A 56,731-nucleotide genomic window follows, 5' to 3' on the forward strand; every position below is an offset into this window, starting at 1 on the left:
CCCGGCTGGCCGGGACAGCCGGTCCTCTCGGTCTCAGAGGGGCTGCCGGATGCCGAGCGCGTCGCAAACCAGCTGCGGGCAGTGTGGCCCAATCCTCGGGCATGATCGGCGGCACGCAACTGCATCTTCAGCCCTGCCGCCTGGCAGCAATAATGCTGCGGACCAGATCAAGGTCGGCCTGCGAGTCGACGTCGATGGCGGCTTCGGCAAAGGGCATGACGACAACGCCAGCGCGCGCCCCAAGCCGCGCAGAAATCAGCTCGAAAGCCCGGTGAACAGCGGGCCTGCCGATCAGCAGCCGAAGCGCCGTCACCGGACCAAAGCGCCAGGCGATCTTCAAGGGTTTCTTCCGGTCCTGCTCGGCCTGCTGCCAGAACCGGATGATCTTGAGCGCGTCCGGTGAATTGATGAAAAACAGGTTGCAACCCGACATCGGAGCCCCCCCGAAGGGGATATAGGTGCGCCGGGTTTCCGGATAGCTTGCCTGGATGGTGTCTTTCGCCGCCAGGCCCACAGTTAAATCCGCGCCGCTGCGAATGGCTTCCTTAACGAAGTAGTCCACCATCTCTGCTGTCAACAGGGCATGATCGCAGGTTGTCACAAGGAGGGGCAGTTGAATCCCGCCATCAATCGCGCCCAGCAGGCTGGATGCGGGGCCGCCTGATACCGATAGAGCTTCGTTCACCGCGATTCCCGCGCGGGTTTTTTCGAGCACATCTGGGGCGAGACCGGACACATAAGGTGCCGCGCGCAGACGGCCACTTTGCGTCAGGGCACGGAGCACTCTTGAGAGCATGGGCGCTCCGCCAATATCGATCAGCGCTTTGCTTTCCACGCCATGGGCCGTGGCAAGCGCATCCCCGCTCGCCCGCGCGCCGGCCAGAACAAGCGCATACGCCGTGTCACGCGCGGTTGGGTCGCTCAAAGGGGTTTTCCGTAGATTCGATAAGTCTTGTATCGGGGCGTGTCGAACAGCGAGATGATGTTGATCAGATTGGTGTTTGTTTCCAAAATCCACGAGGCTTCAATATTGCGCACGCCTCGGGCGTGCTGCGCGGCCAGCGTCATGCTGCAGGTTGCCGCCATGGTCTGCACCCCGCGGCGCGTCTTGTGGAATTTCCGGCGCATTCCAGCGAGCGGTATCCGCGCTGTTTTCGTTCCCGCAATCTTCAGCCGGTGCAGGAACTGAACCCAGCCGAATGGCAGCAGCCGCCCATTGAGCCCCTCCGCAGCTTCGAAAATATCGGGCAATACGAGTGCAAAGCAGGCTGGCTCCTCATCAATCAGCCCGATCCATAGGTTATCGGGGCTGATGAGGGGTTTCAGCTCTTTGGCCATATGTGTGATTTCGGCCTTACCAAAGGGCACAAAGCCCCAATTATCCGACCACGCATCATCGAAGATGTCGAGGATCTGATTGATTTCATTCTCATAGTTGCGGCTGTCCAGGCTGCGGATTCTCAGTCTCGGATCCCGCTCAAACCCTTCAATCAGCCTGCTCGCAATCGGTGGTGGTTCAAATGTCTCATCCATGCGGATCATGTAGGCGAACATGTCCATCGCCTTTGAATAGCCAGCCTGCTCCAGAGCCGGGGCATAGTCCGGCCGGCCATGCAGCATCATCATCACGGGTGGGGTATCAAAACCATCGACCAGAAGGCCGCATTCTTCGTTCACGGAGAAATTGAACGGACCTGCAATCCGCAGCATGCCCCTCTGGCGCAACCATGCTTCTGCAGCCTTCATCAGCGCAGCGATGGTTTCCCCGTCTTCCTGCAGGGTATCGAGAAATCCGAAATGACCGGTCTGATCATTGTGCCGCGCCAGATGGGCGGGATTGATGAACACGGCAATCCGGCCAACCGCCTGCGCGCCGCGCCAGGCAAGCAGTAACTCATGCGGCATCTGTGCGAGCGCCGGGTTGCGTCGGGGATCGATCTGCGCAGCGCGCTCAAATCTCAGTGGGGCACGCCAGGCTGGCAGGTGGCCATATGCGCGGAAGGGGAGATCCAGAAACGCACGCCGGTCCGCTGCGCTTTCCACCCGCCGCACCGTGACAGGTTCATTGCCAACATGGATATTCTGAATTGGCGCATGGATGTTCATTTGCGCAGCTCAAGCCGGACCGTCGTCATCTCTTCCCCGGCCTTGAAAGCGGCTTCGTCGAACGTGGGCATACGCAGTTTAAGTTTCTGGTTGTTGGAAAGCGCAAAGGGTTCGGCAGGAAGCTTGTTCCAGTGCCGGGCGAGTTCCCGGTCACCATTCACGTCATGATAGGCTGCGACCGCATACGTCCCCGAGGAGGCCAGATCGAAGCAGACCCGCTGAGACCCGTTCTCGGCAGGTACCCGCACCCGCTTCAGGCGAGAAGCCTTTTTCAGGAAGTCGCGGTCGCTCGGCTTGTACAGCTCGACGGTCAATATCCCCTCGGCGTAAACACCGGTTACGACAACTTCAATCTGCGGGCCCCCGTTTCCACAGACTGCGCCGGCCTCATCGGCCCGAATATTCAAGACATTTAGGGTTTGCGCCGCAGCTGTCTGGCAAAAGATCGCCAGCATCAGCATCAGAACCTTGCCAAGCTGCATTAACACAGTCCTATTGTGACACATATGCTTCAGTTTGTTAGTAGCGCTAAGCCGGTGCAGGGATCAATGGACTGTCACATGCGATGCTATAACAAAGTCAGCCGAGTGCGATTGGCCGGGGGAACAGCTAATGATTGCCAGGCTTGATCGCTACCTGATCCGTAGCTTTCTTGGCATGTTTGCTGGTCTTACCGTACTGGCCATGGCCCTCTTGCTGCTGGAGCGGCTTATCCGGATCACCGAACTGGTATCAGGCTCGGGCAACGCCCTCCTGTCGGGCTCTTTGCTGATCGCCAATCTGATTCCGCATTACCTGAATCTGGCATTGCCGGGCGCGTTCCTGATCTCGATGATCCTGACCATCGACCGGCTCAGCCGCTCAGGCGAAATCGTGGCCCTGATGGCGGCCGGGGTTTCGCTTTACCGGATTGTCCGGCCTTTCATGGGCGTTTCCCTCGTTCTGGCGGCTGCGTCCCTCCTCATCTCAGGCTTCCTTCAGCCCCTGTCGCGCTACTCCTATCGCGAGATTGTCTATAATCTTCAGCACCAGTCGGTGCTGTCGGTGTTTCAGGAACAGAAGTTCGTTCAGTATAACGACCGGATCATCTGGACAGACAGTGTCCAGCCATCCAGCCGGCGGCTGGGACAAACCTTCATTCTCGAGACTGAACCTGACGGAACACGCACCGTGCTGACCGGCCGCACCGGCCTTTTGCAGGAGCCTCGCTCGGGAGAATGGGAAATCATTCTCCAGGAAGGTGCGGGCGCGACATATCGCGAAAGCGATGCGCCGGATGCGTATGACAGGATCGAATTCGGAGAGCTTATCTGGCCGGTGATCCCGGATGCCGGGCAATACCGCGAACGCGGCAATGACGAGCGCGAGCTGTTCCTTTCCGAACTGCTCAGCCCATCGTTAACTGCCAAGGGAGAAGGCATCGCGCCCGCCGTTGCCGCCTCAGCATTTCATGACCGCACCAGCCGCGCAGCCCTTCTGCTCGTCATGCCCCTCATCGCCATCCTTCTCGGTCTCAATCTCGGCCGGATCGCCCGCTCCAGCGGCGTGATTCTCGGTATCCTCATCCTGCTGAGTGTCCAGAAGGTTCTGGAGTTCACTTTGGTTCAGACAAGCGAGGGCGTCATCCCTCCCTGGGTGGGCTTCTGGCCTGTCGTCGTGCTTGTCGGGCTCGTCGCGCTTGTCCTGTTCCAGCGCCTTTCCGAGGGCCGCGTGCTAGCTGGCGCCCGCAGGATCGTTGCCCGCCAGGGAACCGACTATGCTAGCGCCCTCGCCAGGAAGCAGGCCCCATGACCAACCGCCTTACCCGGTATCTGTCCCTGCTTTTCCTGCAGCGATTGCTCGTCGTCACGCTGGCGCTGGTTGCGCTGCTGGGCGTCCTGGACGCGCTCAGCAACGCCGACAAGCTGCCGGCAGGCGCCGGGTTTGAAGGCCAGATGCGATACATGTGGCTGCGCCTGCCGGCCCTGTTCGACCGGATCGTGGTGTTCGCCTTTCTGCTGGCTGCGCTTCTCACCTACGCCTCGCTCTTCCGGCGCAATGAACTCGTGTCGATCTCTGCTTCCGGTATTTCCGTATTCGGACAGATGAGGACACTGGCGCCCGTCGTCTTCATGGCGGGTGTCGTCTCTGCTTTCGTTATTGACACCGCAGGCCCGCCTGCCAGCCGGGCTTTGCAGGGCTGGCTCGGCGCCGATGCGCTACAGGAAGATACCCAGGCTCCTGAAAAGCTCTGGCTTTCCGATGGCCGGCTGCTGATCGAATTAAGCAGCATGCAGAATGATGAGCTAAGCGGCATCACGATTTTCGAACGCAATGCCGAAGGGGCCGTCGTTTCCGTCACCGTGGCCGAAACAGCTCGCCCCGCAGAGGGGGGCTGGCAGCTTTCCGAAACCAGCCAGCGGCGCTTCGATGGCAATGCGCCCCGCGAGATGCCCTTCTGGCCAAGCCAGCAAACGCCGGAAAGCCTCCAGCTTCTGCTTGCGCCGCCGCGAGATCTTGCCGTCGCAAATCTTCTTGCACTCAGTGAAATGCGCGGATCGGGAAGCCGCCCCTCCGGCGCTTATCTTCTCTGGGCGCTGAACCGTATACTGCTGCCTGTCACCGCAATTGGCTTTCTGTTCCTGGCGGTGCCGATCATGCAGGTCTATGGCCGGCGCTCCAATGCCGATCTCGCCGTCGCAGGCGGCGTGGCCGCTGGCTTTATTTACATGGTGGTGGACGGCATCCTGAAAACCCTGGCAGAAAACGGCAGCCTCAGTCCCATATTGGCCGTCGCGCTTCCAATCATCTTCCTCTTCTGCGCCAGCTTGTGGTTGGCATTGGACCGCGAGGTCAGAAAATGAGCCGCCGGATCGGCTTCATCGTCAATCCGCTCAGCCATACAGTCCAGCGCAAGGGCTCAACGCTCGAGCGGGTCGCTGCGCGCGTGGAAGATGCTGTCCTGATCCGGATCAATGACTTTGCACGCCTGCCTGAGCAATTGCGCGAACTTGCGGGAGAAAAGGTCTCAGCCGTCTTCATTGAAGGCGGGGACGGTACCCTTCAGGCCGTATTGTCTGGCTGGCCGGGCCTCGCACAAGGAGGCGGACAATTACCGGACCTGGCGATACTGCCCGGAGGCAGCACCAATCTCGCTTTCAAGGTGGCGGGCCTGCGCCGCAGCGCGGCTGATGATATTGCCGCGTTTATAAGATCCTATCGCGCGGATGGCCTCACCACGCGAACAAGCCTCCCAGCGCTCCGGATCGAAAGTCCCAGCCTGCCGGCGCCGTTGGTCGGTATGCTGCTCTCCACCGGATCACTGGCCCGCGCGATGATCTATACCCAGAAACAGATCCACGGGGATGGTCATCGCGGATCGCTCGCCGTTGCCGAAGCAGCCACGCGTTTCGTTCTGTCGCCAGAGGCTTATCTGGATACGGATGGGGAACCGCTGCTTCGCGCCGGTGATTTCAAGGCAGACAGCGCAGCATTCCGCCTGCAGGGGGCACATGCGCTCAGCCTCATGACGACCCTTCCGTATCTCAGCCTCGGTCTCAAGCCATTCTGGGGAGAGGCAAGCGGGCCCATTGCCGTCACCTATGCCCAGTGGCCCATCTCTGGCTTCCGGGCCGCCTTCCTGAAGATTCTGACGAATACCACTGGCCCGGAAATGACCCGTCATGGCCTCACCAGCTACCGGACAGACAGTCTCAATCTCTGCTGTTCCGGGCCGATTGTGTTGGACGGAGAGCTGTTGCAAATCCTGGATGATGCCCCCATCAGGGTCTCCTCCACCCGCCCCATCCGGTTCTTGCGATGATAACGCCTGACGCCCGTTTGCCAGCCCTGCGTGCCCTGATCCTTGAGGACCAGATTGATCTGGGTGAAGGTGCGCGCGAAGTCGCGCAAGCCATCTGTGAACGTCATAAAGGCGCGGTGCGCGGACTGGTTTTCTACGGGTCCGCCATGCGTCAGGGCGAAGTGGCAGACAAGATGTATGATTTCTATGTCATCGTTGATCAGTACAAATCTGTCTACGGATCTGGTTTGAAGCGTTTCGGATCGTGGTTGCTGCCGCCGGGCGTGCACTACATGCAGATCACCGGTGCTAACGGCAAACGCCTTCGGAGCAAGTATTCCATCGTTTCGGAGAAAGCGTTTCAACGGCGCGCGCGGGGCGGTGCGTTCGAGAGCATGCTCTGGGCACGTTTCGCTCAGCCTTCCGCCGTGCTGTCAGACAATCCTGAAGTGCGCGCACAGCTTCTGGATACGCTGGCCCTCGCCTGCGCGCATTTCGCTAACGAAATCCGCCCTTTGCTGTCAGGTCCAGTTGCGCCCCTCATGCCTTGGATCAGAGGTCTTAGCGAGAGCTACAAAACGGAACTAAGGCCGGAGCGACCGGACGCACGCGCCAGCGAGATCGTGGCCCGGTTTGAGGGCCGGTATCGAAAGCTGTCGGAAATTCTGTTCGCGTCAGAGCTGGAAATACCACCAAAACCCGGCCGCGCCCGCGCGTTTCTCTGCCAGGGGAAATGGATACTGCGCCGGATCATTGGCAAGCCCGTGGGCGCGCTGCGCGTCTTGAAGGCGGCTGCGACATTCGATGCCGGCCTCGACTATATTCTTGAAAAGGTCGAAAGCCATTCCGGCGTTCGCATTTCGGTGACGGAGGCAGAGCGCCGCCGTCCCTTGATCCATGCGCCATCCCTGGCCTGGCGGCTCTACCGTGCTGGCGCCTTCCGCTGACGGCGCCAGCGTGGGGGCGTTCTAAGTCAGATCACGGAATGCCGAGACAATCGCATCGATCTCTTGTGCAGAATGAGCCGCCGACACGCTGAGCCGGAGCAGGGATTTCGCATGCGGGGTTGCAGGCGGGACGGCGAGGTTCACATAGATGCCAGCCGCCAGAAGCTGGTTCCATTCCCGCACAGCCGTCAACTCGTCCGGGCGCGGCAGGGCGATGATCGGCCCCGGCGGAGATGCCGGCGCGAAACCCGCTTCCGCCAATCCGGCATGAAGCTGGTGCGCCCGTGCCATCAGTTCACGGCTGAGATCGGGCCCATTCATCATCTCGCCCATTGCCGCGCGGGCGGCGGCGACGTTTGAAGGGGATCCCGACGCCGTGAAAAGGTAAGGCCGGCTCACCAGCCGCATCAGATCAAGGCCGGAATGGCGCGATACGCAGAAGCCGCCAATCGAGGCAAAGCTCTTCGAGAAGGTGCCGGAGAGAAAGTCGATCTTGTCGAGCACGCCAAGCGCGTCGGCAAGTCCGCGCCCACGTTCGCCATAGCAGCCAACCGAGTGGGCTTCATCCACATAGAGATAGGCGCCATGCTCATGGGCCACCGCAACAAATTCATCCAGCGGCGCCACATCGCCGAGCATGGAATAAAGCCCTTCCACCACAACAAGGCGCGCGCCTTCGTCAGGCAGGCGTGCCAACCGCTTGGCAAGGTCTTCGGGGCTATTGTGCCGGAAGCGGATGGTTTCAGCGTCGCTCAGACGGCACCCGTCATAAATGCAGGCATGGCTGTCGGCATCGATCAGCAGATGGTCGCCGCGTCCTGCCAGCGTACTGATCGCGGCGAGGTTTGCCTGGTATCCGGTGGTGAAGACGACCGCAGACTTTGCGCCGAAGAAGGTCTTCAGGTCTTCTTCAAGATCGATATGCTCGCGGAAAGTTCCGTTCGCCAGCCGGCTGCCGGTCGTCGCCGTTCCCTGGCGGGCAATGGCGTCGATGGCGGCAGATTTAACGGCCTCGGAGAATGTCAGCCCCAGATAATTGTTCGTGCCGGCGAGGATGATTTCCCGCCCGTTCACAAGCGCGCGGGTGGGTGACAGGATCTCGTCAAAAGTCATGCCGAACGGCAGCTTGCCAAGCGACAACACTGCTTCGGCGCGTTGCCCGATCTTCTCGAACTTCTCGAAAATGTCGGACTTTTTGGCGTCACTATCGAACATTTGCGAGCTGTCCTATCTTTGCAACGAGGTCTTGAACGGTGTCGATATCGGAAGCCGCCTCGACGGGCAGGGAGATATTATAAAGATCCTCAAGTTCCATCACGATGTCGAATATCTCGACAGAATCGATCTCCAGATCGGCCCCTATACGCGTATCCGGACGGATGGCGGCCTGAGTGTGGCTGCGTGCCGAGAGCACTCTGGCAACGTCTTCAAAGATCGTTTTCTGATCTGTTCCTGAGTGCATCTTTACGCTCGTTTCTTTCCAAACTTGTACATTTCCCTAGCAGACCGCCGAAAGGGGGCAATACATCGCTCCAGCGTTACGTCCAGCGGGGTGGGATCCGGAATCTGGGTGTCCGCGAGCCAGTCGCCAGAGAGCAGTTCCTTCACCTTGCCGCTGGAAAACACCTGCGGCTCTCCGTTCAGCTTCACAGCAAGGTCTGCCGCCTGACCAGCCACTTTCATCAGTAGGGGAGGCATCACAATGCGGCGCACTCGGCGGAGCAGCACGCGCTGCGCGCTCTCGGCGATATCATCCCAGCTGAGGTTTAGGTGGCCGGCGGGAGCCATGGTTCGAATGCCGCTCGCAGTCTTGTGGGCACAGGCGGCAAGGCATCGCGAAGCATCGGCTACATCAATCACGGAAAAACGGAACTTCGCCGCCGCCCCGCTGGGGCTGGGCAGAAAACCTTTGGCCAGAGCCGAAAACAGCGCCTGTGTCGCCTCGTCATCCGGGCCAAGAACGGCGGGGGCGCGGAAAATGGTAAGCGCCATGCCTCCTGCATTTTCGATGGCCAGTATCTCACTGTCAGCCTTGGAGCGCGCATAGTCCGAAGCATCAGGCCGCTGTGCGGTAAGGGAGGAAACGTGGATGAAGTGCTTCACCCCCGCTGCCCGTGCGCGCCGCACAAGTTCACCTGTGCGAACGGCATTCACCTCATGAAATGTCGCGGTATTCCTGGCCTTGGTTGCGCCGGCCAGATGGATGACAATGTCTGTGTTCTGCACAAGTGAGGAAAGCGCTTCCCCGGAAGAGAGATCGCCCGTGATCCATTCCACGCCTGCATGTGCGGGCAGGGCTCTCCCCGGTATTGCGCGGGCCAATGCGCGCACGGGCTGGCCGCTCTGTAGGAGGTCCGTCAGCAATACCTTGCCGACAAATCCCGTGGCGCCGGTCAGTGCGATGAGCGGCCGATCCTTCATGGCGTTGACAGCGCGCTATCAGGGTAAGGCGGCGGCCCGGCTAGAGGCCTCCGCCTTATCCTGGTTGATCAGCCCCGACAGATACGCATTGCGCGATGCCGCCCGGCTGAGCTTGCCGGAGCTGGTCAAGGGAAGCGTCTTTATACTGACGAGTTCAACGCTCACCGGCGCGCCTGCAACTGAGCGCGCAGCCGCCGCGATGTCGCCCGCGAGCGTCTCGCGAGTATCTGTCTCCTGCGACCGGCACTCGACAAGCAGAATAATCCTCGATGCGTCGGCCGTCTCCCGGATCTCGAACGCCGCCGATCGCGCCACGAGCCGTCCGCCGACTTTCTGGGCGACCCACTCGATATCTTGCGGCCAGATATTGCGGCCATTGGAGAGGATCATGTCCTTTGAGCGGCCGGTGACAACGATTTCATCGTCCAGCCAATAACCAAGATCACCCGTGTCCAGCCAGCCAGACTCGTCCGTGAGCGGTTGAAGATCGCGGTCTGCCCGGAAGTATCCCGCCGCCAGAGACGCGCTCCGGATCAGGATCCTGCCGACCTGTCTGAAGCCAAGATCAGCTCCGTCTTCGTCAACGATCTTGAGTTCCGTGGAGGGCAGGGGGCGCCCGCAGCTGACGAATGACCGGTCGGCCCCGTCCCGCGTCAGGTCTGATGCCGGCACGGCACGTCCCGAAGCCTGCATCCGCGTAACATCAACCCGGTCGCTATTCAGCCCGGTATCCAACGGCGCAAAGCTCACCGCCAGTGTGGACTCGGCGAGACCATAGCTGGCGACAAAGGACGTGCGGCGAAAACCACAGCCCGCAAAGGTTTCGCTGAACTGGTCGAGCGCATCTGCCCGCACCATATCGCCGCCGATGCCCGCAGCCCGCCAGCTGGAGAGGTCCAGTGCTTCGCCGCGATGCCGCCGCACGCAGAGTTCGTAACCAAAGCTCGGGCTGTAAGAGAGCGTGCCCTTGTTGGCGCTGATCAGCTTCAGCCAGGTGCCAGGCCGGCGGGCAAAATCTGTCGGCGAGAGAAAGTCGATCGAGAGCTGTGAGTAGAGCGGGGCAATGAAGAACCCGACGAGGCCCATGTCATGATAAAGCGGTAGCCAGGAGACGGCCCGGTCGCCTGCGCGCACCTGCAGGCCTTCCTGGATGATCGCCCGGCAGTTTGCCGAGAGGCTCGCCTGCGTGGCGACGATGCCCTTCGGCTCGCTGGTGCTGCCGGACGAGAACTGTATATAAGACAATTCATCCGGACCGTGAGGAATTGGTCGTGCCGTTTCCAGGGGCAGGTTGTCACCGCTGAGGTCGAACAGGTCAATGTCCTGATTGGCGGTGGCCGACCGCAAGATCTCGTGCAGGGCAGGGGGCGCAAACACTGCCGAGAGGCCTGCACTGCGGACCATATTGCTGACCTGCCACTCATAAGTCTGGCGCCCGCCAAAGGCTGCCGGCAGACTGAGGGGCGCAGGCACCATGCCCGCATACTGGCACGCCATGAAAGCGGTGACGAAATCGGGAGAGGTCTCGGCCAGCACGCCAATCCGCGCGCCTCGCTGAAATCGCGCGGCCATACGGCCAGCGATGTCCAGAGCCCTCTCGCGCAGCTCGCGATAGGAGAGGCTTCGGGTCAGCAAGCCCTCTGAGTTGTAGAAGTTGACACCGCTCTGGCCGGTCGCTGCGTAATCTAATGCGTCGCAAGTCGACTGAAAGGTGCCGAGACGCGCGGGTATCCCCGCCTCTGTCGCAGTTGGTTCCAAGTTGAAAGACCCCTGAACGTCTACTCTGCAGACCGCTGTTCCCGGAAATGGTCACAGGCCGCTCGTATGAATTCACGTGTCCGACATTTATCGTCAAGATGAATAGAGTTCTTTTGTTGGAAACTTGCTGCTTCTTTTGACAAACCTTACGATAGTCTGACGAAGACTTGTAGTTACGCTCCGAAAACACGTAACTTTGCTCCGGAAAGCGGAATCATCCGGCTGCGGAGAGACCCCAGCTTCCGGTCACTCAGGAGCTTTTCAGCGATCGCTCTGCTTCCGGAAAGCGGCGTAGAGCAGAATGAGCATGAGCAGGGATGCCCCCGCCGTTGCCACCGCGGCGCCAAGGCTTCCATAGACCAGCACGGCGCCAGCCAACACGGCGGCATAAACAATCGACACCATGCCCCGCACCCAAAGCACGGTGCCTGGCCGCCCCAGCGCCACCAGTGCCGGCTCGATCGCCACGCCGCTCAGATCAAACACGGCCGCCACCGAAAGGATCAGCAGAACCGGGAAAACGAACAGGTAATCCTCTCCGCCCACCAGCCGCAGAACGCTTTGCCCGGCAACCAGCACCGCCACCAGCGCAATTGCCCCCGCCAGCGCGCCGATCAGGCAGGCCCGCAGCACCGTCCTGTTGATGGCGGCTCTGTCGGCAATCGCCAGCTTTGCAAATTCCGGATAGATCGCCCGTGCCAGCGCAATTGTCGGCTTGTTCAGCGCCCCGACCAGCTGCGTGGCAATCCGGAAACCGCCAGCTGCCACCGCGTCCACAGCCCAGCCTACAGCCAGCACCGGGAATTGTTTCCAGATCAGGTTAAGCGATGTGTTGAGATTGGTTGTCCAGGCAAACACCCAGAGGCCCTCATTCTCTGCCACCACACCGCTGACGCGCGGTCCTGCTACTGGCTCCCGGAACCGCTTGCGTATCTCCCGCACGCTCGCCCACCACATCGCTGCGGTCGTCACAAGTTCCGCCACCGCCCAGGCTGCGAGGTATCCCGCAATCGACGCGCCACTCGCCCAGGCTATCAAGGCGCCAGCCATCCGGGTGGCGGGCAGCACGGTTTCGGCATAAGCGGCGACATCAAACCGGTCGAACAGACGCAGCACGCCGGTCGGCGCCCCCCGCACGCCGAACAGCAGCGACAGGCAGAACAGCGCCGCCAGATCCTGTTCGGGCCGCGACCAGCCAAATTGCCCGCCAATCAGATATACCCCGGCCACAGAGAGAAGCGTGCCGGCCAGCGCTGCGCCAAGGTCCAGCAGGGTGGCAAAGACAATGATGCGCCGCAGCTTGTCAGGCGCCGCTTCTGCCTCATGCTGTGCGCCATAGCGCACCACTGTCTGCCAGGATTGGAACTGCGCCAGATTGGTCACTGCCTGGCCGTATGAGAGGATCAGCGCGAAGATCCCGAACTGTTCGGCGCCCAGGCTCCGGGCGGTCAGTGCGAGATAGAACAGGCTGAAAAAGCCTCCGGCGCCCTTGCCCGCCAGCAGCCAGCCCGCATTCCGGATCGCCCGCCTGATCGGCCCTTCAGACTTGGTTCCTGTCGTGGCCACCCGAAAACCTTCTTTGTCAGACCGAACATGGTTTTATGCCTCAGAACGGATTCCGATAGTCATCCGAAGAAAAATCACGCCTCTGTGGAAGTCAGTGGCATCTAACCCTGTGAATCGATGGATTTGGCGGTTGACGAGACCGTATCCCATGGATAAATCCCCGCCTCTCTACCCCGTGCCCAGATGGCGGAATTGGTAGACGCACTGCTTTCAGGTAGCAGCGCTGCAAGGCGTGGAGGTTCGAGTCCTCTTCTGGGCACCAAACTGCTCTTCGGGGCAGCTCATTGCGTCCGAAGACAGGACCAGAAATCAGCAAAATCAATAACTTGTGCTTTTCCGATGCTTGAGGCTCTTGGCTGGCGTCTGCCTGCAGTCAGCTGATTTTCTGGTATCGTTTCTGGCATTCAGGGGATCCGTATGTCGGGGTGCCACCAGAGATGCTGCTGACCCACCCGAAAGTTCGATCGCCCCTGGAAGCTTGAGCGCACTTGATTGAACACCCGACTGGACGAGAGAAGCCAGGGAGCCCTTGCTGTAATCTCCGGTCTTCGATACCGCCGAGACTATCATAGCTTTTTCCTCTCAATCTGCCCGCATAAAGTGATTGGAGGCTCAGCTGGCAGCAGCGCTAGAGGCTTGCGCCGGGATCATTCTCGGGAGCCAATCACTTGGACATAGCCCTCGCAACGCTTTTGTCGCCGATCGTTCTCTTCTTCCTTTTGGGGCTCGGCGCCGCGTTGCTGCGTTCCCAGATGACGATACCGGAGGCCTTTGCCAAAGGCCTGGCCATCTATCTGATGATGTCGATAGGCCTGAAAGGCGGCGTTGAAATCTCCAAGGGCCAACTCGGTTGGGATGCCGGGCTGGTGATGATGTCAGCCGTCGGATTGTCCTTTCTCCTGCCCGTGATTGCTTTCGCGTTGCTGCGGCTGACTACACGGCTCGACCGGATCGATGCGGCTGCCGCCGCCGCGCATTACGGGTCAATTTCGATTGTCACCTTTGTGGCTGCGGGACAGGCCATCGCGGCCGCAGGGCTCGAAGCGGCAGGTTATCTGGTGGCCGTGGCAGCCTTGATGGAGGTTCCGGCAATCATCTCTGCGCTCGTCATCGCCAATCGCGGCGGCGTCAGTTCGGAAGTGGTGGCAGGCTCCGACAAGGGAGAGCTTGCCAGAGAGGTGCTGCTGAACGCGTCGGTGGTCGTCCTCCTCGGCGCGCTTGTGATCGGGTGGATCACCGGCGAAGCCGGCATGCAGTCTGTCGCCCCGTTCTTCGTGACGCCTTTCCAGGGGGTGCTCTGCCTGTTCCTGCTGGATATGGGGCTCTCCGCCGGGCGCGGTCTCCGGAATGGCTGGCGCCAGCTTGGCCCCGGAACAATCGCGTTCGGCGTATATATGCCTCTGGTTTCGGCGCTCCTTGCCACCGGGGTGGCGGCCCTCAATGCCATGCCTGCAGGCGACGCGGCGCTGCTGATAACCCTTGCCGCCTCGGCATCCTACATCGCCGTCCCGGCCGCCATGCGCCTTGCCATGCCGAAGGCCAGGCCCTCCATTTATTTGACATTGTCGCTTGGAATAACCTTCCCGTTCAACCTTATCCTTGGACTGCCGCTATATATATGGCTGGCGAAAATGGTGTCTGCTGGAGTGGCCTGATCATGCATGTGCGTTATCGCTGTGAACTCATCATTGAGCGGATGGCCGCTCCGCGGGCCTGCCGGATTCTGGAAGAGGCGGGGCTTACCGGCTATACTGTCTTGCCGGCCATTTCCGGGCTCGGGCGGCAAGCCCGCTGGAACCGGGATACGGACATTTCCGCCTCAAGCGACATGGTGGTCGTCGTGTCAATCGGTGCGCAGGATCAGATCGAAGCCGCGCTCAAGGAGATTGAAAGCCTGCTGAGCAATCACATTGGTGTGCTGAGTATCGGTGAAGTAAAAGTGCTCCGTCCAGACCGGTTCTGAAAACAGAATTTCCGGTGCCGCCCCGCGTGGAGGCGGCACCGGTCATTCCGGCGCGGCAGGACGGGATCAGAAGGGCCTTCCCACAATCAGATCGGGAGAGCCTTCTATTCAGCCCGGACAAGCGCCTTGCGCAGATCCCGAAGCCGGCGGCGGCGGCGCCAGGCGCGGCGGTCGTGCGCGCTGAAGCGCGGCGGCGCCGGGTCGTTGCCGGTGGTGGGCACAGCCGAATTGAAGTTCCTCTCGTCAGACAGGGGAGCCGAGACAGGGAATGAGGGGGACATTTTTATCTCCTTTCTAGCAAACCACTCTTGGTCTGCACGGGAGATGGGGTTGAATTGGAATAGCTCCAATCTAACTATTCTCTCGATCTGATAGGAGAAAGCTATCAAATGCGCCCCACATTGCGACAGATGCAATATCTCATCGCCATCGCGGACACCGGCAAGTTCGGGGATGCTGCGCGTGCCGTCAATGTCAGTCAGCCAAGCCTGTCTGCTCAGATTGCGGAAATGGAAGCCGGGCTTGGAGTAGCGCTGGTCGAACGGTCGCGCCGCGGGGCGATGCTCACCCCGGCCGGGGAAGAACTTGTCCGCCGCGCCAGGATCATACTCCGCGAGGTCGAAGATCTGAAGGCCGTGGCGAAGCTCGGCCGGACAGAGCTTTCCGGCCGCCTGCGTCTTGGGGTTCTGCCGACGATCGGGCCTTATCTTCTGCCGCAAACTACCGGCGACCTGCGGGCCCGCTTTCCGGCGCTGCGCCTGAGCGTCCGGGAGGAGCGAACAGTCGATCTGGATGAGCATCTGCAGGCCGGCCTATTCGACACCGTGATATCGACGCCGGAAGATCATCCCGATACAGAATATGCGCACCTGTTTACCGAGAGGCTTTATGCGTGCGCCCCTCCGGAGGATGAGCTGACGCAGGGCGAAGGCCCGATCCGGCTTGAACATCTCAGGGGGCGGCAGCTGCTGACGCTCGGCCAGGGGCACAGGTTGAGCGAGATCACCCAGGATCTGGCGACAGCGGCCGGGGCCGCCGTCAGTTCCGAATATGAAGGCACGTCCCTCGACGCAATCCGTCTCATGTCGCAACTGGGCGCCGGTATTGCGATTCTTCCAAGCCTCTATGCGCTTTCGGAGGCCAAGCGCGACCGCGGGCTTCACGTCCGTCTCATCGATCACCCAATGGCGCGGAGAGATATCGCACTCATCTGGCGGGAGACTTCCCCTCTTGCCGCAAGTCTTCTGTCACTATCCGGCTGCCTGCAGAACGCCGCCAGCAAACTGCTATGATCTGTCGCCGGAACAAAACTGCGACGCCTCTTGCGCATGTGCTCATGTCCCGCGCATTAGAAACTAAGATACGCATTTGGAAAACAGCTTTGAGCGGAACTCACAATGAATATCGACTGGCTTGAGGATTTTCTGGCCCTGATCGAGGCTGGCGGTTTTGCCCGGGCGGCAGAGCGCAGGGCGCTAACCCAGCCAACCTTCAGCCGGCGCATAAAGGCGCTGGAAGAATGGGCCGGTGTCACGCTGGTTGATCGGGGTACGCATACAATAAGGCTGACCCCTGCCGGGGAAAGTTTCAAACTTGTTGCCGAGCAGACAACCCGGCGCCTGCAGCTGGGCAGGGAAGAGGCGCGCGCCATCGGAAAAGCTTCGTCTGAAACTCTGCGATTTGTGGCAACCCATGCCCTGTCGCTTACGTTTTTTCCCGACTGGTTGCGCCAGCTTGAGAAAGACGAACCCACCAACGTTACCGTTGAGCTGACGGCAGATCACATGGTCGCCTGCGAAAGGCTGATGGTCGAAGGGCGCGCCCAGTTTCTGCTATGTCACCATCATCCGGCGGCCCCGACCCGATTTGGCAAGGATTTCCGCTCAGTTCTTCTTGGCGAGGACGTGCTTCTGCCGGTGATCTCCCCTCAACTGGCTGCAGAGATGCCGCCCGAAGCCGCGCCTCAGCTTGCCTTTTCCGCCGAGTCCGGGATGGGCCGCATCCTGGCGGCGGCATGGGCTATGACGGGCAGTGCGCCGCCGTCGAGGCCGGCCTTCACTTCGCATCTGGCAAGTGTCCTGACCGCCATGGCCAGAAATGGCCGCGGCGTTGCCTGGACGGCGCTCAGCCTGGTGAGTGACGATATCGAGATGGGCACGCTGATGCGCGCTGGCACACCCGCTCAGGAGATCCCGATCGAGGTCCGCCTGTGGCGGCCGGCGGCCCGCCAGTCACCGGCTGCAGAGGCTCTCTGGGCGAAGATCCTGAAAAGTCAGAAGTCTGAGCAGCCCTGAAGGCAGCAGACCAGATGAAGTCAGAAAAGATGGTCCGTGTGCGGTGGAGGAATTGCGGCTCAGGAATCAGACAAGCGCGTTCAATTCATCGTCTGCTGGCGCCAGCATGCTCAGCGCCGCCATGTCCCGCACCGTCCAGGATCCTTGTGACTTTGCGATCACGTTACGGCGTTTCAACGCGGATATCTCTTTCTGCACGGTCTGGCGCGTAAGCCCAAGGAAACTCGATAATTCAGCAATCGTGATCGGGACATCAATAGTCCGGCGAGACCCGATCTGGGGCGTCTCGCTCATTTCTGCGAGGTTTCGCAGAACCAGCGCAACGCGCTGCGCAACCGTTGTTTCATTCTGTTTCTCCCGATAGGCAATCATGGAGCTCAGAGCCTTCGCAAACTTGCGGCACAGCGCTTCAGGAATGGCCGGATGCGCGCGGTAAAGCTCGTCGAAATCCTCCTGCTTCAGAAACCCGATCCGCACCGGCGTGGCGGCGATGGTCGTATGGTGATGCGGCCGGCGCGCGATCAGGGTCGATTCTCCAAAGCAGTTGCCGCGAATATAGATCAGGAGGAGAGACTGTTCCCCGTCGGGACGGTCTGCCAGCAACTTAATATAGCCCGACTGGATCTGGTACATGCCTTCGGCGGGCTGCCCGCTTTCCTTGATGACGTCCCCAGGCTGGAGATCCCGATAGGAGAAACGTTCCCTGACGGCCGCTCGGGTGGCGTCTGGCAATTCATTGATCCAGTTCAGCTGACCGGCAATATGCATGACGTTCTCCAGACCAAGACTTGCCGCCGAAGCGGGCTGACAGAACGCCTTTTATCTCAAAATGTAAAATCCTTGCCACGGAAATCCCAGCCGCCTGTCCTAAGAGCGTACTGATGGCGGGCTACACGCCATACTGAAAATCTATCGGGAGGACGACCTAATGAAACCACTTGCGATCCGCCTTGCGGCGGGCGCCTGTTCTGTAAGCGTGATGGCTTTCTGCGCGTCCGCTCAGGCACAGGGGACTGCCGGGCAAGCCGGTGCTGAGACGTCCGTGATCGAAGAGTCCGCTGAGGCTGGAGAGAGTGCCCGGACTTTGGCGACGGTCACGGTTACGGCACAGCGCCGGAGCGAGAGCCTCCAGGAGGTTCCCGTGATGATCACGGTGTTCGGCGCAGACGAAATTGCAGCCGCGCGTATCCAGCAGATTGACGACATCGTAACCCGTACGCCGGGTTTGAACTTCGACGCCTTTCCCGCCTCTCAACCCCGCCTTTATATCCGCGGAATCGGCTCGGCCGACCGGGGCGCTTCGGGAGATCCAAGCTCGGCGGTCTTCCTTGATGAGGTGTATCTGGGCCGGCCCGCTGCGGTGGCGTTTGATGCGTTCGATGTCGAGCGGATCGAAGTGCTCAAAGGGCCCCAGGGCACCCTTTACGGACGAAATGTCGTCGGCGGCGCCATCAATGTCATTTCCAAACGGCCCGTCACCGATCAGTTCGGGGCAGGCGCTACCGCAACGGTCGGCAATTATGGCCGGCTTGACGGGGCTGGCTTCGTCAACATCCCGCTCGCGGGCAACACCAGCGCGCTCCGGCTCAGTGGTTCCTACCGGTCCAATGATGGCTACGTCGAAAACCCGTTTCTCGGGCGTGATGTAGATGACCAGGAGACGGTCAGTGGCCGCCTGCAATTCTACGCCGAACCTGCAGACAATCTGCGTGTGCATTTCACGCTCGACGGCACGCGGGACCGCGCAACCGGCACGGCCAACCATGTGCTTGAGCTGGATGAATCCAATCCGTTGTCAAACTTCTACAGCCAGAACTTCGATCCGGATGTTACCTATGGTTCTGACCCTGGCTTCCTGAACCGGGATACCTGGGGCGTCCGGGGGGAGGTGGCCTATGATTTCAGTTTCGCCACCCTCACTGCGCTCGCCTCTTACAGAGACCTGGACTATGGCTTCCGGTATGATTTTGATGGCGGCAATGCAGATCCGGCCTCGCCCGGCTTCAACGGCGTTAATATCGGCGGTGGAAATGATGAGGTTGCGGAGCTGTCGAGCCAGGAAATCCGCCTCTCGTCATTGCCGGAAAGTCCTTGGACATGGGTTGTCGGCCTCTATCGATACAATCAGAGTGTCCAGCGATCAGACATACTCACGCTCGACTCCGCCCTGATCGCTCCCATTGAGCTTTATGAGGCCTTCATTGCCGACGCTGAACTCGACAGTCATGCTCTGTTTGGGGATCTATCCGTTCCGCTTACGGATAAATTGACCGCATTCGGCGGGCTTCGCTATTCCAGGGATGAGAAGACCCAGCGCGTGTTCAACACCGACAGCGACGCGCCGCTGAGGGCCGATGAGTTCTTTGACGCGACCGCTTCGGCTGATTTCGAGGACTGGACCTACCGGGCCGGTCTCGAATACCAGCTCGCCCGGGATCATATGGTCTATGGCAGCGTTTCCAGAGGCTTCAAGAGCGGCGGATTCAACGGCGAGCCGCCAGATGCAATCGCGGCGGCCACCCCCTTCGATCCCGAAGTGGCCGTGCAATACGAGATCGGCCAGAAAAGTACTTTCCTGGATGGAAGGATGATCTGGAACAACTCGCTGTTCTACGTCGACTATACGGACCTTCAGACAACCCAGAGCGTCGATGGTGTCCGCCTGATCACGAATGCGGGCGAAGCCCATATCCAGGGCTATGAAACCCAGTTGCAGCTGACCCCGTCGGAGAATTTCACCGTTGCCATGGCGTATGCCTATACGGACGCGGTGTTTGACGACTTTGTGGAAGATGGCGTCGATTATTCCGGCAACCGCATTTCCCGCTCTCCGGAACACAAACTCACCCTGTCCCCGGCCTACACGCGCACTCTGGCAAATGGGGCCGGTCTGACCCTTGCGGTAGACTATCAGTACACAAGCAAAATATTCGACGACAACAGCAACCAGCCCCCGGAGGTCCGGGACGCGACCAGTTTTGTCGATGCGCGGATAGTGCTGGACAATATCGGCAGGGGAATGGGTCTTTCCATCTGGGGAAAGAACCTTACCGACGAGCGCACGCGCACCTTCCAGGGCAGCTTCCTCGGGGCCACCTTTGGCGCCTTCAATCCTCCCCGCACTTATGGCGTTACCCTCTCCTGGGATTTCTGATGACCCGCGGGAGGCGTTCAGGCGCCTCCCGTTTTTTTTACCTCAATCAGGTTTGATATGCGTGATGAACTGAAACTACCGGTCAAGATCCTGGTGCCCTGCGGGTCTCTGGGGGCAGGGGTACGGGAAGACGAAGTCGAGTATGGGCTGGCCAGGGGCGCCCATGCGATCGCCACTGATGCCGGGTCCACCGACAGCGGCGCCGCCTATCTCGCGACCGGAAAATCCAAGAACAGCCGCGGCGCCGTCAAGCGCGACCTGATGATCCTGATGAAGGCGCATGCGCGCACCGGCATACCTGTCATCATCGGGTCTGCCGGCCAGGCCGGGGGTGACCTCAATGTGGACTGGACACGCGACATCCTCCTCGAGGTTGCCGCCGAACTCGGCCTCTCGCCAAAGATCGCGCTGCTTTACAGCGAGCAGTCGCGCGAGACCATAAAGGCTTTCAACGCCGACGGCCGGATTTCGCCTCTGCCGCCGCTCGGGCCGCTTGATGACGCGGCGGTGGACGCCTGCGCGCATATCGTCGCGCTGATGGGCGTCGAGCCCTACATCGCGGCGCTCGAGCAGGGCGCGGATGTGATCCTCGGCGGGCGCTCCACCGATCCGGCGGTCCTGGCAAGTTTCCCCATCTGGAAAGGCGCAGGCTGGGGCCCGTCCTGGCATGCGGGCAAGGTCGGCGAATGCGGCGCGCAGTGTACGGAGAAACGGGATTCTTCCGGCGTCCTCCTGAGTGTTGGCCGGGACGGGTTCGATGTCGAACCGCTCGCCAAGGATAATTACTGCGCGCGCAACGGGGTATCCGCGCACATGCTCTACGAGAACACCGATCCCTACCTCCTGACCGAGCCGGGCGGTCAGCTCGACGTCAGACAGGTGACGTATGAAGAACTCGGCGACGGGCGCTCCGTCCGCGTCACCGGCGCCGTCTGGAACCCCCGTCCGTATACGATGAAGCTGGAGGGCGCGGGCGGGGGAAAGTTTCAGACGATCATGCTGGTCGGGATTCAGGATCCCGATGTGCTCGCCGATGTCTCCGGCTTTGAGAGCCGCTTCCTGGACGCGCTGTATGCGCGCGCGCGACAGACGCTTCCCCCGGAGGAGCAGGACGACTTCCATATCTCCATCCGGATGTATGGCTGGAACGCCGTCGATGGCAGGCCGGTGCCGGAAGGAACACCGCCGCCGCGCGAACTGGGCGTGCTGTTCATAGCCACCGCCCGCACGCAGGATCTTGCCAATTCCATCGCGCATGCCTGCAACCCCTACTTCTTCCATTACCCCGCCCGGATGGACAAGGAACTGCCAAGCTACGGCTTTGCCTTCTCACCGGCCGATGTACCGCGGGGGCAGGTCTATGAGTTCAAGCTGAACCATGTGGTGTCAGTCAGTGACCCACTGGAGCTTGTCCGGTTCGAATGGGTGCAAGCGGACGCGCAGACCCAACCAGCAGGCGGCCAGGAAAATCACTATGCCAAAACTGAGTGACGTTTCGCGGCATGTCCGCTCAAAACAGGCGGGGCCTTTCTGGGTCACCATTGATATCTGGTTTGACGGCGAGGAAAATTTTGAGCGCTACAGGGAGAGCCGGGGGCTTTCTCCGGAGGTGTTTGCCAGCCTGTTTGGAACAGATCCCGCTCTGGTCAAAAAGATCCCGGTGCCGGAACTTCACCTTGTGAAAATTTCCTATCCCCGCGCAACGCCGCAAGGCGGGGTGGTCGAACGCGATATGCATTCCGGGCAACAATATGTGCGTCTTCTGGATGTTGAGCTCGGTTGAGCCGGCCCGCATAACCCCCGAAGATTTCATCAGACGTCAGACAGGAATTATCCGATCATGAATGTGTCAGCCAGGGCCGCCGAAATGTCTATCTCAGATGCCGAGTGGAAAGTCCGCTGCGACCTTGCTGCAGCCTACCGCCTTGTCGCCATGTTCGGCTGGGACGACCTTGTGTTTACGCACATATCCGCGCGTGTTCCGGGGCCTGAGCATCACTTCCTGATCAATCCCTATGGATGGCTGTTTGAGGAAATCACCGCGTCCTCGCTCCTCAAGGTCGGGCTGGATGGCCAGAAGGTGGGCGCCGCAGACGGAATGGTCAATCCGGCAGGCTTCACGATCCATTCCGCCGTCCATGAAGCGCGCGAGGACGCCCAGTGCGTCCTGCATCTGCATACGGTGGACGGTGTTGCTGTCTCCTGCCAGGAAGGCGGGCTGCTGCCAGTCAACCAGACCGCCATGCTGCTGAACGGCCAGCTTGCCTATCACGATTATGAAGGCGTCGCGCTCAATCATGATGAGCGCCCCCGCCTGGTCGCAGATCTCGGCCAGAGCAATGTCATGATCCTCCGCAATCACGGCACGCTGTCGGTCGGTCATTCGGTGGGCGCGGCTTTTTCCTTCATGTACCTGCTCGAGCGGGCCTGCTCGATCCAGATTGCCGCGCAGGGCGGGGGCAAGCTCATCATCCCGAAAGGCGAGATCCAGGCCGTCGTCGAGGAACAGTCCCGCAGCATGGCTATAGCTGCTGATAGGCTTGTCTGGCCCGCGCTGCTGCGCCGGCTCAGCCGGGTTAATCCGGGCTATGATAGCTGAACTCTGCCCTCGGGCAGCGCCGTACAAAACAGCGCGATTGGAATGCCTTCCAGAATCGGACCGAGAATGCCCGCCAAATCATCCAAACCCGGTCGCCTGCCCCTCTACCAGCTTCTGGCCTATTGCAGCCTGACGATCCCGATCACCGCTGTGGGCATGCCGGTCACTACCTATCTTCCGCCGTTGTATGCGGGGCAGGGCGGGCTGGGCCTGGCCACCATCGGCCTGATCTTCATGGTCGCGCGGATATGGGATGTGATTACCGATCCCATCGTCGGCATTCTTGTAGACAGATACCAGTGGCGGCACGGCCCGCGGAAACTCTGGATTGCCTTCAGCGTTCCGCTGCTCTGCGTCACCGCTTTCTTCCTCTTCATGCCGGCGAGAGACGAGCCCGCCAGCGCGCTGGCGCTCCTCTTCCAGCTCCTCATTCTCTATACGGGCTGGACATTTCTTCAGACCACGCACCAGGCCTGGGGCGCAGACCTGACGCCGGACTATGATGAGCGCTCAAAACTCTTCGGCTACCGGGAAATGATGAGCGCGGGCGGAACACTGCTCATCCTTTCCTTGCCAGCTCTCCTGGGGTCATGGTTTGCCTTCGATGCCTATGCGGAAGTCGCTTCCATGGGCTGGTTCCTGGCACTGATCCTTCCCCTGACGATCCTCATCGCTTTCAGCCTTGTGCCTGACAAGGCACTTGCGCCGCTTCCCAAGCAGCGGCCGAAAATGGATCTTTCCCAGGTCCTCGCCGGGATGAAAGAGCGGGCCATCTGGCGTATTCTGGCGGTCGAGATCTGCGTCGGGATCGGCGTGGGGGTCACGGCTTCAACCTTCCTGTTTGTGGCACGTGGCGTGGTCGGCCTGCATAGCGGGGCCAGCAGTGTGCTGCTGATCTTCTTCGTCGCCTCCATCGTTGGTATTCCAGCCTGGCTATGGGTCAGCCGGCGCCTCGAAAAGCACACGGCGCTACAGCTGGTCTGCGTGTATTCGCTCGCCTGCAATCTGGTGCTCATTCCTATGCTGCTGCTGGGCCATGCCTGGCTGTTCATTCCGATGGTCGCCCTCCTGGGTCTCAGTTTCGGCGCGCCTCAGGCGCTGCTGCGGTCGATGATTGCAGACCAGGTCGACCGCGAGGAGGTCCGCTCCGACCTCAACAAAGCCGGGTTCTACTTCGCCTTCATGGGAACCTCCTACAAGGTCGGCCAGGCCGCCGCGATCGGGGTCAGCTTCCTGTTGCTCGCCCTGATCGGTTTCAATCCGGAAGTTCCTGAGAATCCGGACCATCGAATCGGGCTGATCCTGGTTTTCACGCTGGTGCCGGCCATCATCTTTGCCCTGTGCATTCTGCTGTGCCGGAACTATCCGTTGACGCGAGATGCCCATGAGAAAGACCGCGCCATCCTGCGCGCCCGGTTTGCGGCGAAGACATTGTCGCAGGATAGCTGAAAGACGATCAGCGCCCGTCCACAACAAGGCAGGCAGCCGGCGGCGTGCGCCCGTCGATCACTTCGGCTGCGCACAGCGCCGCAATCATATTGGTGCGGGCCAGCGCTTCCTGCGTCGAGGCGCCTGCATGCGGCGCGGCCACAACATCATGGCGCGCGATCAGCGCATCGGTGACGTGCTGTTTCGACGGGTCGCTTTCACTCTCATATACGTCGAGGCCCGCGCCCAGAATTTCGCCGTTTTCAAGCGCCGCAAGAAGCGCCTGATCATCCACAAGCCCGCCCCGCGCGGTATTGATCAGCACGGCGGAAGTCTTCATCCGGCGGAAGGTTTCTGCGTTGAACATGTGGCGCGTATCCGGGGTCAGTGGCGCGTGAACGGAGATATAGTCCGCCTCTTCCAGCAGAGTTTCAAAACCCACATGCCGTAGCCCGAAACGCTCGATATCTTCCTGCGCCAGGCGCGGCGCGCAGACCAGAATTTCGGCCTCAAACCCGCTGAGGCGCTGCGCAAGGCTCCTGCCTATGCGCCCGAACCCCACAATGCCGGCTTTCTTCCGGTAGAGTTCGGTGCCCACCAGGATCGTCCAGTTGCCGGCATTCATGGCGCGCTGGGCCTCCTGAAACCGGCGGCCGATGGAAATCATCATGCCGATCACCTGGTCGGCAACCGAGGCGTCATTGCCGCCCGCTGCAATCGCCACAACCCGCCCCAGATCTCTGGCGGCCTGAATGTCGACCTTTTCATAGCCCACCCCGCGGCGGGATATCACGGCCAGATCGGGAAGGGCCTGAAACACCTCGCGGGTGATGCGGGCATGACCGACAATCCAGCCACCAGCGCCGGCCAGCAAGGTGCGGATATCGTCCACGTCCAGATCGCCTTCGCCCTTGCCCTCGGGCGGTTTCGCGATGGCCACCTCTATGTTCCTGTCCTGAAGAAAGGCGATGGCCGCATCATCAAAGAATTTTTGCGTGACGACCACCTTCCGGGGAGGATTGCTCATGTCGATTGTCCTTGAATGTCTTCAGGCCAGCCAGGCGCGCGCGCCCAGATAGCGGGATTGGAATGCTTCGATCTCGGCGCGCCATTGCAACGTCATCCCGACGGCGTCGAGCCCCTTAAGGAGCATGAATTTACGCCGCTGGCTGATCTCAAATCCGGCCGTGCCCGTCTCTGCCTTGATGGTCTGGGCTTCCAGATCAATCGTGATCTCCTCGCCATTCGCGGCGCATTCGGTCAGCATGCGAACGGTAGGGTCATCCGCTTCAATGGCCAAGAGGCCATTGCGGGCGCAATTGTCAAAGAATATTCCGGCAAAGGAGGGCGCGATAATTGCCCTGATCCCGAATTGCCGCAGCCCCCAGACAGCATGTTCGCGTGATGATCCACAACCGAAATTGGCCCCGGTCACCAGAAACGCCGCCCTGGTCCAGGGCGCCTGGTTCAGCACGAAATCCGGCCGCACCGCGCCTTCTTCGTCAAACCGCAGATCATGGAACACGCCCCTCTCAAGGCCGTTCCGGTCGATGCCCTTCAGGAACGTCTTGGGCATGATGACATCGGTATCGATATTGGCAGCGGGCAGGGCGGCGACGAAGCCAGACACCCGCGTAAACGGCTCAACGGGCATCGCGCACCTCCAGCTTGCGAACATCACACAGATGGCCCGACACCGCTGCGGCCGCCACCATCGCCGGGCTCATCAGATGCGTCCGGCTGCCCGCGCCCTGGCGCCCTTCAAAATTCCGGTTGGTGCTGGAAGCGCAGCGTTTGCCCGGCGCAATCACGTCATCATTCATCGCAAGACACATCGAACATCCGGGCTCCCGCCATTCAAAGCCGGCCTCACGGAACACCCGGTCAAGCCCCTCCGCCTCGGCCATCCGCCGGACCTCCCTTGATCCGGGTACGACCATTGCGCTGACGCCGGGGGCGACCCTTCGGCCCTTCACTACAGCTCCGGCCGCCCGCAGGTCTTCAATCCGGGCGTTCGTGCACGAGCCGATGAAGGCGTGATCAATCCGGATGTCCTCCAGCCGCGTGCCCGGCGACAATCCCATATAGCCGAGCGCGCGCTCTGCATCCCGGCGCCGGGCAGGGCTCGCTTCCAGCGCAGGATCGGGAACGGCGCCTGAAATCGGCGCGGCCTGATCCGGGCTCGTGCCCCAGGTGACCATCGGTTCAATATCACCTGCATCGATCTCCGCACGCGCATCAAACACGGCGCCGGCATCCGTGCGCAGCGACCGCCAGTCTTCCAGCGCCGCTGTCAGCTGCTTTCCCTTGGGCGCGCGGGGTTTGCCCTCAAGATAGGCATAGGTCTTTGCGTCCGGCGCGATCAGCGCGCCCCGTGCCCCGCATTCCACCGCCATATTGCAGACCGTCATCCGCCCCTCGATCGACAGTCCACGGATCGCCGGTCCGGTAAACTCCACCGCATGCCCCTGCGCGCCATCCGCCCCGATCTGGCGGATAACGGCCATGATCAGATCCTTTGCGGTCACCCCGGCCGGCAGGTCACCGCGCACGGCAATCTCCATATTGCGCAGCCGGCGGTAAACCACCGTCTGTGTCGCCAGGAAATGCTCAATGTCCGACGTGCCGATCCCGAACCCCAGCGCTCCGAAGGCGCCATAAGTGGTCGTATGGCTGTCGCCTGCCGCGATCACGAGGCCGGGCAGGGCCAGTCCAAGCTCGGGCATCACCACATGTTCGATGCCCTGCTGGCGATGATAGAGGTCGAACAGCTCGATGCCGAAGTCCCGGCAATTCCTCACGAAATACGCCATCTGAAGATCGTCCGCCTGCGCTTGCGGTGACGCAATCTTCTCCGGCCGTGTGGAATTGACGTGGTCGATCACGCCCAGCGCCGAGGCGGGCCGGAAAACCGGCCGCCCCGCCTCGCGCAGGCCGGTGAACGCCTGAGGGCTCGTATATTCATTGAGCACCGTGCGATCGACGTAGAGCAGCATGTCACGCCCATCCGCATCCAGCGGCCGGACCGTGTGGCTACCCACCAGCTTGTCGTACAGGGTTCTGAGCGCCGCCATGAAGTCCGATCGATAAATGCGTTTCGTGCCGCAGCTGTAGCAGCGGCAAATCCCGCGGTGGCGCGCAAAAACTGCATGAATTCATGTCTTGTCCCGCATGCCCTCACCGGCGGCTGGAACGCTGGCCCGTTTCGATTCTTCCGTGGTGCCAGAATCAGGGCTTGACTTGTCACCGGGAAAAGAACATTAAGAGAACATTAAGTCAGCGAACTGGGAAGGTGGCACCGATGATGGATTATCCGGGTATTTCTGAAGAGTTTCGTTCCTGGATCCGGGCCGGCATTACGCGCAATGCCAAATGGCTTCTGGTGTTCTCCGATATGGTGGACTTTGTGGATTTCTGCGACTTCTGCGAGGATGACGCGGCGCTGGAGCTGGAAATCGCGGCGGATGAAGCGCATGGCGACGAGGTGCGCCTGGTGGGTGTCTACAAGCTTTGTGGCACCGAAGAAGAGATCATCGATCGCGTGCGCGGCAAATGGGCTGTGGCCTGAAGCTCGGCGCGGGGGATCCATCGGGAGGGAAGAGTGGCTGCGTTCGCAGCCTCTCCGGCTTGACTGCCGCAAAGTCATGTCTCTGAACAGCGGCCCAAACTGCTCACAGTCAAACAGGGCCCCTGCCTATGAAACCTCCCGCCTGGCGCCAGGATCGCGCTGTCTATCCTTTCTCCTGTTCCATCCAAACCCGCTATACGGATGAAGACAGCCTCGGCCATATCAACAACATCTCGGTTGCGGCCTATTATGATGAGGCGCGGTCGAAATTCTCCCGGCATGTCTTTTCCAAGGTCGATCCGGCAGAAATGACCCGCATCGTCACCGCAGACAGCCGCGTCACCTATCTCGCCGAAGTGTTTCACAAGGAAAGCGTAGAGGTCTGCACCGGCATCCTGCGGATCGGCACAGCGTCTTACGAGATCGGCCAGGCGATGTATCAGGACGGCCGCTGCGTTGGCATCTGCACCACGATCTTCGTTCAGGCGACCCCGGAAGGCTCAAGCCCCCTGTCTGAAAGCCTCAAGGCCGCGCTGCAGGACATGTTCATCCACGCCCCGCCGGTGCTGGCTGGAGGCGTGGCAGGCTAGGGCCTTCTGGCGCCGCCGCGCCGGCGATCGCTCACCGCGTCTTCGCCAGCGCCTGCAGCACCAGCCTCTGCGTCAGCCGCTCTTTCCAACTCGCCGGCGCTTCCAGAGCCAGCCGCTCCAGGTGCGGCCGGAAAGCAGCCTGGGCGGCATTGCCGGGCCCGGCAATGAGCGCGCCCAGAATGAATCCGGCGCGCTTTATCGGCGTCGCCATCTGCGCGCTCAGATAGGCCAGCGCAGGCGCAATCTCGCGTTCGGTCTCGGTCAGCTCGGTGCCAAACGGATAAGCGGGCAGGTTTGCGGCGTGAGGCGCCAGCGCGCGGCGGAGGGTCTCCGGCGTATTCGCCCGCCAGGCGGCCGGCACCGTGAAATCCGCCGGCAGCTTCTTCGCGGCAATGGCGTCGCGGACCAACCCATCGATGAAGCGCGCATCGGTGATGGCCAGCATGGCCCGCACGCATTCTTCGTCTGTCTTCCCGCGCAGATCGGCTACGCCATATTCGGTGATGATGATGTCGCGCAGATGCCTCGGCACGGTCGTGTGGCCATAGGACCAGACGATATTGGACTCCACCTTGCCCCCCGCCTCGCGCACGGCTTTCACCAGGATGATCGACCGGGCGTCTTCCAGCTCATGCGCCTGCGCCACGAAATTGTATTGCCCGCCAACACCGCTCACCACGCGCCCATCCTCCAGCGCGTCGGAGATTACAGCGCCCAGGCAGGTCGCCTTCATGGCAATGTTGATGAAACGCGCATGGGCGCGTTCGCGGCGGCGGTTGGCCTCATCGCCGTAAAGCGCGTTCACATCCGCCACGCTCGTCATGTTGATCGCCGCCAGCAGATCCGGCCCCGCCTCGCGCAGGGCCTGATAGAAGCTCTGCGGGCCAAGATAGAACCCGCCATCAATCGTCACCGCGCTGCCCTCGCGCACGCGCCGCGTGAAGATGCCCGCGCGCAGCAGTTCCAGCATGCCTTGGGTGAACATCTCCGTGCAGCCATAGAGGCCTTCCCTGAAGGCGCCGTCGCCGCCTTCCTCCACCGGTCCGGCCGGGCCGGGCAGGGCGCTGATCGCAGCATTGAAGGCAGGCGGGTTCAAATGCCGTAGACGGACGGATTGCGCCGCCCCATCGCCCAGCGATCCGATGCCGATCTGCAGCGTCCCGCCATCTTTCACCAGCCGCGCCGCGCGCAGGCCGATGGCATGGCTCAGCAGGTCCACCTGCGCCGCAGGCAGCCCCGCGAGGTCATAGCCGCCCCCGTCGAGCAGCAGGTCAAACTCGCTGGCAGGCACCTCGGCATCATTGATCATGAAGGGCAGGCGGTCATTCACCTCGCCCACCACCACAAAGCTCTCCCGGCCAGCTTTCCGCTGAAGCTCGGGGATGAGGTCCAGCGTGATGTCGGTATTGCAGGAAAGGCTGTAGCGCCCCTCCTGCGCGGCGATCATCTGGCCGATCACATTGGCCCGCGCCGAAACGATGCGCCTCATCGCATGGGTATAGTTGACGCTGTTGTAGTGGCGCTGGGCATAGGCGTTGTTCAGCAGCGTGCCCGTCGCCAGGAAGAACTCCTCCACCTGCACATTGGGCGGCAGGGCGCCCCGCGCCCGGTCCACGGCATAGGTGAGGTCCGGATAGTCCCCGAACAATCGCGCCACCACCGGCCCGCCGAACTGCGCCGGCAATCCCGCCCCCAGCTTCGGGCGCACCAGCGTCAGCGCCGTATAGATCGTCAGCGTCACCGAAGGGTCGGCCTTGGCAATCTCGTAGAGGGCGTTGGTCAGGCGGTTCGCCTTGCCCAGGCCAAGGGGCAGGGCGAGGCGCACATCCTTGCCCACCCGGTTGATCACCTCCCGCGCGCAGGCCTCGGGCGAAGTGTGGCGCCGCGTCATGAGCATCTCTCCGATCTGACCCGCCCTGCGCCAGACTGGCCAAGGGTGTCCTGCATCTGTCCGAAACTGTCCGGAAGTGTCCGGATTTGTCCATCGGGTGTCACAGCCTGGCAGGCAGATTACCGAAAACAGCCCGGCATTTCCGCTGGGTGACACCTTCCAAACGCCTTCCCGCCTGTGCCATGTCTCATCCGTGAAACCAAGGCGCTGCGGCCCTCAACCCCCGCTGCAGCCAGAGACAGGGGAGTGACATGGCAAAACTCAAGACACGTCTGACCGAAATGTTCGGCGTCGAAACACCCATCTGCATGGGCGGCATGACCGGCGTCGGCTACGGCGAACTCGTTGCCGCTGTTGCAAATGCAGGGGCTCTCGGCTTCATCACGGCGCACATGTTCAAGTCCGGCGAAGAACTGCTGGCAGAGATCGAGAAGACCAAGAAGCTCACCGACAAGCCCTTCGGCGTGAACCTCACCCTGCTGCCCTCGATCAACCCGATCCCCTATGACGAATACCGCGAAGCGATCATCCATAGCGGCGTCAAGATCGTCGAAACCGCTGGCCGCGCCCCCACCGATCACCTGCCGCGTTTCAAGGAAAACGGCGTCAAGGTCATCCACAAGTGCACCTCGGTCCGCCACGCGGTTTCTGCAGTAAACAAAGGCGTTGATGTCATCTCGATCGACGGTTTCGAATGCGCCGGCCACCCCGGTGAGGATGATGTCGGCCTGATCGTGCTGCTGCCGGCAACCGTTGACGCGGTTGACGTTCCGGTCATCGCCTCGGGCGGTATGGCCGACGGGCGCGGCCTCGCTGCTGCCATCGTGCTGGGCGCCGACGGCGTCAACATGGGCACCCGTTTCTGCGCCACCGTGGAAGCAAAGATCCATGAAAACGTGAAGAAAAAGATCGTTGAAAACAACGAGCTCGACACCGTCCTCGTTGGCCGCTCACTGCGCAACACGGCCCGCGTCGCCAAGAACGACATCTCGGTTCAGGTGGCCGAAATCCAGAAGGATCCGACCAAGACCTTCGCAGACGTGAAGGAACTGATGGCCGGTGTCCGCGGCCGTGAGAACGTGCTGCGCGACGGCGATATGGACGGCGGCATCTGGACCACCGGCCAGAGCCAGGCGCTGATCCATGACATCCCGACCTGCCAGGAACTCGTCAGCAACATCATGAAGCAGTACGAGCAGGCTCGCGCCCGCATCCTCTGATCGCGGCAAGGTATTGTAATTACAAAGAAAGCCGGGCGTGCCTCCTGCCGCCCGGCTTTTTTGTGCCGGCTTGTAGCGGCTGTTTCAGTCGGCGGCCGCCGGCGTATCCGGCGCGTCCTTCAGAACCTTGAGAAGGCCTGCGGGCGAGAGCGTTTCGGTTTCGCCCTGGCCGGCCGGGCGGCGCACCACCACGCGCGCCACCGCAGGCGCCGGGCGCATCACCGGCCTCGCCGGATCATGAAACGGGTTGGCATCATACATGCCCGCAAAGGCCGGATCTGTCAGATAGCTCGGCAGGCGCGCCAGCACGGGCGCGTCGCCTGAAAGCTGCAGCAGCATTTCATGATCGGCCAGATCCAGCAGCCTTTCAGCGGGCCGGAAACCGACAATCGCCGCCATCGATTCTGCCGCCAGCATGGTGTTGGCCCCGAAACACTGCACAGCCCGGCAATTGTTCACCATCGTCTGCCAGTCATCAGGATAGAGATTGCGAAGCTGGCTCGGATCCTGCCAGAAACTCCAGGTCTGCAGGCCATAGCCCCGCATCAGCGTCACCGCCCGGCGCAGCGGCGTGAACGTTCCCAGCTGCGCGGCCTCATCCAGCAGGAACAGCGTCGATTTCTCCGGCCGCGCATTCCGCCGCGTGATCAGCGTCATCAGCGTATGCACCCACAGGCGCAGCAGTTTCCCGTGGCTGTCCAGCATATGCGGGGGCAGCACCAGATAGATCGACAGCGGGTCGCCCCGCGTCACGGCGTCGAGTTCGAACCCGGTGGACGACAGGCTTTTCGTGATCGCTTCCCCGCGTGCCACCTCCACAATGGATTGCGCAAAGGAAAGGATCCCGCCCAGCGTGGACACCGCGCCCAGCCGCAGCATCTGCCCGATCCGGACGGCTTCGGCATTGCGCGAGCGTTCCAGTGCCCCCAGAACCGTTGTGGCGCTGGAAAGCGTGGCCGAAGGATTTTCCGCCATTTGCGAATAGATGCCCGCTTCGCCCATGGCCTGCGCCACCAGTTCGCGGACCGTTCCCAGATGCCGGCGGGCAGGGGGCAGATCGCTCACCACATGCAGTATCACCCCCAGAACAAAGGTCGCTCCGCGCTCGGACCAGTAGTCCCCATCGCTTGTGTTCCGCCCCATTCGGTTGTCGATCATCGTGGCAATGATCGCCATCGCGTCATCAACCAGTGTCGGGCTTGCCGTGTCCAGCAGATCCAGCGGGTTGATCGGCGTAGAGGGCAGGCCGGTCACGCCAATCGGGTCGACGATGGCCACAGTATGGCCAAGCTCCTTGCGGCGCCGGGCGGTAATCAGCGCGTTTTCTCCCTTGGGATCGATCACGATCAGCGGCCCGTCAAACCGCAGAAGCGCGGGGATGATACAGCCGACCCCTTTGCCTGCGCCGGTCGGCGCAATGGTCATCAGATGCCCCTCCATCTCCATCAGGATCGGGTCAATGAAGCCTGTCGCCGGTGTGCGTTCGGGATCGCCAAAAGAAAATCCTATGGGGGTCTTCTTGTGTTCAAGTTCCATCGACCAGCCGACAAGCAGGCGGTTGCCCCCGAGCTCTGATGGCAGTTCGAGTTTCGATTGAATGGGTACTAGGTCCAGCATGTTTCCCCCCCAGGGTCAGATCCGGCTCACAATCATGGGTCCGATGAGGCTTTCCTCCCGGACCGGCAATTCCGACAGCAGCACGTCGTCATCAATCATCTCCACAATCCCCTGTGGAAAGATGGCCATGACAGCCCGGAACAGGCTGCCGCCATAAAGGACTGTCCCCGCATAGTGCGCCAGGGCCTTGGTCTCTTCTTCCGGCGCTGTCTCGGTAAACGGGATCAGGTCAGCCGTTGCGGCCGCCTCAATGCCGTCCGGCAGCAGCCGCGCGTGCAGCTCCGCTTGTGTGGAGACCGGCTGAAACCGCCCCTCACTGGCATGCACCCAGTTCATGAACAGGTGCAGATAGTCCAGCCGCTGATGATGGGTGTCCAGCAGCGGCGGCAGTTCGGCGTTGAGGTCATGGATGACGGCAGATGTGCCGTTGAGCAGGGCCATGCCGTCTTCATGCACGATAACGTTGATCAGCCCCGGCCGTCCGTAACCGGCATGCCCTGCCAGTTCCACCAGCACGGTGTCTTCATAGCAGGAGAGGTTGCGAACCCGTGCCCGGTCAATGCACCAGTTGATGGCCAGATTCCTGATGTCGCGCTCGTCTTCCAGCCATTCGCAAATGGCGATGACGGTGCTCAGGGCCATGTCGCCGGAAAGAGTGCGCCAGCTGCCGGGTATGATCGGCGGCGCGGTCCAGCCCTCATAGCGGGGCTGGGACAGCGCAAAGCGGAGTTGTTCAATCTCTGTCGGCGTCATGTCTGGGCTTTTTAGCAATCCGGATCGTCTTGCCTACCGGAAGATGAACGGCGTTGGAACGTATAGACGCACGCTCGCCCAAAGAAAAACGGGAGGGCCCGCCAAGCCCTCCCGTCATCTGTTCGCGGGCTATTTTGCCGCTGCGTAGAGGCTGTTCGCCTCATTCCAGTTCACCACGTCCCACCAGGAATTCAGATAGTCGGCGCGGCGGTTCTGGTATTGCAGATAGTAGGCGTGCTCCCACACATCGACGGCAAGGATCGGCGCCCCTTTGACGGCGGCCACATCCATCAGCGGATTGTCCTGATTGGGGGTGGACGTGATCTTCAGGCCGTCATCCGTCATGACCAGCCAGGCCCAGCCTGATCCGAATTGTCCGGTTGCGGCCTTGTTGAACGCCTCCTTGAATGCGTCCATCGATCCGAAAGTGGCGTCGATGTCGGCGGCAAGTTCTGCCGAAGGCGTGCCGCCCTGGCCGGCAGGCGCCATCAGCTTCCAGAACAGGCTGTGATTATAATGGCCGCCGCCATTGTTGCGGATGGCCGGCGAGAGCGTCGAGATTTTTGCCATCAGCGTTTCCAGCGGCTCGGCCGCCAGGGCAGGCTCTGAGGCCAGCGCCGCATTCAGGTTGTTCACATAGGCGGCGTGGTGCTTGCCGTGATGGATTTCCATCGTCTTCGCATCAATGGCGCCTTCCAGCGCGTCATAGGCATAAGGCAGATCGGGCAGGGTGTAGGTGATGGCGGCGGTCTGCGCCGCGGCTGGCGCAGCAGGCTCGCTGGCAAGCGCAGTGGTGCTCATGCTGGTGCAGGCGACGGCCCCCAGGGCGGCAGTGGCGATGGCGAGGGGTCTCAACATTTGATCTTCTCCCTGATCTGAAAGCAGTTTATGAAAACGACGGGGCGCAACGGATGTACCCCGCCCATATGGGGCAAGGTGGCAGGTAGGTCACGGTTCAAATTGCGAAAAGTCAGCCTGTCGTCAGTCATCTGCCTTGGAAAACTGCATGCGAGGCGTGGTTGTTCCCAGCTCACCGGAATGTGAACCGGCCGACTCCCCTCAAGCATCTGCCCACATTCTGATCAGGTTGGCTTCAGTTTTCGCAAGGCTCAGCAATTCGGGAGAGCCCGCGGGAAAGGCGCGCGCCAGCCCTACTTTCAGGTTTGCAATGTCAAACAGGATAGCGCGCTGCGCAGCGTCGCGGATAGCGCTCTGAATCCAGCTGACAAACACGTATCGCTCACCCGAGATCACGGGCGCCACCCGGTGCAACTCCGTAGACGGATAAATGACCATGCTGCCCGCAGGCAACTTGACTGACTCTGTCCTGAACACGGTCTCGATTTCCAGTTCGCCGCCTTCATAATTTTCCGGCGGTGAGAGGAACAAGGTGAAGGACAGATCCGTGCGGATCCGCGCGTCGCCTTTGCCCATCACCGGATTGTCGATGTGCAGGCCATAGGTGTCCCCGGCGCCGGTCCGGCTGATCAGGGGCGGGGCGAATTTCAGCGGCCGGGCATAGGCCTCCACCACAGGATGACGCTTCACGGTATCCAGCAGCATGTCGCGCACTTTGGTGCCCGTCCGGCTGGTGAGGTCTGCCTGCTGGTTCTGCTTCACGCGGCGCGCGGTTGCCCCAGCGGTCTTGCGGCCATCCTCCCAGCGCATCTCGGCGAGCGCCTTTGTAACCTCCGCCAGCACATCCGGGCTCAGCACGTTTTCAATGACAATCATATCGGGCCTTCCACGCCTCTGGTCTTGCGGCGCAGCACTATTTGCTTTAACTGCAACTCATTCTCAATCACAAACAGCATATGCGGAGCGCATGAATGAGCAAGTCGTACAGAGCCTGGACCGGTCTTGGCCTTGGCCTCGCCATTATTTCTACCGGGCTTGGCGCCTGCGGAAAGGCCACGCCCCCTGCGGCCGATGCGCCTGCCGAACAGTCTGCGGCGGCGGCTCCCGCAGCCTCCTTTGAGGAAACGGTCGAGGCCGTTGCCTCGGGCGGGGAAGGCGAAGGCGGTATTTCGCTTGATCAGGCGGCGACCGACCCGGTCATCTATGGCGCCGCTCTGGGCGTGACCGAAGCTCACGTCATCGCCGCGCGGGACGCCTTTGCGCTGGGTGAAAAAGACGCTGCCGCCGAGATGTTTGCCCATCCGGTCAGCGAAGTGCTGATCGAACTGGAAGACCTGTTCAAGGCCCGCGGCGTGACGCTGTTTGACAATCTTCTGCTGGAGGCCTCCCAGGCCGTGATGGCCGGGGAAAGTGCTGAGCAGATCAGCGCCCGCACCGAAGCCATCATCGCGGCGCTGCGCGCAGCAGGCACGAAGGCGCCGGAATCTTCCCGCAGCCCGGTTTCCATCCGCGCCGCGATCGCGGCGGACCAGGCAGACCGCGCCGCCGCCATGTATCGCATCGCCCGGGAAGCAGGCACCTATGAGCCCTATCTGGACGGTTACGGCTTCTACAAGGCAGGCCTCTCCCTCTTCAAGGATCAGGAAGCTCAGATTGCCGCCGCCAACCCGGCCGGCGCCGCTGCGCTGAACGAAGCCTTTGCAGAACTCGCCAAAGCCTATCCGGATGCAGGCCCTCAGGCTGAACTGAACGCGGATCTCTCGGCGATCACGGTATCAGCGTCCAACGCCATGCTGGCCAACAGCCACTGACGGGCGCATCCGAAATCTGGATATGAACAGGATAGGCCGGGCAAGTCCCGGCCTGTTTCATCTTGTCCCGTAGTAATCGCAGAGCGTGTCGATCAGCGCCTGCGAGATGCCGGGCCGGCACCGGTAATAGATCGTCTGGGCGTCGCGGCGGCTTTCCACAAGTCCGGCTGCGCGCAGCTTGGCGAGGTGCTGGGAAACGGCAGACTGGGATTGCCCTGTCATCTCGGCGAGATGGTTGACGGGCAGCTCTCCCTCGCTCAGGGCGCACATGATCTTCAGCCGGGTTTCGCTGGCCATTGCCTTGAGCACGCCGGCGGCTTCGTGAACCCTTTCGGTGACCACGGCAATGCTGCTCGCCTTTTTGCGCTTGGCAATTACCATGAAGTATTCTCCTCGGAAGGGCCAGACCGGTGCGAAGTCGAGGTGGGGCGCTTCTGCGCACCTGTCCAGCCCACCAGATGGGAAAACTTACACAAGGCCAGCAGTTTGAGCAGCCAGCCACAGACCGATAACGAGGAATAGAAGCGCCGCGATCATCCGCACCACCTTCAGGGGAACGCGCCGGATCAGCTCATTTCCCAGGAACACCGCCGGCACATTTGCCAGCATCATGCCAAGGGTCGTTCCCATGGTAACCATCAGGAGGTCGTTGAAGCGGGCACTGAGAGCCACAGTCGCCAGCTGCGTCTTGTCGCCCATCTCCACCAGGAAGAAGGCAAACACTGTCGTTAGGAAGGCGCCAAAGCGGGCGGGCTTGTCCTCGATATCGTCGAGCTTGTCGGGGATCAGCGTCCAGGCGCCCATGGCGATGAACGAGGCGGCGATCAGGTAGCGGAACCAGTCGCCCTCAAGGAAAGCGGCTGCCTGAGCCCCGACGAAGGCTGCCAGGAAGTGGTTGGCAAGCGTTGCCACCAGAATGCCGAGAATGATGGGAACAGGCCGCTTGAACCGCGTCGCCAGCACGATGGCCAGCAACTGGGTCTTGTCGCCAATCTCGGCGAGCGCGACCACGGCGGTCGAAGTGAAGAGGGCTTCCATGAGGGTCGTCTCCGGGCCGGGCAGTTGTTGAGTCCAACGACATCGCATCCTCGCCCGGCAAGGCAGGAGGCAATGTCATTGGTCTCGCCCGAACGGTATGACCGCTCCTCCCGCACCATGGCCTCTCGACCAAGTATGTTGACGCGGAAGCCCACCTTGCGGTGGCTGGCTACTCCCCAGATGACCCGCGCCGATTATCCCGGAAGCGCCGCCCATGCAAGAGATGTCTGAAGCGGCGCCCTGAAACGGATGAACTGCGCCACTGGCCATACCGTCCAAACCCGTGGAATCTACACATCAGACCGATGGACAGGCGAATGTTACTTTATTACATTTGTGGCCGATATTGCGTGGAATGAGGTGCTTTGTGGTGAGAGCTTTTGCGGCGGCGCTGACGGTTTTCCTGCTCGCTGCGTGCGGTGGAGCGCCTGACGGCCAGGGCGGCGCACACAGCGACCCCCCTCCCATGCCGGACGGCGCCGTCAGCGAAACCTTCGAGCGGCCGTCTCCCTCCGCATACCTCCGCGAGCCGGCGCAGGCAGCCCCGCAATCGAGCGGCGAGAATGGCTATTGGGGTGTCGAGGAAGGGGAGGCGCTGCCCATCATCTGGGAAGACCTGATGCCCACCGGCGCCGGCGAAGCACTGGAGGAGGAGTATGCCGAGTTCTACAAGGCGCTGGAAGCGCGCTATGCCAGCCAGCCGCTCGAGATGATCGAGGAAGGCTCCGATCTTGACTACATGCCGCAGCTGGGCGGGTTCGACACGGTTCCAGAACTTGACGGCATGCTGATCCGCATACCCGGTTATGTCGTGCCCTTCGACTTCAATCTGAAGAACAGGCAGGCGAGTTTTCTGCTCGCCCCCTATATGGGCGCCTGCATTCATACCCCACCGCCGCCGCCCAATCAGATCATCTATGTCGAGGCCGATCCCGCCGTGAGGATTGATGACATCTGGACCGCCTACTGGCTTGAAGGGACGCTGAGTGCGCAGACCCGGGAAAGCGACCTTGCTGCGGCCGCCTACACGCTGAAACTCACCAGCATCGAGCCATACGGTGTCCCCTGAACTGGGTGCAAGGCTGGTGTGACCCGAAGAGGCTTCTGCCTGCCACTCGTTGATACTTCTCAGCGCGGCTCGGCCGGGCCTCCGGGCAGGTCGGTCACCGGGCCGACATCCAGAACGGGCGAGGCGTCAATGTCTGCTGCTCCGAGCAGGGAGACGAGCCGCGTCAGGGCGGCATTGATGTATGCCTGTTCCCAATCGGGCAGCTGCGCAAACCGGGCGCCAAACTCCGCCTGCAGAAGATCTGGCGCGGCATTGAGAATCTCGCGGCCTTCGGGCGTGATCTGAACTTTCACGGTGCGCCGGTCAGCGTCCCCCCGATTGCGCAGGACGAGGCCGCGCGCCTGCAGCTTGTCGAGCAGGATGGAGATTGTCGCCTGCTTCAGCCCCGCCGCCCGCGCCAGTTCGCCTGGCTGCGCGCCGCCGCGCTGCGCCAGTTCCTTCAGCACAACGAGCTGGGAGGGGGTAAGGCTGGTATCGCGGGCCAGGGAACGCGACTGGGCCTCCACAACCTTGAGAATGCGGCGGAGGGAAATCAGCGCCGCTTCAGAGGCCGGATGGTGCGATTCGAGAGAGTCAGTTGCAGCAATCATGGGAGCCAATTTAGGTCAATTCCATTGATCAACAAATAATTTGTATATCTAAATATCTGCCGGATGGCCTGTCATCGCCTGACATTAGAGCGTTTCATGATGCAACCAATCAAGGCGCTCGGGGTTGACATTCCAGTCAGGATAATAATTTGACGAACAAAATAATAAACCAATGGGAGCCGTCATGCCCGATGAGGCCACCACGATAGACGGAAGCGATTCCGTCCCGGACCGAAGTCAGACCGCAGGTGCCGCTATCCAGATCGGATCGCCGGCGGCTGAAGATGCCGCTGAAATTCATGCGCTGATTGCCGCCTGTCCGCCACTCGATACCAATTCGCTCTACGCGAACCTGATCCAGTGCACCCATTTTTCCGCTTCCTGCGCTGTGGCGCGCATGAATGGCAAGGTCGTGGGCTGGATTTCCGGCCATCGCCCGCCCGGCAAGGGTGACACCTATTTCCTCTGGCAGGTCGCCGTGCATGCAGATGCGCGCGGCCAGCGGCTGCCCCGCCGGATGCTGGCAGACATTCTCTCCCGGCGTGCACAATCGGGCGTATCCCAGATCGAAACCTCCATCACGCGCGCCAATGACGCCTCCTGGGCGTTGTTCCGCAGCGTGGCGGGCTGGCTGTCTGCGCCGCTGCGCGAGGAGCCCTGGTTTGATCGCCACCGGCACTTCGCCGGCCAGCACGATACCGAATTTCTCGTCACCATTGGCCCATTCCAGGCGCCGAAGGCTTCGGGCTGAACCCGTCAGCCCCCTGTCAAATCAGAGCAAAAAAAGGAGCCATCCAATGGCCTATGAACATGCATCTGCACCCTCGAATATTTTTGAACGCCGCGAATCCCGCGTGCGCAGCTATTGCCGCGCATTCCCGGCGGTGTTCCGCTCCGCACGCGGCGCTGAACTGATCGCCGAAGATGGCGCACGCTATATCGATTTTCTGGCTGGTTGTTCCACGCTGAATTACGGCCACAACCATCCCGAACTGAAGCGCGCACTGCTCGACTATATCGAGGCAGACGGCGTCGCCCATGGTTTGGACATGCATACCCGCGCCAAGGCGCGCTTCCTTGAAACCTTCGAGCGCCGCATTCTGAAGCCACGCGGCATGGACTATCGCGTCCTGTTTCCGGGGCCGACGGGGGCGAACGCTGTTGAGGCGGCGCTGAAGACGGCGCGGAAAGTCACAGGGCGGACGAATGTGATCGCTTTCACCAATGGCTTTCACGGCATGACGCTCGGCGCACTGGCCGCCACCGGCAATTCCGGCAAGCGCGGCGGGGCCGGCGTCCCGCTCACCGGCGTCACCCATGAAGCCTATGACGGCTATTTCGGTGAGGAAACCGACACGGCCGATCAGCTCGACCGGCGCCTCTCCGATCCGTCTTCGGGCCTCGATAAGCCAGCAGCGATCATCGTTGAAACGGTGCAGGGCGAAGGCGGCCTCAATGTGGCGTCGGATGCCTGGCTGCGGAAGATCGAGAAGATCGCCCGCAAGCATGGCGCGCTCTTCATCATCGATGATATCCAGGCCGGCATCGGCCGCACGGGCGGTTTCTTCAGCTTCGAGAAGGCAGGCGTGACGCCGGATATCGTGACGCTGGCGAAATCCCTTTCCGGGCTTGGCCTGCCCATGGCGCTGACACTCATCCGTCCACAGCATGATCAATGGAAGCCCGGCGAACATAACGGCACCTTCCGGGGCAACAACCACGCCTTCGTGACGGCTGCCAAAGCGCTTGATCTCTTCTGGAGCGACGATGCGTTCGAGAAGGAGACAGCCCAGAAGGCGGCCCGTCTGCGCGCGGGGCTGGAAAAAATTGCCGCCTCGGCGCCGTTTGCCGGCCGCCTCAAGGGGCGGGGCATGATGTCGGGCATCGAGATGGAAAGCGGCGAGATTGCCACAGAAATCTGCGCGGCCTGCTTCGCCAATGGGCTCATCATCGAGACCAGCGGCAGCCGGGATGAGGTGGTCAAGGTGCTGGCGCCCCTCACCATCAGCGACGAACAACTCGACGCCGGACTTGAAATTCTCGCGGATGCCGTGCGCGCAGTGAATGCGCGTCAGCAGAAATCCGCAGCCTGAAGGAGACAAGAATGATTGTACGAGACCTTGCAAAGGAAATCCTCACCGAGCGCCGCGTCGACAGCGATGGGTGGTCTTCCGTCCGCCTGCTGCTCAAAGATGACGGTATGGGGTTTTCCTTCCACATCACCACCATCCACGCCGGCGCTGAGCTGCACATGCATTACAAGAACCATCTTGAAAGCGTGTTCTGCATGGAAGGGACCGGTTCGATCACCGATCTGGCAACTGGTGAAACCCATCAGATCCGCCCCGGCGTGATGTATGCGCTCAACAAGAATGACAAGCACATCCTGCGGGCTGATGCGGGCGCGCCGATGATGATGGCGTGTGTATTCAACCCACCGGTGACCGGCAAGGAAGTGCACGGCGCAGATGGCGCCTATCCGGCCGATGCAGCCCTCGAAAACTCTGCCTGAAGGGAGATATTCCATGATGACGGACACTGAACAGGATCTATATCCTTCCCGCCAGAAACCCCGGCCAGAATGGTTGGAACGCCGCGACCCCGTCGTGCATGGCCAGCCGGGGCAGGAGCCGCCGGTAGACCGTGAACTGATCGATCAGTTTGTGCGTGATGGCTTTGTCGTGCTCGAAGATGTCTTTTCGCAAGAAGAGGTGAAGGCTCTGACGCGCGAAGCAAACGCCCTGCGCGAGCGCGGCGGACTCATCCCTGAAAGCCGGATCACCGAACGCGGCATGGAAGGGGCAGATGCAGTGCGCTCTGTTTTTGCGCCGCATCGCCAGTCAGAGGTGTTCGAACGTTTGGCAGCCGATGAGCGCCTGTCGGGCCTCGCCCAGTTTATCCTCGGCGATGAGGTCTACATCCATCAATCGCGCATCAACTACAAGCCCGCCTTCCGCGGCAAGGATTTCTACTGGCATTCGGATTTTGAAACCTGGCACACCGAAGATGGCATGCCGCGCATGCGGGCGATCTCCATGTCGGTGATGCTCACGGACAATCATCCCCATTCCGGGCCGACGATGTTCATGCCGGGCAGCCATATGAATTATGTGACCTGCGTGGGCGAAACGCCCGATGAGCACTATCGGGAATCCCTGAAGAAGCAGGAATATGGCGTGCCCGACGGCGAAAGCCTCGCGCGCCTGGCAAAGCTCGGCGGAATTGAAGGCCCGGCGCCAAAGGCGGGTTCTGTCGTCGTGTTCGATTGCAACACCATGCACGGCTCCAACAGCAACATCACGCCGTACGAGCGTATCAACGCCTTCTTCGTGTTCAATGCCTGGTGCAACCGGCTGCGCGATCCGTTTGGCAATACGAAGCCGCGCCCGGAATTTGTGGCCCACCGTCAGGTGAAGGAACCGATCCGCCCCCTGAAGGCCTTGCCACCATTACCCCTGGGAGGCCGATGACATGAAACGTACCGTGGAAAAGATCGGCGGCACGTCGATCTCCAATACGCAGGCCGTGCTCGAAAATGTGCTGATCGGCGGCCGCAGGGGCGCAGAGCTTTACAACCGCATCTTCGTCGTCTCCGCCTATTCGGGCATGACAAACCGGCTTCTGGAACACAAGAAATCTGGCGAGCCGGGCGTGTTCAGCCTCTTCTCTGGCGCTGGCAACAAATGGGCCTGGACCGAGGCACTCGGCACCGTGGCTGCTGCCATGGAAGAAAAAAACGCCGAAATGTTTGGCGGCGAGCCCGAGCAGGCCGTTGCCGACAATTTCGTGCAGGAACGGATCGAAGACGTTCGCAACTGCCTGATCGATCTGCACCGCCTCTGTTCCTACGGCCAGTTCCGGCTCGACGAAAATCTCGCCACCGTGAAGGAAGTTCTCTCCTCCCTCGGCGAGGCGCATTCAGCCTTCAACACCGCGCTTCTGCTCCAGAAGCATGGCGTCAATGCCAAGGCCGTTGATCTCACCGCCTGGCGGGATGAGCGCGACCTGACGATGGAAGCGCGGATGCAGGACGCGCTCGACAAGATCGACCTTGAGACAGAACTCCCCATCGTCACTGGCTATGCCAGCTGCCGCGACGGCCTCGTGCGCCAGTTCGGACGTGGGTATACGGAGGTAACCTTCTCCCGCCTTGCCGCCTTGATCGGCGCGGATGAAGCGATCATCCACAAGGAGTTCCACCTTTCCAGCGCCGATCCAAACCTTGTCGGCAGCGACAAGGTCTGCAAGATCGGCCTGACGAATTTCGATGTGGCTGACCAGCTCTCGAATATGGGTATGGAAGCGGTTCACCCGAAAGCGGCTAAAATTCTGCGTCAGGCAGGCATTCCTCTGCGGGTAAAGAACACCTTTGATCCCAAGGATGGTGGCACGGTCATTTCGGCGGACTATGCGCCGGAAAAACCGCGCGCGGAAATCGTCACCGGCCTCAAGGGCGTGTTTGCGCTGGAAGTTTTCGATCAGGATATGGTCGGAGAGAAGGGCTATGACGCCGCCGTGCTGGAGGCGCTCACACGCCATTCCATCCGTATCGTGTCGAAATGTTCCAATGCCAACACGATCACCCACTATGTCGAAGGCAGCCGCAAGGCTCTCAAGCGCGCCACCGCCGACATCGAGGCGCGGCTCTCTGGCGCCGCCGTCTCTACCAGCCGCGTAGCGATTGTCTCTGTCATCGGCGCGGACATAGACGTGCCCGGCATCACGGCGCGCGCGCTCACCTCTTTGCATGAGGCCGGCGTGCCGCTGATCGGTCTGCAGCAGGTCTCCCGCAAGACCGACATTCAGGCCGTCATCCAGGAAGAGCACTTCGACACCGCGATCTGCGCCCTGCATGAAGCGCTGGTGGAGCAGGCGGGCGCCTCTGTCACGTCTGCCGAGCGGCTGCGCCCGGCGGCGTGATGCAGCTCCTCGGCAGGCCGGGGCTGGTCCTGTCGGGACACGGCGGCTTTGCGGCTTACCGGAACATCCTTGTTCTGGTGGCTGCGTTGACGCTGCTACAGGGCGCCATGGCGGCGCTGGCGATGGTCATGTCGCTGAAGCTGCTCGCGGCAGGTGTCGCCGGAGCAGGCATCGGTCTCGTCGCCTCGGCCTATTCGGCGGGTTTCCTGGGGGGCACACTGATTGCCCCGCATGAAATCCGCCGCATCGGCCATATCCGCACATTCACGCTGCTGGCAGGCATCTGCGCGCTGGCGGCGCTGATCCTGCCGGTTGTCGGCCGCGAGCTTGCCGGTTGGGCGCTGTTGCTGGCGCTGGCCGGGGCAGGGGCCGCCGGCATGCTGACGGCCGGCGAAAGCTGGATCGCTAATGCCGCCCCGCCTCAGAAACGCGGCGCCATACTCGGTTTCTATCACATGGTCTCCAAGACCGGTGCCATCGCTGCGCCATTCCTCGTCGCGGCGGCGCTGGCGGGGCTCGGCGCCTTCATGGTGGTGGCGGGTCTTTTCATCGCCGCGCTGCTGCCGGTCGCGGCGACCAATCGCAGCCAGCCTGAACTTGTCGCCGCCAAACCGTTCGGGCCCAGACGATTGCTCTCCCTGGCTCCGGCCTCCGTCTTTGCCGCCTTCTGCGCCGGCGCGGTCAACAATTCCGTGGCCCAGCTCTACCCCGTCTTCGCCGCAGCCATTCGCCCGGAAGATGCCGCCGGCTTTTCCGCGCAGCTCAACGGCGCGATCCTCGCGGGCGCCATGATTGGCCTCTGGCCCATCGGCCTCGTCTCCGACAGGTTCGACCGCCGCATCGTTATCGCCGCCGCCGCCGGCATCGGCGCGGTCGCGGCCATTTTCCTGTTCATCACCGCCGCCCTCAATGTCCCGCAGATCACGCTGCTCCTCGCCGCCATCTTCGGTGCCGGATCGCTGAGCTACTATGCCGTTGCCGTGGCCAATGCGGCAGATCGTGCGGCCCCGGAGGAAATCACGTCGATGATGGCAGGCATCCTCGTCGTCTGGGGCATTGGATCGGTCATCGGCCCGCTGATTGCTGGCGGCTTCCTTCAGCTCATTCCGGGTGGGGGCGGCCTCTTCCTGTTTGCCGGCCTTGCGCTTGCGGGGCTCGCCATCGCGTGCCTCTCCCGCGCTGCCGTCTCGGCGCCTGTGCCCACCCAGGCACGCGAACCCTTCTCCGTATCCCCGGCCACCAGCCTTGCCATCGCGGAGTTCGACCCGCGCGGCGAGCCTGAGCAGCCGGATCTGTTCTCCGGGCCAGCCTCCGGCCCGCAAGAGGCCGCCTCATGATCACCGCCATCAGCTTCGTCCTTATACTGCTCTCCTTCGTGGCGATCGGCCTCGCCTCAGGGCGAAAGGCCACCGGCAAGCGCAAGGACTATTACCTCGCCAGCAGCAGCGTCGCCCCCTGGCTTGCCGGCCTCTCCGCCGTCGCCACCAATAATTCCGGCTACATGTTCATCGGCGTCATCGGCTTCACCTACCAGACCGGCCTTGCGGCCATGTGGCTGATGTTCGGCTGGATCGTGGGGGATTTCATCGGCTCCTCCTTCATTCACCGCCGCCTGCGCCAGGCCACCGCCCGCACGGGCGAAGCCTCCTTTTCCGCCGTCATCGCCCGCTGGTATGGCGAGACGTTCGGTGTCTGGCAGAAGATTGCCGCCGTCATCATGGTCGTCTTTCTCATTGCCTATGCCGCCGCGCAGATTTCGGCAGGCGGCAAGGCGCTGGAAGGCGTCCTCGGCATCAATCCATGGACGGGCGCAGTCATGGTCGCCGCCATGGTCCTGATCTATTCCATCGTCGGGGGCATTCGCGCCTCCATCTGGACGGACGGCGCCCAGTCGATCACCATGATGGCCGCTATGACGCTGCTGCTGATCGCCGCCTTCGCGGGCGTGGGCGGGGTCAGCGGCGCGCTCGAGCTCTGGCGCGCGATCCCCGGATTCCTCGATCCGTTCCCGGACGATCTGCTCTTTCCTGGCGCGCTCGGCATGGCGCTGTTCGTTGTCGGCTGGTTGTTTGCAGGCTTCTCCGTGGTGGGCCAGCCGCATGTGATGGTGCGCTTCATGGCGCTCGATGACGACCGCAATATGGGCCGCGCCCGGGCCTGGTATTATGGCTACTTCACGATTTTCTATCTGCTGGCCACCGGGGTAGGGATGCTCTCGCGTCTCTACCTGCCGGACCTTGCGGATATTGACCCCGAACTCGCCCTGCCGATGATGGCGACGGAGCTGCTTCCCCCCGTCCTCGTCGGGCTGATCCTCGCCGGCATCTTCGCGGCTACCATGTCGACCGCCGACTCCCTCGTTCTTTCCTGCTCGGCGGCCTTCACCCACGATCTGGCGCCCAAGCGGCTGGAGACGACCTTCATGCTGAAGGCGGCAACGGCGGTCTCCATCCTCATTGCGCTCGGCCTTGCCCTCTCGGGCAATCAGAGCGTGTTCAGCCTGGTGATCCTCGCCTGGTCGACGCTTGCCTCGGCCTTCGCGCCGCTGCTGGCGCTCCATGCCCTGGGCCGCCGGGTGTCGGAGCCGGCGGCGATCTTCATGCTCGTGCTGGGTGTCAGCGTGGCGCTCTTCTGGCGCTTTGGCCTTGGCTGGCATGAAAGCATCTATGAAGGCCTGCCGGGCATTCTCGTGCCGCTCATCCTGGGCTGGTTCCTGTCCCAGCGCCGCGAACTGGCCAGCGCGCCTGCCCAGCCTCCTGCCGCCATCAGAAGCGGCCCGGCCGAATAACCCGCCTGCGCGGCTGAAACGGCGGTTGCGGCGCCTTCAGACCGCCTTCGGATTGCGCCAATTCCCCCTTCAGCGGCGGGAAGATGCCGTCTTTTGTGGCGTCTTCGCCATGAATTCCCGCATTCGTGACAATAAAATCTCAGATGAAATCGGCTATGGCGCGAACACCAGCGACACAATTGCAGACTTCTGGCAGTTGCGCGCGACGGAATACCGCCGGGCCTGCGTTCAAGCCCAGAGAAATCATTTGAAGCTGAGCCTCCATGTCAAAGACCCATCTGCTGAAAACCCGCTGGACCTGGATCATTATTGCCGCTGTCGCCGTGCTGGCCGGGTGGCTCGCCTGGCAGGCCATCTGGGGCGGAGAGAAGGCCCCCGAATACCAGACCGCAGAGGTCACACGCGGTGACATCGAGGTATCGATCTCCTCGGCCGGCAAGGTTGCCCCGAAAGATACCGTCACCGTGGGCGCGCAGGTCTCCGGCCAGCTGACAGAGCTGCTGGTGGAGGCCGGCGACCTTGTGGAGCAGGGCCAGCTTCTGGCGCGCATCGATGCCACCATCGCGGAAACCAATGTGGAAGGCAGCCAGGCCCAGCTTATGGAGCTTCAGGCGAGCCGCCGGCAGCAACAGGCGTCTCTGGAACTCGCCAAGGCAAATGCAGACCGCGCCAAGATGCTGTTCGAGAATGACGCCCTCGCCCGCGCCGATTTTGAAAGCGCGCAGGCCGAATACACCATCGCGGTAGGCCGCCTCGAGGCGATCAACGCCCAGATCACGCGCCAGAGTTCCACCCTGCGGGCCCAGCAGGCCACGCTGGAATTCACCAACATCTACGCCCCGATTTCCGGCACAGTCGTCTCGCTGGCCGCCGTGGAAGGCCAGACGCTGAACGCCAACCAGACGGCGCCCACCATCCTGACACTCGCTGACCTCACCATCATGACGGTGGAGACCGATGTGTCCGAGGCCGATGTACTGCGCGTGAAGCCGGGGCAGGCGGCCTGGTTCTCGACGCTGGGGGATTCCACCCGGCGCTGGGAAACCTCCGTCCGCCAGATCCTCCCGACACCGGAAGTTCTCAATGATGTCGTCCTCTACAAGGCGATGCTCGACATCGCCAATCCCGACAATCTGCTGAAGCCGGAAATGACCGCGCAGGTCTTCTTCATCACCGGCTCTGCCAAGGATGCGGTGCTTGTTCCAGTCACCGCGTTGCAGTCTACGCCCCAGCGCGGTCAGCGCCCGCAGGGGCAGAGCCGCGAAGGTGGCCGTGAACGTGCCGAAGGCAGCGCGCGGGAAGGGCGTACCGGTGGAGGCATGATGCAGGCCGAAGCCAGCGAGCGCGCCGGCGCCCCGCAGCAGGATGACAGCCAGCGCCGCGCCTTCATGGAAGCGCGCAAGGCCTATCCGGAGGCTGAAGTCGCAACCGTTCTTGTCATGGGCCCCGATGGCACCCCGCGCCCGCGCCCGGTCCTGATCGGCCTCAAAACGCGCACGCAGGCGGAAGTCCTCTTCGGGCTCGAGCCAGGGCAGACGGTTGTGACCGGGGAAGTCTCGGCCCGGAGCACCGCCACGGCCACGCAATCGCAGCAGCGCGCGCAACAGGGACCGATGGGCCCGCCGCCGGGCCGTATGTAGGCCCCCGGTAACCCGCAGGTATCCTGATGACCCCTCCCTTGATCGAACTGAAAGATGTGACCCGTTATTACGGGTCCGGCGATACCGAAGTCCGCGCGCTGGACGGCGTGTCGCTGACCATCGAGACCGGCGAGTTCGTCGCGATCGTCGGCCAGTCCGGCTCCGGCAAGTCGACGCTGATGAACATGCTCGGCTGTCTCGACCGGCCGACCACCGGCGTCTATTCCATCCGGGGGCAGAGCGTTTCGGAGCTTGATCCGGATCGTCTCGCCGCCCTGCGCCGCCAGACCTTCGGCTTCATCTTCCAGCGCTACAACCTGCTCGCCAGTGTCACGGCTTCGGAGAACGTCGAAATCCCCGCCGTCTATGCTGGTCTCAAACTCTCGGAGCGGCGCGAGAAGGCCGCGGGTCTGCTCGCCAAACTCGGCCTGGGCGACCGCATCCACCACAAGCCCGGCCAGCTCTCCGGCGGCCAGCAGCAGCGCGTCGCCGTCGCCCGCGCGCTCGTCAACGATGCCGAAGTCATTCTCGCCGATGAACCAACCGGCGCGCTCGATTCCGGCTCCAGTAACGACCTTCTGAATCTGCTCGAAGAACTCCACGCTTCGGGCCGCACCATCATCCTGATCACCCATGATCAAAATGTCGCCGCCCGCGCCAAGCGCGTGATCGAGATCCGCGACGGCAAGATCGTCTCCGACACCGGCAATCATCAGGCCGCTGCCGAAGAAGCGCCCCAGTATCGCTACGACCGGAAAGGCCCGTCGCCGCTCGCCCAGGTGGTGGAGTCGGTCAAGATGGCGTTCCGCTCGCTGCGGGCCAATCTCTTCCGCACGGCGCTCACCCTGCTGGGCGTGGTCATCGGCGTTTCCGCCGTGGTCGCCATGCTGGCCATCGGGGAGGGCAGCCGCGCCGACGTGATGGCGCGGTTTGAGTCCATGGGCCCCAACCTCCTCTTCGTGCGCCCCGGCGCGCCCGGCACCCGGATGCGGGGCGGGGCCATCGCGACGCTCACCCTGGAAGACGCCCAGGCCCTCGGCGAACTCGACAACATCCTGGCTGCCGTGCCCTCGCGTTCCACCAACGCCACCCTGCGCAATGGCGGCAAGGATTATTCCAGTTCCGTCGAAGGCGTCTCGGAAACCTGGCCCATCGCCCAGAACCGCGACATGCTCTACGGCACCTTCTTCGAGAAGGAGGATGTCGACCACCGCATGGGCGTTGTCGTTCTTGGCACCACCACGGCGGGCAACCTCTTCGGCAATCTGGAGAGCGCCGTTGGCCAGTACGTATTCCTCGGCGGCGCGCCCTTCGAAGTTGCCGGCATCCTCGAATCCAAAGGCGCCACCTCCTGGGGCCAGGATCAGGACGACGTCGCCCTCATCCCGATCACCACCGGCATGATGCGCCTTTTCGGCCAGAGTTACCTCTCCTCGATCACCATCGCCGTGGACGATACCAAACGCATCACCGAAACCGAAGCTGCGGCGCATGCCCTTCTGCTCGCCCGTCATGGCACGGAAGATTTTCAGATCCGCAACACCGCCTCCATCCTCGCCTCGGTCGAGGAAACGCAGAACTCCTTCTCCATCCTCCTCGGCTCGGTTGCCGCCATTTCGCTGCTGGTCGGCGGCATCGGGGTGATGAACATCATGCTGGTCAGCGTGTCTGAACGCACCCGCGAGATCGGCGTGCGCATGGCCACCGGCGCCCGGCGCTCTGACATCCAGACCCAGTTCATCGTGGAATCCCTCGTCGTCGGCGGCCTCGGCGGCATCGCGGGCGTTGGCATCGGCTTTGGCATTGTCTTCATCCTCTCCCAGATAGGCATGACCGTCGCGGTCACGCCGCTTCCCGCCATCCTCGCCTTCAGTTCGGCGCTGGCCACCGGCCTCGTCTTCGGCCTGCTGCCAGCCCGCCAGGCATCGCGCCTCGACCCCGTCGCCGCGCTCGCTTCGGAGTAAGTTCCATGATCCGCTCACTGCTCATCTCCGCGTCCGCGCTCACCCTTGCCGGCTGCGCCAGCCTGAGCGCCGTCCAGCGGGAAACCACCCCCGATACGGGCCTCACCATGCCCGGCGGCTATGACTACGCCTCCGAAGTCGCCGCCCTCACCGCGCCGGAACAGGCCTGGTGGGCCGGCTTCAGCTCCGCCGATCTCGACGCCCTGATCGCCGAGGCGCTCGCCGCCAACAATTCGCTCGCCCAGGGCCTCGCCAATGTCGACGCCTCCCGCGCCGCGCTGAAAACCGCCAATGCCGCCTTCCTCCCGCAGGCCAGCGGCAGCCTTTCCTCCAGCAGCAACACCCAGTCCGGCCTCGATGATGTCGACGCCAGCGCCCGCCTCTCGGCCAGCTATCAGCTCGATCTCTTCGGCGCCAATGCCGCCAGCCGCAATGCCGCCCTCGCCAATCTCGACGCCGCCGTCTTCGCCCAGCGCGCGCTGGAGCTGACGGTCCAGTCGGATGTCGCCGCAGGCTGGTTCAACCTCCTGGCCGCCCGTGAACAGCTCGCCGTTGCCCGGCGCAACCTTGAAATCTCCGAACGCGTCTTCGAGATTGTCCGGGTACGGTATGAGGCAGGCACGATCTCCGGCTTCGATGTGTCCAGCCAGTCGGCCCAGCTCGCCAATGCCCGCGCGCGCATCCCGCAGCTGGAATCCCAGATCACCAGCCAGGAAACCGCCCTCGCCATCCTCCTCGGCCGCGTCCCGCAGGGATACGCCGCGCCGCAGGCCGATGTGCTGGCCATTGCTCTGCCCACGGCCGATCCCGGCCTGCCATCAGACCTGTTGCTGCGCCGGCCGGACCTGATGCAGTCCGAAGCCAGCCTGCGCGCCGCCAATGCCAATATTGACGCTGCCCGCGCCGCCTTCTTCCCCAGCGTCGATCTCGGGGCAGGGCTCTCCACCGTGCTGACCGGGGGCACCGATCTCATCGGCTCGCTGTCGGCCTCGGTCGCGCAGACGATCTTCTCCGGCGGCCGCCTCGACGCCCAGCTTGAAAGCGCCCAGGCTCGCCGCGAAGGGCAACTGGCAGCCTATCGCCAATCGATCCTCAGCGCCCTGCGGGACGTTGATGTCAGCCTGAAAGCCATCGACGCCAACGCCGCGCGGGAGGAGCAGCTGCTCATCGCCCGGGATGCGGCCCAGGACGCATTGCGCGCCGCCGAAATCCGCTACCAGGCCGGCACGGGAGACCTCACAAGCCTTCTCACTGCCCAGCAAAACTATTTCGACGCCGCCAACAGCTATGTCCTCGGCCGGCTCGACCGGCTGACAGCGGCGATCAACCTCTATGTGGCGGTGGGCGGCGGCTACTGACCTGCCAGCTCCGGCCAAGTGGCCGGGGCGAGAGGCGCGCCCTGACGGGGCAGGGGAAGCCGCCCAAATTCCCTGCAACACCCTGCACAAATGCAATTTTACACATGAGAATGACTTGCAATTGCGAATAAACTCGGGCACTGCCTCTAATACGTCACCACGGGTTCGGGCTTTCCGCATTGAAACAGATTTTCGCCGCCGCACGCTCTTCCCCCACCTGGAGCAAGTCGCCCCTCCGCCATCTGGAGAAGTGGCGGACCTATGCGTTCTGGAAGCGGCAAGCGCGCACCTGGCACTGGATGTCGGGCGCCATCTGCCTCATCGGCATGCTGCTGTTTGCGCTCACCGGCATCACCCTCAACCATGCCCACCAGATCCCCGCCAAGCCGAAGGTGACAGAGCTGGAAATGGTGCTCTCCGAAACAGCCCTCGCGGCGCTTTCGCCTGAAATCGAGATTGCCGGCGGGGCCCCCGTGCCGCCCGAAGCGGCCGGAGAAATCCGCCGCCAGCTCGGCGCCGATCTCTCCGGCAAGAAGGGCGAATGGACCGATATCGATGTCTATGTCAGCCTCCCGCGTCCCGGCGGCGACGCCTGGCTCAGCATCGACCGGGAAACCGGCGACGTGCTCTACGAGGTCACTTCGCGCGGCCCGATTTCCTATCTGAACGACCTCCACAAGGGGCGCAGCGCCGGGGCCATCTGGTCGCTGTTCCTCGATGTGTTTGCGGTTGCCTGCATCGTCTTCTGCATGACCGGCCTCTGGCTCCTCCAGATCCATTCCCAGCGGCGCGGGTCCACCTGGCCGCTCGTTCTGGGCGGGCTCGCCATTCCTGTCGTCATCCTTCTTTTCTTCCTACACATATGAGGTGCTCTGTATGCGTGCAGTTCTGACAATTGCCGGTCTTTCCCTGCTCACGGGGCAGGCGATGGCGGAGGATGTGTCGATCGAAGTCGCCATTCCCCGCCTCGATGTGGCCGAATATCACCGCCCCTATGTCGCCATCTGGATTGCCAATCCGGATCACTCGGTCGTCTCCAATATCGCGGTCTGGTATCAGCAGGGCGAAACCGGCGAGGGCAAGGGCGAAACCTGGCTGAAGGACATCCGCCAGTGGTGGCGCCGCACAGGCCGCGAGCTCTCCATGCCCGTGGACGGCGTGTCCGGCCCCACCAAGGCGCCAGGCACTCACGAAATCGTTCTGCCAACGGATAAAGGTCCCTTCGGAAACCTGAAACCCGGCAGCTACCAGCTTGTCGTCGAAGCCGCGCGCGAAGTTGGCGGCCGCGAACTCGTCAGCGTGCCGTTCACCTGGCCGCTGAAGGGCGCCGCTGAGACTGCCACCGGAGAACGCGAACTCGGTAAAGTCACCCTCCGCCTTGCGAGCAAATAGCGCCCAGCCGGGCGACACCATCACGGGAGTCACGAAATGAAAACGACCTTTCTCAAAGCCTGCGCCGTCGCCGCTCTGGCGCTCACCATCGCCGGTTCGGCCAGCGCCCACCGCGCCTGGATGTTGCCGTCCTCCTTCACCCTCTCGGGTGAAAACCAGTGGGTGACGGTCGACGGCGCCATCTCCAACAACCTCTTCTATCCCAACCACCACGCCATGAACCTCGATACGGTCACCGTGTTCGGCCCCGATGGCAAACCGGTGGAAGCGCAGAACAAGGCTTCGGGCAAATACCGCTCGGTCTTCGATATCGCGCTGGAGAAGGAAGGCACCTACCGCATCTCCTCCGGCGGCGCGGGCTATATGGCCAGCTGGGAAGAAGGCGGCGAGCGCAAGCGCTGGCGCGGCACGGCAGAGACGCTGAAATCGGAAGGCATCGAAGGCAAGCCCGGTGTCCAGCTGTCCGGCAATGTGCGCCGTATCGAAACCTTCGTCACCCTCGGCTCGCCCACAACCACGGTCTTCGCCACCGAGGGCACAGGTCTTGAGCTGAAACCGGTCACCCATCCCAACGATGTGTTTGCCGGCGAGGAAGTCTCCTTCCAGCTGCTCCTCGATGGCAAGCCCGCCCAGGGCGTCGAGGTAGACATCATTCGTGGCAGCGACCGCTACCGCGATTCCGAAGATGGCCTGAAGCTCACTACGGACGCCGCCGGCACGATCAAATTCACCCCGGAAGAAGCGGGCGCCTACTGGCTAAGCGCAGACAGTGAAGGCAAGGGCCTGCTGAACGGCAAGGAAATCCCGGTCCGCGCCAGCTATGTCTTCACCTTCGAGGCCCTGCCTCTTTGAGCGAAGTCCGCCTTCTCATTCCAGACGATTTCGGCCGCGGCGATATCACGCCGCGGCCGGATGCCTTTATGGGCCTGCGCCTTCAGGGCCAGACCATGGGCACAAGCTGGTCGGCGAGCTGGTGCGCTGCGCCGGGCCTGCGGGAAGAAACGGTGCTGCAGGCGCTCGAAGCGGGCTTTGCCCGCATGATTGCCTCGATGAGCCCGTGGGAGGCCTCCTCGCTGATCTCGCGCTATAACCGGCTACCCCCCGGCGAGAGCCTCGCCATCGACGCTCCGTTTGCGGAAGTCATGGCCCTTGCACTGGAAGTCGCGCGGGCAAGCGGCGGCGCGCTTGATCCCTGCCTCGGCGGCGAAGTCATGCGCCGGGGCTTTGGCCCCGCAGGCATCGGCGCCGGGGAAGAGGGCAGGGCGCATGGCCCCGCCATCTGGGAACAGCTCCTGCCCGAACCTGCCTGCCTCTACCAGCCGGGCGGCGTGACCCTCGATCTCAACGCCGTCGCAAAGGGCTACGCGGTGGACCAGATGGCCGCCACGCTGGAGCGCTTCGGCGTCACCCAATACCTGGTCGAGATCGGCGGCGAGTTCGCCGGGCGGGGCGTCAAGCCGGACCGGTCTCCCTGGTGGGTTGATCTGGAAAACCCGTCACCGGAAGAGGCGCCCTGGCGGCTTGCCCTGGTTGCCCATGGCGTGGCCACTTCTGGCGATTATCGTCAGCAGATTGTCCGGGATTGTCACAAACTGTCCCATATTGTCCCCGCTCTGTCCCGAACCTGCCGGTTCGGGGATCTGGCAAGTCTCTCTGTGATCCACGAAACCTGCGCCCTGGCAGACGCCTGGGCCACGGCCCTCTTCGCCATGGGGGATGCGGAGGGGCTTGCCCTCGCAGACCGTCTCGGCCTCGCTGTCCTCGCCCAGTACCGCAACGCGCCCGCCCGTGCCTCCACCCGCCTCATTAGCTGGCAAGACTGAACGGGGAAGGAGCTTCTGGGGGCCCAACCGAGCTCTGCGCTCCGGAGGCGAGATGCCTGCGTCAAAATGGACGAAAATCCATTATCTTCACATGATATCCGTAAGGCATTGAAAATAAATGATTTTAAAACTGCGAATGATAATCATTAAAACTTGAGTCTTCTGCCCCGCCCCTATAGGGAGATTGAGACTAATTCTCAATCGCAGAGGTCTGCCATGAAAACCTATCTCGCCCGGAAAGCCGTTCTCAGCGGCGCCATCTTCGCCGCCCTCCTGTCCGGCCAGACCGTCCTTGCCCAGTCCGAAGCCCCGGCCGGGGAGGATGACGCCGGCGCCGATCGCCTGATGCGCCTGAGCGAGATCGTCGTCACCGCCGCCGGCTTCGAGCAGAAGCTCGTCGACGCCCCCGCCAGCATCAGCATCGTCACCGATGAGGAACTCAAGGAACGCCCCTACATGACCCTGATCGATGCGGTCCGTGATCTGGAAGGCGTCGATGTGGGCGAAACCTCCGACAAGACCGGCCAGCGGACCATCAGTATGCGGGGGATGGGATCGGACTACACGCTGATCCTCATCAATGGCAAACGCCAGAACAATCACGGCGACATCTACCCCAACAGCTTTGGCGGCAACCAGTTCAACCATATCCCGCCGCTGGACACGATCGAGCGGATCGAGGTCATCCGCGGCCCCGCCTCCACGCTTTACGGCTCCGACGCGCTGGGCGGTGTCATCAACATCATCACCAAGAAGACCCTCGACCGCTGGAGCGGATCAGCCACCGTCGGCCGCACCTTCCAGGAGAATGATGATTTCGGCGACGACACGACCATTGACCTCTTCGTCTCCGGCCCGCTGGTTCCGGGCAAGCTCAACTTCAGCGGACGGGGCAGTTGGTATGACCGGGAAGCCTCCAACCCCGAATATGCGCCGGTCACCGATCCGGCCGGGGTAGTGCAGACCCGCTCTCTCGGCTTCGGTGGCGGCGGCAAGACCGTGGACAACACCAATATCAGCTATGGCTTCACCCTCGACTGGCTGATCGCGGAGAACCAGACCCTCAGTTTCGACTTTGACGGCTCCAAGCAAGACTATGACAACACCCCCACAGCCACTGCTTCAGGTGCTCTCGAATATCCGCTCGGTACTGTGGATGATTACGGCGCCATGCTCCGCATCGGCAGCACCGGCCGGATTGAGCCGCGCGCAGGCTATTCCGAAACGCAGGAGTTTACGCGCGACAGCTGGTCACTGACCCATACTGGCAGCTGGGACTTCGGAAATAGCTTTGTGTCGCTTGCCTATATCGAGACCAACAATGATGGCCGTACACTGCCGTTCAGCGTGTATGAACGCCAGGCGCTGCAGGGGCTGTGGAATGCGGCCTGCACCAATGCCGGAGGTACGGTCAGAGCCAATGGGTTCTGCCCCACGGCTGGCACTGGCTTTGCCAATGTCAACGCCTGGAACAACCAGTCCGAGGAAGCCAAGCTCGCTTTCATGCAGGCTAATCTGACAACGGATCAATACACCGCGCTTCTTGCCAATCTGCCGCGTCCGAAGCGGACGCTGGAAAGCTCGCAATACACGCTGGATGCAAAACTCGACCTCCCTTTCCAGTATGCCGGGGAGCATATCGTTGTGGTCGGCACGCAGGTGATCCGGGGAGAGCTGACGGACGGTGTGTTCGGCCTTGAGGAGGGCCGCTCCGGCGCGGCCCAGGAGCACAACATGTATTCGCTCTTTGTCGAGGATACCTGGACCCCGATTGCGCCTTTCGCCATCACCGGCGGGGTGCGCTATGATGATCACGAGGTGTTC

General features: G+C 62.1%; 54 protein-coding genes, 1 tRNA gene and 1 pseudogene (2 of these 56 cut by a window edge). 35 read left to right on the plus strand and 21 right to left on the minus strand.

What is annotated here, in order from left to right; translation table 11 throughout:
• Positions 1-105, plus strand: the 3' end of a protein-coding gene (locus tag C0456_RS03150; protein ID WP_291048187.1) for an HIT family protein. The gene continues 336 nt to the left of window position 1, outside the view; only the last 105 of its 441 coding nucleotides appear in the window; the start codon falls outside the window, past its left edge; its stop codon occupies positions 103-105.
• Positions 106-127: 22 nt separating this feature from the next.
• On the opposite strand, the gene C0456_RS03155 is transcribed toward C0456_RS03150, so the two are convergent.
• From C0456_RS03155 to C0456_RS03165, 3 genes are read right to left on the minus strand one after another with little or no spacing between them, the layout of a single operon-like run.
• Entirely contained in the window at positions 128-925 is a 798-nt protein-coding gene (locus C0456_RS03155) for a nucleotidyltransferase family protein (RefSeq protein ID WP_291048189.1), read from the minus strand.
• Positions 922-2,106, minus strand: coding sequence for a hypothetical protein (locus C0456_RS03160; RefSeq protein WP_291048191.1), 1,185 nt, complete (start codon positions 2,104-2,106; stop codon positions 922-924). The genes C0456_RS03155 and C0456_RS03160 overlap by 4 nt, the downstream gene beginning before the upstream one ends.
• The gene (locus C0456_RS03165; RefSeq protein ID WP_291048193.1) at positions 2,103-2,588 is read right to left on the minus strand and encodes a DUF2141 domain-containing protein; all 486 of its coding nucleotides are present in this window, start codon (positions 2,586-2,588) and stop codon (positions 2,103-2,105) included. The genes C0456_RS03160 and C0456_RS03165 overlap by 4 nt, the downstream gene beginning before the upstream one ends.
• 130 nt (positions 2,589-2,718) lie before the next feature.
• Between C0456_RS03165 and C0456_RS03170 the strand changes: the two genes are divergently transcribed.
• The 4 genes from C0456_RS03170 to C0456_RS03185 are packed head-to-tail and all read left to right on the plus strand — an operon-like array spanning position 2,719 to position 6,834.
• Positions 2,719-3,897: an LptF/LptG family permease gene (locus C0456_RS03170; RefSeq protein ID WP_291048196.1), complete on the plus strand. Its 1,179-nt coding sequence runs from the start codon at positions 2,719-2,721 to the stop codon at positions 3,895-3,897.
• Complete coding sequence (locus tag C0456_RS03175; protein WP_291048199.1) at positions 3,894-4,949, plus strand: LptF/LptG family permease; 1,056 nt, start codon at positions 3,894-3,896, stop codon at positions 4,947-4,949. Before C0456_RS03170 ends, C0456_RS03175 begins: the two co-directional genes overlap by 4 nt.
• Positions 4,946-5,908: a diacylglycerol kinase family protein gene (locus tag C0456_RS03180; protein WP_291048201.1), complete on the plus strand. Its 963-nt coding sequence runs from the start codon at positions 4,946-4,948 to the stop codon at positions 5,906-5,908. The genes C0456_RS03175 and C0456_RS03180 overlap by 4 nt, the downstream gene beginning before the upstream one ends.
• Positions 5,905-6,834, plus strand: coding sequence for a hypothetical protein (locus tag C0456_RS03185; protein WP_291048204.1), 930 nt, complete (start codon positions 5,905-5,907; stop codon positions 6,832-6,834). Before C0456_RS03180 ends, C0456_RS03185 begins: the two co-directional genes overlap by 4 nt.
• 21 nt (positions 6,835-6,855) lie before the next feature.
• On the opposite strand, the gene C0456_RS03190 is transcribed toward C0456_RS03185, so the two are convergent.
• The 5 genes from C0456_RS03190 to C0456_RS03210 all read right to left on the minus strand — a co-directional run bounded on the left by C0456_RS03190 (position 6,856) and on the right by C0456_RS03210 (position 12,579).
• Entirely contained in the window at positions 6,856-8,049 is a 1,194-nt protein-coding gene (locus tag C0456_RS03190) for an aminotransferase class I/II-fold pyridoxal phosphate-dependent enzyme (RefSeq protein ID WP_291048207.1), read from the minus strand.
• Positions 8,039-8,296 carry an acyl carrier protein gene (locus C0456_RS03195; RefSeq protein WP_291048209.1) on the minus strand — a complete coding sequence of 86 codons (258 nt, stop codon included), beginning with the start codon at positions 8,294-8,296 and terminating at the stop codon, positions 8,039-8,041. Before C0456_RS03195 ends, C0456_RS03190 begins: the two co-directional genes overlap by 11 nt.
• A gap of 2 nt (positions 8,297-8,298) precedes the next feature.
• A complete protein-coding gene (locus tag C0456_RS03200; RefSeq protein WP_291048212.1) occupies positions 8,299-9,255 on the minus strand; it encodes an NAD(P)-dependent oxidoreductase in 957 nt (318 codons plus the stop codon).
• An 18-nt stretch (positions 9,256-9,273) separates the two neighbouring features.
• Entirely contained in the window at positions 9,274-11,013 is a 1,740-nt protein-coding gene (locus C0456_RS03205; protein ID WP_291048215.1) for a fatty acyl-AMP ligase, read from the minus strand.
• Between the two features lie 261 nt (positions 11,014-11,274).
• On the minus strand, positions 11,275-12,579 hold the full coding sequence (locus C0456_RS03210; protein ID WP_291048217.1) for an oligosaccharide flippase family protein: 1,305 nt from the start codon (positions 12,577-12,579) through the stop codon (positions 11,275-11,277).
• A gap of 177 nt (positions 12,580-12,756) precedes the next feature.
• Here C0456_RS03210 and C0456_RS03215 point away from each other — a divergent pair.
• From C0456_RS03215 to C0456_RS03225, 3 genes are all read left to right on the plus strand, one after another.
• Positions 12,757-12,841 (plus strand) — tRNA-Leu (locus tag C0456_RS03215).
• A gap of 406 nt (positions 12,842-13,247) precedes the next feature.
• A complete protein-coding gene (locus C0456_RS03220; protein ID WP_291048219.1) occupies positions 13,248-14,234 on the plus strand; it encodes a sodium-dependent bicarbonate transport family permease in 987 nt (328 codons plus the stop codon).
• On the plus strand, positions 14,198-14,542 hold the full coding sequence (locus C0456_RS03225; protein ID WP_291048222.1) for a DUF190 domain-containing protein: 345 nt from the start codon (positions 14,198-14,200) through the stop codon (positions 14,540-14,542). Before C0456_RS03220 ends, C0456_RS03225 begins: the two co-directional genes overlap by 37 nt.
• Before the next feature lie 104 nt (positions 14,543-14,646).
• Here C0456_RS03225 and C0456_RS03230 read toward each other — a convergent pair whose 3' ends face one another.
• The gene (locus C0456_RS03230) at positions 14,647-14,823 is read right to left on the minus strand and encodes a hypothetical protein (protein ID WP_291048224.1); all 177 of its coding nucleotides are present in this window, start codon (positions 14,821-14,823) and stop codon (positions 14,647-14,649) included.
• 108 nt (positions 14,824-14,931) lie between these two features.
• On the opposite strand from C0456_RS03230, the gene C0456_RS03235 reads away from it, so the two are divergent.
• The gene (locus C0456_RS03235; protein ID WP_291048226.1) at positions 14,932-15,834 is read left to right on the plus strand and encodes a hydrogen peroxide-inducible genes activator; all 903 of its coding nucleotides are present in this window, start codon (positions 14,932-14,934) and stop codon (positions 15,832-15,834) included.
• Between the two features lie 105 nt (positions 15,835-15,939).
• Complete coding sequence (locus C0456_RS03240) at positions 15,940-16,836, plus strand: LysR family transcriptional regulator (protein WP_291048228.1); 897 nt, start codon at positions 15,940-15,942, stop codon at positions 16,834-16,836.
• 66 nt (positions 16,837-16,902) lie between these two features.
• Here C0456_RS03240 and C0456_RS03245 read toward each other — a convergent pair whose 3' ends face one another.
• Positions 16,903-17,604 (minus strand): Crp/Fnr family transcriptional regulator, encoded by a 702-nt coding sequence (locus C0456_RS03245; protein ID WP_291048230.1) that lies wholly within the window; start codon positions 17,602-17,604, stop codon positions 16,903-16,905.
• Positions 17,605-17,764: 160 nt separating this feature from the next.
• Here C0456_RS03245 and C0456_RS03250 point away from each other — a divergent pair, with 160 nt between their 5' ends.
• From C0456_RS03250 to C0456_RS03270, 5 genes are all read left to right on the plus strand, one after another.
• Positions 17,765-19,990 carry a TonB-dependent receptor gene (locus C0456_RS03250; RefSeq protein ID WP_291048233.1) on the plus strand — a complete coding sequence of 742 codons (2,226 nt, stop codon included), beginning with the start codon at positions 17,765-17,767 and terminating at the stop codon, positions 19,988-19,990.
• A gap of 57 nt (positions 19,991-20,047) precedes the next feature.
• On the plus strand, positions 20,048-21,481 hold the full coding sequence (locus C0456_RS03255) for an acyclic terpene utilization AtuA family protein (RefSeq protein WP_291048235.1): 1,434 nt from the start codon (positions 20,048-20,050) through the stop codon (positions 21,479-21,481).
• Positions 21,465-21,773 carry a DUF4387 domain-containing protein gene (locus C0456_RS03260; protein WP_291048237.1) on the plus strand — a complete coding sequence of 103 codons (309 nt, stop codon included), beginning with the start codon at positions 21,465-21,467 and terminating at the stop codon, positions 21,771-21,773. The genes C0456_RS03255 and C0456_RS03260 overlap by 17 nt, the downstream gene beginning before the upstream one ends.
• A 57-nt stretch (positions 21,774-21,830) precedes the next feature.
• The gene (locus C0456_RS03265) at positions 21,831-22,589 is read left to right on the plus strand and encodes a class II aldolase/adducin family protein (protein ID WP_291048240.1); all 759 of its coding nucleotides are present in this window, start codon (positions 21,831-21,833) and stop codon (positions 22,587-22,589) included.
• A gap of 66 nt (positions 22,590-22,655) precedes the next feature.
• Complete coding sequence (locus C0456_RS03270) at positions 22,656-24,038, plus strand: MFS transporter (protein ID WP_291048242.1); 1,383 nt, start codon at positions 22,656-22,658, stop codon at positions 24,036-24,038.
• A 7-nt stretch (positions 24,039-24,045) separates the two neighbouring features.
• On the opposite strand, the gene C0456_RS03275 is transcribed toward C0456_RS03270, so the two are convergent.
• The 3 genes from C0456_RS03275 to leuC are packed head-to-tail and all read right to left on the minus strand — an operon-like array spanning position 24,046 to position 27,091.
• A complete protein-coding gene (locus C0456_RS03275) occupies positions 24,046-25,044 on the minus strand; it encodes a phosphoglycerate dehydrogenase (RefSeq protein WP_291048245.1) in 999 nt (332 codons plus the stop codon).
• A 21-nt stretch (positions 25,045-25,065) separates the two neighbouring features.
• Positions 25,066-25,671: a 3-isopropylmalate dehydratase small subunit gene (gene leuD, locus C0456_RS03280; RefSeq protein WP_291048248.1), complete on the minus strand. Its 606-nt coding sequence runs from the start codon at positions 25,669-25,671 to the stop codon at positions 25,066-25,068.
• Positions 25,661-27,091, minus strand: a complete 1,431-nt coding sequence (gene leuC, locus C0456_RS03285) for a 3-isopropylmalate dehydratase large subunit (protein WP_291048250.1) — start codon at positions 27,089-27,091, stop codon at positions 25,661-25,663. The genes leuD and leuC overlap by 11 nt, the downstream gene beginning before the upstream one ends.
• A gap of 227 nt (positions 27,092-27,318) precedes the next feature.
• Here leuC and C0456_RS03290 point away from each other — a divergent pair, with 227 nt between their 5' ends.
• Complete coding sequence (locus C0456_RS03290; protein ID WP_035595637.1) at positions 27,319-27,585, plus strand: hypothetical protein; 267 nt, start codon at positions 27,319-27,321, stop codon at positions 27,583-27,585.
• A gap of 128 nt (positions 27,586-27,713) precedes the next feature.
• The gene (locus C0456_RS03295) at positions 27,714-28,175 is read left to right on the plus strand and encodes a thioesterase family protein (protein WP_291048258.1); all 462 of its coding nucleotides are present in this window, start codon (positions 27,714-27,716) and stop codon (positions 28,173-28,175) included.
• Between the two features lie 31 nt (positions 28,176-28,206).
• Here the strand turns inward: C0456_RS03295 and C0456_RS03300 are convergent, their stop codons facing one another.
• Positions 28,207-30,066: an acetyl-CoA hydrolase/transferase C-terminal domain-containing protein gene (locus C0456_RS03300; RefSeq protein WP_291048261.1), complete on the minus strand. Its 1,860-nt coding sequence runs from the start codon at positions 30,064-30,066 to the stop codon at positions 28,207-28,209.
• 227 nt (positions 30,067-30,293) lie between these two features.
• On the opposite strand from C0456_RS03300, the pseudogene C0456_RS03305 reads away from it, so the two are divergent.
• Positions 30,294-31,286, plus strand: a pseudogene (locus tag C0456_RS03305) (NAD(P)H-dependent flavin oxidoreductase); the annotation flags it as partial.
• Positions 31,287-31,370: 84 nt separating this feature from the next.
• Here the strand turns inward: C0456_RS03305 and C0456_RS03310 are convergent.
• The 4 genes from C0456_RS03310 to C0456_RS03325 all read right to left on the minus strand — a co-directional run bounded on the left by C0456_RS03310 (position 31,371) and on the right by C0456_RS03325 (position 35,390).
• Positions 31,371-32,903, minus strand: a complete 1,533-nt coding sequence (locus C0456_RS03310) for a type IV secretory system conjugative DNA transfer family protein (protein ID WP_291048263.1) — start codon at positions 32,901-32,903, stop codon at positions 31,371-31,373.
• 15 nt (positions 32,904-32,918) lie between these two features.
• Positions 32,919-33,656, minus strand: coding sequence for a hypothetical protein (locus C0456_RS03315; RefSeq protein ID WP_291048265.1), 738 nt, complete (start codon positions 33,654-33,656; stop codon positions 32,919-32,921).
• Between the two features lie 129 nt (positions 33,657-33,785).
• The gene (locus C0456_RS03320; RefSeq protein ID WP_291048267.1) at positions 33,786-34,514 is read right to left on the minus strand and encodes a superoxide dismutase; all 729 of its coding nucleotides are present in this window, start codon (positions 34,512-34,514) and stop codon (positions 33,786-33,788) included.
• 201 nt (positions 34,515-34,715) lie between these two features.
• Positions 34,716-35,390 carry a Fe2+-dependent dioxygenase gene (locus tag C0456_RS03325; protein WP_291048269.1) on the minus strand — a complete coding sequence of 225 codons (675 nt, stop codon included), beginning with the start codon at positions 35,388-35,390 and terminating at the stop codon, positions 34,716-34,718.
• Between the two features lie 95 nt (positions 35,391-35,485).
• Here C0456_RS03325 and C0456_RS03330 point away from each other — a divergent pair, with 95 nt between their 5' ends.
• Positions 35,486-36,325, plus strand: a complete 840-nt coding sequence (locus C0456_RS03330) for a hypothetical protein (protein ID WP_291048271.1) — start codon at positions 35,486-35,488, stop codon at positions 36,323-36,325.
• 57 nt (positions 36,326-36,382) lie between these two features.
• On the opposite strand, the gene C0456_RS03335 is transcribed toward C0456_RS03330, so the two are convergent.
• The gene (locus C0456_RS03335) at positions 36,383-36,706 is read right to left on the minus strand and encodes a helix-turn-helix transcriptional regulator (RefSeq protein ID WP_291048273.1); all 324 of its coding nucleotides are present in this window, start codon (positions 36,704-36,706) and stop codon (positions 36,383-36,385) included.
• Positions 36,707-36,793: 87 nt separating this feature from the next.
• Positions 36,794-37,363 carry a TMEM165/GDT1 family protein gene (locus tag C0456_RS03340; protein WP_291048276.1) on the minus strand — a complete coding sequence of 190 codons (570 nt, stop codon included), beginning with the start codon at positions 37,361-37,363 and terminating at the stop codon, positions 36,794-36,796.
• 370 nt (positions 37,364-37,733) lie between these two features.
• On the opposite strand from C0456_RS03340, the gene C0456_RS03345 reads away from it, so the two are divergent.
• Complete coding sequence (locus C0456_RS03345; RefSeq protein ID WP_291048278.1) at positions 37,734-38,432, plus strand: DUF3299 domain-containing protein; 699 nt, start codon at positions 37,734-37,736, stop codon at positions 38,430-38,432.
• A 59-nt stretch (positions 38,433-38,491) separates the two neighbouring features.
• Here C0456_RS03345 and C0456_RS03350 read toward each other — a convergent pair whose 3' ends face one another.
• Complete coding sequence (locus C0456_RS03350) at positions 38,492-39,022, minus strand: MarR family winged helix-turn-helix transcriptional regulator (RefSeq protein WP_291048279.1); 531 nt, start codon at positions 39,020-39,022, stop codon at positions 38,492-38,494.
• Between the two features lie 184 nt (positions 39,023-39,206).
• On the opposite strand from C0456_RS03350, the gene ectA reads away from it, so the two are divergent.
• The 15 genes from ectA to C0456_RS03425 form a co-directional block, all read left to right on the plus strand.
• Positions 39,207-39,773, plus strand: a complete 567-nt coding sequence (ectA, locus tag C0456_RS03355; protein ID WP_291048280.1) for a diaminobutyrate acetyltransferase — start codon at positions 39,207-39,209, stop codon at positions 39,771-39,773.
• 46 nt (positions 39,774-39,819) lie between these two features.
• A complete protein-coding gene (gene ectB, locus C0456_RS03360) occupies positions 39,820-41,115 on the plus strand; it encodes a diaminobutyrate--2-oxoglutarate transaminase (RefSeq protein ID WP_291048281.1) in 1,296 nt (431 codons plus the stop codon).
• An 11-nt stretch (positions 41,116-41,126) separates the two neighbouring features.
• Positions 41,127-41,534 (plus strand): ectoine synthase, encoded by a 408-nt coding sequence (locus tag C0456_RS03365; RefSeq protein WP_291048283.1) that lies wholly within the window; start codon positions 41,127-41,129, stop codon positions 41,532-41,534.
• A gap of 16 nt (positions 41,535-41,550) precedes the next feature.
• Positions 41,551-42,492 (plus strand): ectoine hydroxylase, encoded by a 942-nt coding sequence (gene thpD, locus C0456_RS03370; RefSeq protein WP_367179202.1) that lies wholly within the window; start codon positions 41,551-41,553, stop codon positions 42,490-42,492.
• Between the two features lies 1 nt (position 42,493).
• Entirely contained in the window at positions 42,494-43,942 is a 1,449-nt protein-coding gene (locus C0456_RS03375; RefSeq protein WP_291048286.1) for an aspartate kinase, read from the plus strand.
• The gene (locus C0456_RS03380) at positions 43,942-45,279 is read left to right on the plus strand and encodes an MFS transporter (RefSeq protein WP_291048287.1); all 1,338 of its coding nucleotides are present in this window, start codon (positions 43,942-43,944) and stop codon (positions 45,277-45,279) included. Before C0456_RS03375 ends, C0456_RS03380 begins: the two co-directional genes overlap by 1 nt.
• A complete protein-coding gene (locus C0456_RS03385) occupies positions 45,276-46,730 on the plus strand; it encodes a sodium/proline symporter (protein ID WP_291048288.1) in 1,455 nt (484 codons plus the stop codon). Before C0456_RS03380 ends, C0456_RS03385 begins: the two co-directional genes overlap by 4 nt.
• Positions 46,731-46,993: 263 nt before the next feature.
• Entirely contained in the window at positions 46,994-48,370 is a 1,377-nt protein-coding gene (locus C0456_RS03390) for an efflux RND transporter periplasmic adaptor subunit (protein ID WP_291048289.1), read from the plus strand.
• 26 nt (positions 48,371-48,396) lie between these two features.
• A complete protein-coding gene (locus tag C0456_RS03395) occupies positions 48,397-50,334 on the plus strand; it encodes a MacB family efflux pump subunit (protein ID WP_367179198.1) in 1,938 nt (645 codons plus the stop codon).
• Positions 50,335-50,339: 5 nt separating this feature from the next.
• The gene (locus C0456_RS03400) at positions 50,340-51,692 is read left to right on the plus strand and encodes an efflux transporter outer membrane subunit (protein WP_291048291.1); all 1,353 of its coding nucleotides are present in this window, start codon (positions 50,340-50,342) and stop codon (positions 51,690-51,692) included.
• A gap of 179 nt (positions 51,693-51,871) precedes the next feature.
• Positions 51,872-52,558, plus strand: a complete 687-nt coding sequence (locus C0456_RS03405; protein WP_291048293.1) for a PepSY-associated TM helix domain-containing protein — start codon at positions 51,872-51,874, stop codon at positions 52,556-52,558.
• Between the two features lie 10 nt (positions 52,559-52,568).
• A complete protein-coding gene (locus tag C0456_RS03410) occupies positions 52,569-53,084 on the plus strand; it encodes a DUF2271 domain-containing protein (protein WP_291048296.1) in 516 nt (171 codons plus the stop codon).
• 36 nt (positions 53,085-53,120) lie between these two features.
• Positions 53,121-53,936, plus strand: a complete 816-nt coding sequence (locus tag C0456_RS03415; protein WP_291048299.1) for a DUF4198 domain-containing protein — start codon at positions 53,121-53,123, stop codon at positions 53,934-53,936.
• Complete coding sequence (locus C0456_RS03420) at positions 53,933-54,907, plus strand: FAD:protein FMN transferase (protein ID WP_291048302.1); 975 nt, start codon at positions 53,933-53,935, stop codon at positions 54,905-54,907. Before C0456_RS03415 ends, C0456_RS03420 begins: the two co-directional genes overlap by 4 nt.
• A 216-nt stretch (positions 54,908-55,123) precedes the next feature.
• Positions 55,124-56,731 carry the 5' portion of a TonB-dependent receptor gene (locus tag C0456_RS03425; RefSeq protein ID WP_291048305.1) on the plus strand. The gene runs 861 nt beyond the window's last position, so the window shows 1,608 of its 2,469 coding nt (coding positions 1-1,608); the start codon lies at positions 55,124-55,126; its stop codon lies off the right edge, out of view.

The organism is Hyphomonas sp. (genome assembly GCF_013823385.1).
Taxonomy (GTDB): domain Bacteria; phylum Pseudomonadota; class Alphaproteobacteria; order Caulobacterales; family Hyphomonadaceae; genus Hyphomonas.

Coding starts and splice junctions, on each gene's coding strand:
- C0456_RS03160 (WP_291048191.1), bottom strand. CDS start 2,106: ATGAACATCCATGCGCCAATTCAGAATATCCATGTTGGCAATGAACCT.
- C0456_RS03165 (WP_291048193.1), bottom strand. CDS start 2,588: ATGCAGCTTGGCAAGGTTCTGATGCTGATGCTGGCGATCTTTTGCCAG.
- C0456_RS03170 (WP_291048196.1), top strand. CDS start 2,719: ATGATTGCCAGGCTTGATCGCTACCTGATCCGTAGCTTTCTTGGCATG.
- C0456_RS03175 (WP_291048199.1), top strand. CDS start 3,894: ATGACCAACCGCCTTACCCGGTATCTGTCCCTGCTTTTCCTGCAGCGA.
- C0456_RS03180 (WP_291048201.1), top strand. CDS start 4,946: ATGAGCCGCCGGATCGGCTTCATCGTCAATCCGCTCAGCCATACAGTC.
- C0456_RS03185 (WP_291048204.1), top strand. CDS start 5,905: ATGATAACGCCTGACGCCCGTTTGCCAGCCCTGCGTGCCCTGATCCTT.
- C0456_RS03190 (WP_291048207.1), bottom strand. CDS start 8,049: ATGTTCGATAGTGACGCCAAAAAGTCCGACATTTTCGAGAAGTTCGAG.
- C0456_RS03195 (WP_291048209.1), bottom strand. CDS start 8,296: ATGCACTCAGGAACAGATCAGAAAACGATCTTTGAAGACGTTGCCAGA.
- C0456_RS03200 (WP_291048212.1), bottom strand. CDS start 9,255: ATGAAGGATCGGCCGCTCATCGCACTGACCGGCGCCACGGGATTTGTC.
- C0456_RS03225 (WP_291048222.1), top strand. CDS start 14,198: ATGGCTGGCGAAAATGGTGTCTGCTGGAGTGGCCTGATCATGCATGTG.
- C0456_RS03230 (WP_291048224.1), bottom strand. CDS start 14,823: ATGTCCCCCTCATTCCCTGTCTCGGCTCCCCTGTCTGACGAGAGGAAC.
- C0456_RS03235 (WP_291048226.1), top strand. CDS start 14,932: ATGCGCCCCACATTGCGACAGATGCAATATCTCATCGCCATCGCGGAC.
- C0456_RS03240 (WP_291048228.1), top strand. CDS start 15,940: ATGAATATCGACTGGCTTGAGGATTTTCTGGCCCTGATCGAGGCTGGC.
- C0456_RS03245 (WP_291048230.1), bottom strand. CDS start 17,604: ATGCATATTGCCGGTCAGCTGAACTGGATCAATGAATTGCCAGACGCC.
- C0456_RS03250 (WP_291048233.1), top strand. CDS start 17,765: ATGAAACCACTTGCGATCCGCCTTGCGGCGGGCGCCTGTTCTGTAAGC.
- C0456_RS03255 (WP_291048235.1), top strand. CDS start 20,048: ATGCGTGATGAACTGAAACTACCGGTCAAGATCCTGGTGCCCTGCGGG.
- C0456_RS03260 (WP_291048237.1), top strand. CDS start 21,465: ATGCCAAAACTGAGTGACGTTTCGCGGCATGTCCGCTCAAAACAGGCG.
- C0456_RS03265 (WP_291048240.1), top strand. CDS start 21,831: ATGAATGTGTCAGCCAGGGCCGCCGAAATGTCTATCTCAGATGCCGAG.
- C0456_RS03270 (WP_291048242.1), top strand. CDS start 22,656: ATGCCCGCCAAATCATCCAAACCCGGTCGCCTGCCCCTCTACCAGCTT.
- C0456_RS03275 (WP_291048245.1), bottom strand. CDS start 25,044: ATGAGCAATCCTCCCCGGAAGGTGGTCGTCACGCAAAAATTCTTTGAT.
- leuD (WP_291048248.1), bottom strand. CDS start 25,671: ATGCCCGTTGAGCCGTTTACGCGGGTGTCTGGCTTCGTCGCCGCCCTG.
- leuC (WP_291048250.1), bottom strand. CDS start 27,091: ATGGCGGCGCTCAGAACCCTGTACGACAAGCTGGTGGGTAGCCACACG.
- C0456_RS03290 (WP_035595637.1), top strand. CDS start 27,319: ATGATGGATTATCCGGGTATTTCTGAAGAGTTTCGTTCCTGGATCCGG.
- C0456_RS03295 (WP_291048258.1), top strand. CDS start 27,714: ATGAAACCTCCCGCCTGGCGCCAGGATCGCGCTGTCTATCCTTTCTCC.
- C0456_RS03300 (WP_291048261.1), bottom strand. CDS start 30,066: ATGACGCGGCGCCACACTTCGCCCGAGGCCTGCGCGCGGGAGGTGATC.
- C0456_RS03310 (WP_291048263.1), bottom strand. CDS start 32,903: ATGCTGGACCTAGTACCCATTCAATCGAAACTCGAACTGCCATCAGAG.
- C0456_RS03315 (WP_291048265.1), bottom strand. CDS start 33,656: ATGACGCCGACAGAGATTGAACAACTCCGCTTTGCGCTGTCCCAGCCC.
- C0456_RS03320 (WP_291048267.1), bottom strand. CDS start 34,514: ATGTTGAGACCCCTCGCCATCGCCACTGCCGCCCTGGGGGCCGTCGCC.
- C0456_RS03325 (WP_291048269.1), bottom strand. CDS start 35,390: ATGATTGTCATTGAAAACGTGCTGAGCCCGGATGTGCTGGCGGAGGTT.
- C0456_RS03330 (WP_291048271.1), top strand. CDS start 35,486: ATGAGCAAGTCGTACAGAGCCTGGACCGGTCTTGGCCTTGGCCTCGCC.
- C0456_RS03335 (WP_291048273.1), bottom strand. CDS start 36,706: ATGGTAATTGCCAAGCGCAAAAAGGCGAGCAGCATTGCCGTGGTCACC.
- C0456_RS03340 (WP_291048276.1), bottom strand. CDS start 37,363: ATGGAAGCCCTCTTCACTTCGACCGCCGTGGTCGCGCTCGCCGAGATT.
- C0456_RS03350 (WP_291048279.1), bottom strand. CDS start 39,022: ATGATTGCTGCAACTGACTCTCTCGAATCGCACCATCCGGCCTCTGAA.
- ectA (WP_291048280.1), top strand. CDS start 39,207: ATGCCCGATGAGGCCACCACGATAGACGGAAGCGATTCCGTCCCGGAC.
- ectB (WP_291048281.1), top strand. CDS start 39,820: ATGGCCTATGAACATGCATCTGCACCCTCGAATATTTTTGAACGCCGC.
- C0456_RS03365 (WP_291048283.1), top strand. CDS start 41,127: ATGATTGTACGAGACCTTGCAAAGGAAATCCTCACCGAGCGCCGCGTC.
- thpD (WP_367179202.1), top strand. CDS start 41,551: ATGACGGACACTGAACAGGATCTATATCCTTCCCGCCAGAAACCCCGG.
- C0456_RS03375 (WP_291048286.1), top strand. CDS start 42,494: ATGAAACGTACCGTGGAAAAGATCGGCGGCACGTCGATCTCCAATACG.
- C0456_RS03380 (WP_291048287.1), top strand. CDS start 43,942: ATGCAGCTCCTCGGCAGGCCGGGGCTGGTCCTGTCGGGACACGGCGGC.
- C0456_RS03385 (WP_291048288.1), top strand. CDS start 45,276: ATGATCACCGCCATCAGCTTCGTCCTTATACTGCTCTCCTTCGTGGCG.
- C0456_RS03390 (WP_291048289.1), top strand. CDS start 46,994: ATGTCAAAGACCCATCTGCTGAAAACCCGCTGGACCTGGATCATTATT.
- C0456_RS03395 (WP_367179198.1), top strand. CDS start 48,397: ATGACCCCTCCCTTGATCGAACTGAAAGATGTGACCCGTTATTACGGG.
- C0456_RS03400 (WP_291048291.1), top strand. CDS start 50,340: ATGATCCGCTCACTGCTCATCTCCGCGTCCGCGCTCACCCTTGCCGGC.
- C0456_RS03410 (WP_291048296.1), top strand. CDS start 52,569: ATGCGTGCAGTTCTGACAATTGCCGGTCTTTCCCTGCTCACGGGGCAG.
- C0456_RS03415 (WP_291048299.1), top strand. CDS start 53,121: ATGAAAACGACCTTTCTCAAAGCCTGCGCCGTCGCCGCTCTGGCGCTC.